The sequence below is a fragment of the Exiguobacterium sp. SH5S13 genome, from assembly GCF_004337085.1.
Taxonomy (GTDB): Bacteria; Bacillota; Bacilli; order Exiguobacteriales; family Exiguobacteriaceae; genus Exiguobacterium; species Exiguobacterium aurantiacum_A.
Map to the genome: position 1 here is coordinate 1 of NZ_SJUS01000026.1, position 46242 is coordinate 46242.

Here is a 46242-nt window from a genome sequence, read left to right on the forward strand (position 1 = left end):
CGTCCATCATACGCAGCGCACTCAGTTTTTGTTCGATCGAATGTCGACTTCTCGCCATAAAAAAACACTCCCCAATCAGATAAACAGATTTGTTATTTCATCTGTCTACCTATTGGGGAGCATATCAAAAAGTCGGGGTTGTTTGCGTTATTTGAGCAAATCCATTGCGCGGCCAATCAGCTCGTTGCGAGAGTCTGAAGTTTTCCGTAACGCTTGTAGCCGGTCGATGAGTGCTTGACGAAGCTCGTCTGACTGAACGAGTTCCAAGCATTCAATCTGAGCCAACCAGGCGTCCGCATGCTCCGAGAGGACCATCGGGACGAGAGCGTCGATCGACTCCCCTTGTTCACGCATGAGCCGGATGCGATTGAAGAGCGGGTCGTCTTCCGTCCACGTCCGGGCGTCCCGTTCGATTTGAACCGGTTTCTCTAGGACGACGAGCTCTTCGACGTCCGTGCCCGGGAAGATCGACGGTAACGAATCGTGTCTCACTTCAAGCGTCGCGAGCTCGATTTGTTTGCCGTCGATGTGCACGCTCACGTCTTCTAGCGTGATCGCGTCTGTCGTCTCGCTGACGATGCGACCATCGAGGCGAACGTCCGCTTCCGCGAGCGCTTCTTGGATTGGTCCATCTAAAACGAGTAGTCCGTGATTGCTCCAATTGCGAAGCTGGCCGTGGTCAACTTTCACGCAGTCCCCCCATTGAACGAGGGCAACTCGGCCCGTGTTCGTCACGTGTCGAACCGTTCCGACACGGTCGGTCCCATCTTCGAGCCGGATCGTCGATTGACTTCCTGAGGCGAGCGCCTTCTCAAGCGATGCGATTCCGCCCGTGTGGACGGCCATCCGTGATTCGAGTTCATCGAGCGCATCCGTCAACGCCTCGAAGTCAGGGATGACGAACAGTTCACTTTGCATATTCGTCACATCCTGTTTCGTCTCTAGCGCATGCTCGAGGTTGAACGGATGTTTCGTGACGGCGTCGGTCAGGCAGTGACGGCTCTCGCCGACCGAAGACAACAGTCCGGCCCCGTAAATGAGCGGGCGCTCGATGTCGCCGATCAGTCCGAACTCGACCGTCCACCAAAAGATACGTGCCACTTGCTGCGCTTCGGAGAAGCCCGTCACTTGCGCTTTCGCTTCATGCAGCGCTTCTAAGGCGGCTTTGACATCCGCTTCCGTCGAGTTGGCATTCTCTTTCACGATCGTCAGTCGTTTGAGTGCCGCGAACGAGGCGTGTTCCTCACGATTCATGAACGCTTTCGCGCCAAGTTGACCGAACCGTTTCACGATTTTAGAAAACTCAGGGTCCATCAGCATCGGCGCGTGACCGGCCGCCTCATGGATAATGTCTGGTGCCGGGCTGTACAAGATGTTCTCGACTTTCCGGATGTCGGTCGCGACCGGTAACATCCCGTTCCCTTGGAAGTCAAAGAACGCGACGCCAGGAATCAATCCGTCGACCGCGACCGTCGACCAACCGGCCGCTCGCATCTCGGCGGTCATTTTTTCGACGTCCGGGAGGCGTTCTGGTCCCATGCCTGTCTTTTTCAACCCTTCGATGTAGAACGGATGGGCCTTGCCTTCGAGCGTATGCAAATTGAGCCGTAATACGAAGCGCCACACCGCGTGATCGGTCGGTGTGTACTCGTTGTAAAACTGGGGCGAGATATGAGGCGCCAAGTGGCGTGGGATTGATTGTGTGAGCATGATATTTCCTCCTTTTGTCTACTGGACGTCAAAAAGTCCCTATCGATTCACTCGATAGGGACGACTTAGCCGCGGTACCACCCTGATTACTAGACGTTGTCTAGTCACTCTAATCCGATAACGGGGGACCGCTCACATGTGAGAGCTCACAAACTGTAATTCGATTCATCTTTTGGGCGTGTTCGCAGCACCACACGCTCTCTGGGCCAGGGAAGATGTCTCTACTTCGGTTTGATCATCGCTTTTGTTACTGTTATGCAGTTATGCTTCTATGCGAACTTGCTTTTAAGCGTTAAAGTATCTTGTTGGTTGTAACTTTACCAAATCGTTTTGTCGACGTCAACAAAAAAACAGTCCGCAACTGCGAACTGTCACAAACACCAATCAATTTCAGGCTGTCCCCACTGTTTCAGCAAATCGTTCACTTGCGAGAACGGACGGGATCCGAAGAAGCCGCGGTGTGCCGACAGCGGACTCGGGTGGACCGATGTCAAGATCGCGTGCTGCGGCCCGATCAGCTTTTGTTTCTTTTTGGCATCGTTTCCCCAAAGAATAAACACGATCGGTTGCTCACGCTTCCCGAGTTGCTCGATGATCGAGTCCGTGAACTGAACCCATCCTTGTCCGCGGTGTGATCCGGCCTTACTCGCTTCGACCGTGAGCGCCGTGTTGAGCAACAATACGCCTTGGCGGGCCCAGTTCTCTAAATTCCCGCTCTTCGGCACGCTACAACCCAAGTCTTCATGCAACTCTTGAAAGATGTTGCGCAGCGATGGTGGAAAACGGACACCGTCTTGGACCGAGAAGCTGAGTCCGTGCGCCTGATTCGGACCGTGATACGGGTCTTGGCCGAGGATGACACATTTGACGTCTTTAAACTTCGTGTAGACGAACGCGTTCCAAATGTCTTCCCGTGGCGGATAGACGGTCGTCGTCGTGTACGCCTCATCGACGAACGCTTTCAAGTCAACGAAGTACGGCTGCTCCATCTCCGCTTCAATGATGTCGCTCCAGTCGCCGAGCAAGCGGTCTGATAACTGTTCTTCCATTCGATTCGCCCCTTTCCGTCTTATCATACCCGAATCGATGGCACACAAAAAGACGAGCCCAGTGGACTCGTCCGATGATTATACTATGACTGTGCCTGCTACTTCTTTCGCAAGTGCTTCTGCTTTCGCTGTCGCGTCAGCAACGATGTCTTCGATCTTGTCTGGGAACTGGTTCATTCCTTCAACCGCAAGTGTCGTTACTTCGTTCACGCCGACGAACGCAAGCGCTTGACGGAGGTACGCGTCTGCAAAGTTGAGGTCTGTACCTGTGTAGATGCCGCCTGTGCCTTGAATGTGAATCGCTTGTTTGTTCTCAAGGAGACCGACTGGCCCTTGCTCTGTGTAACGGAACGTCTTGCCAGCTGAGAGGACGCTATCGAGGAACATCTTCATGCGTGCTGGGAAGAAGAAGTTCCACATCGGCGTCGCGAACACGTAAAGGTCTGCTTCCATGAACTTCTCGAGCATGCCGTTCATCGTCGCGACTTTTGAAGCTTCGACGTCTGTGAGTGCTTCACCAGACGCGAATTTTCCCCAAGCGCTTAACACGTCGCCATCGATTTCTTGGACGTCGACATCGTAAAGCTCGATTGCTTCGACTTCAAACGATGCGTTCTCTTGTTGAAGTTTCGTCATGAACGCCTCGGCAACTTGTTTGCTGTATGACAATTCTGTCGGTTTTGGGTTAGCTGATACGTATAATACTTTATTCATAATGGGTTCCTCCACTGGTAATCTCTATTTTGATAACAACAGTTAAAACTATATCATCTGTATATCTCACCGTCAATTATTTCAACTTCAAGATAATTGACAAAAAAACAGGCAGGCGTTATTTGCCTGCCGCGTTGTAGCCGACGCGTTTCAATAAATCGATCAACGTCTCGGTCTCTTGTTCGCTGAGCGGTCCATAAATATCTTTGAAGATTTCAATATGCTCAGGATAGACGACGTCCATCAATTGCTTGCCTTCGCCTGTCAACGATGCATACGTGACACGACGGTCTGACGGACAGGCGACGCGCTCGATGAGCCCTCGCTTCTCAAGCTTGTCGATCACATACGTGACGCTGCCACTCGTGATCAAAATTTGATCACCGATTTGTTGCAGCGGCGTATCTCCTCGTTTATACAATACGGATAGAACACCGAACTCTGTTGAATTCAATTGGTGGCGTCTAAGATCGTCTTTGACACGATCACTGATTGCGTCCATCGCTCTTGCTAAGACGACCCATGCCTTCAATTCGAGTGATTCAATCATGTCGGTTTCACCTCAATTCGTTCATCATTTACCTTTAGTATAGCAGGACATGAGCAGTATACGTCGCTAAAAACACTTCGTCAAGAAACTTCTCCGTTGTCGCGTCTCCTTGAAACGTTTAGAATAGAACTATTGTGATTTTTAGAAAGGGTGGACGGTATGCGTGAGTATTATGAGATTTCATTGACGATTAAAGCAGGCTATTTGAGTTCGGTCATCGAGTTGTTGAACCGGGAAGGCATCGCCCCTGACTATGCCCTTGAAAAAGAAGGCGCGGTCTTTTTACTGTTCAACCACTTGCCATGGCCGAACGTCACGCGCGAACCGCACGCAGTCGAGCGTTTCTTGTTGACGTTGGCGCGCGAAGACTACCTGTTCGTCAAGACGAAACGAAAATCGCCCGTACCCGGCCATGAACCGGTCGCCTGCATGGGAGCGTATGATTCGCCTTTCCACGAATATTTGAAAATCGAACTCGCCGTCGACGAATCCGATGCGAGCCATCTCGATATGTCGGCGTTCCGCCATTACTAAACAACGCACGCGCGTTGTTTTTTTGATGACTAGGTTCGAGTACGGACGGGAATATAGGACAATATCTGACTGATAAAGGGGAATGTCTTGAATGGATACAGCTATGTTGATCGTCAACCCATCGTCTGGGAAAGAATTAGGGAAAGAGCACGCGCCGTTCGCTGAAGAAGTGCTGCGCGAACGTTACGGAAACGTCGACATCCGTTTTACTGAAAAAGCCGACGACGCCACACACTTCGCACGAGAAGCGGCGTCGAAACAATATAAAGCCGTCGTCGCCATGGGCGGCGACGGCACGTTGAACGAGACGGTGGCCGGTCTCGCCGAAGCCGATCATCGTCCTGACTTTGGAATCATCCCGCTCGGAACGGTGAACGATTTGGCACGGGCTCTCGGCGTACCGAGCGACCCGAAAGAAGCGATTGAAGCGCTGCGAACGGCAAAACCGACACCGATGGACATTGGGAAGTATGAACACGGCTACTTCATGAACGTCATCGCCATCGGCCTCATCGCTGAGGCGGTCGATGAAGTCAGCGTCGAAGAGAAGACGAAATGGGGCCCGTTCGCCTACTTGATCGAAGGTATCAAAGCGTTCCGGGAACACAGTCCTTACTCGTTATCAGTTCAGGCCGAAGAGCATACGTTCGACGGGGACGCTTTTCTCGCCGTCATCGCGCTGACGAACTCGGTCGGCGGCTTTGAAAACTTCGAGCCTGATGCGAAGTTGAACGATGGTCTGCTTCACGTCTACTTGTTTGAGAATCTCGGTTTCACAGACGCCTTCCAGCTCGCCCCGGCCTTATTTACCGGCAAGCTTAAAGAAACAGACAGTGTGACCGCATTCCAGACGAAGCGGGTGTATATCGATTCGCCTGATTCGCTTCCGGTCAACGCCGATGGGGACACGGGCGGGAAACTCCCGCTTACGTTTGAAGTGCTCCCAAGCCATCTCCAAGTGCTGAAACCAGTCTAATCTCTCGCCTCGGCACAGAAGGCTTGATCGAGAAAGGAGAGATCGTTCGATGAACATCACACTCGTTCCGCTGCTCGAAGCGTCAGACGACATCGTCCAGACGTTCAACCGGTGGAACAACGATCCTGAAATCGTTCATTTGATCCGCCCTGCTCGCTCGGAAGAAGAACTTGCGGCCGAGCAACGGATGACCGTCGCCGACTTGACGGATCGACTTCAGACACACGATATCTTTCTCATTTACGCTGACGACAGGCTCGTCGGCGAGGTGAACGTGATGTATGACGCAAACCATCTATACGTTCAAGAACCAGGGAGTGCCTGGCTCGGACTCGTCATCGGGGAAGCGGCGGGTCGCGGCAAGGGTGCGGGCAGCGAGGCACTCCGACTTTTGGAGGAACGGCTTCGTCACCAAGGCACGCCGCGCATCGAGCTCGGCGTGTTCGGGTTCAACGAGGCGGCACACCATCTTTATAAGAAGCTCGGCTATGAAGAAATTGCGCGCATCGATGCGTTCACGTACTGGAACGAACAATTTTGGCCTGATATCCGCATGGAAAAGCGACTGACATGACAAAGACCTTCCTCAAGCGAGGAAGGTCTTTCGTCAGTTGTTCAAGTTTTCGACTTCGACGACGCGGAACCCTTTTTGTTCGAGTTTGGCGACGATCTTGTCTTTCTTCGGCTCATCACAGTCAGGCGGCAACGTGATCAAGACACGGCGAAGGACTTTACTCTTCGCGTCGAGCGTCATCAAACTCGCGATTGACGAGTATTTGCTGACGACTTTCGTGATTTTCTCGAGCGCACCTACCTGCTCGCTGAGTGCGATCGTGACGACGTAGCTGCCTGTGTCACGGCTCCACGCCTCTTCGAGCATGCCGAGCATCTTCCCGTGTGGCAAAATGCCGTAAAATTCATTGCTCTCGTCTTTTAGGACCGCGATATACGGTAACTCTTTGATCGAGAAGAAGACTTTGAAGAATCCGTCCGACTCGTGGACGTATTTCTGCGTATTTTTAATCAATTCCATGACGTTGTCGTCAAGGCTCGCGCCACTCATTCCGTGACGGTAAATATGCATCTTATAAATGTTACCGCGGAAAAATATTCCCGTCTCATCGAGGACAGGGACACAGCGGTATCCTGTCTTTTCAAGCGTATCGAGCGCTTCACGTAACGTCGCCTTTTCACTGATTGTGACGACGTCTTTTTTTGGAATGCATAAGCTATGCACTAACATGCGGTTTTCCTCCTAGCAAATTGAAAGTGGTCTACACCCTATTCATTACTATTCCCCAAATATGATTGAAATCCTGCCATCTTTTTCAAAACTTCGATTCAACCTTTGGCGGTCATGGGATTTGTCGTAACGCCTAAAAGTCGTTATAGTGAAACTATCCAAACAGACAAAGGGGATTGAACGACTATGACGATGAAAAAAGCATTAACGATCGCTGGTTCAGATACGAGTGGCGGTGCAGGCATTCAAGCTGACTTGAAGACGATGGAAGAGCTCGGTGTGTATGGCATGACCGCACTCACGGTCATCGTGGCCCAAAACCCGCATAACGCTTGGCACCATGAAGTCTTCCCGATCGATACGACGTTGATCGAGAAGCAGATTGACACCGTCCTCGCCGGAATCGGCGTCGATGCCGTCAAGACAGGGATGCTCCCGACGCCAGAAATCATCGAGCTCGCGGCTCGTAAAATTAAAGAGTACGGCATTCAAAACGCAGTCGTCGACCCGGTCATGGCTTGTAAGGGCGCCGACGAGATCCTCAACCCGGACGTCGCCGTCGCGATGCGCAAATATCTCGTCCCTGTCGCCAAAATCATCACGCCGAACTTGTTCGAAGCGCGTATGCTCGCTGGCCTCGACAAGACACCGTCGACGATGGAAGAAATCAAAGAAGCCGCACGCTTGATCCATGAGCTCGGGGCTGAAATCGTCATCGTTAAAGTCGGCGGAAAACTTGGGTTCGACACGGCGTTCGACGTCCTCTATGACGGTAACGAGTACCGTCTGCTCGAAAGTGAAAAGATCGAACCTGCTTTCACGCACGGTGGCGGTTGCACGTTCTCTTCAGCCATCGCCGCATCACTCGCGAACGGACATTCCGTCGACGAGTCGATTCGCATCGGGAAAGAGTTCATCACCGAAGCGGTCCGTCACTCGTTCCGCCTCAACCAATACGTTGGGCCGACGAACCATACCGGTTATCGTCAAAAACTAGCAACACAATCATAAACAAGGTGGCCCGGGGCGAACGTCCTGGGTCATTATTGCCATTGGAGGAGACTAGCGTGAAACCGATTCAACCTGAAACGATTCAAACGTATTTAAACGCACACGTGTCGACGCCGTTATACGCTCACGTCGAGACGACGAACGGCGCTTACGCCACGCATAACGATCCCGATTTCCATAACGCCGGGATGTTTATCCGTAACGTCGTGATCGAGTACAGCATCGGTCAAATCAAAGGAGACGGACCGTATCGAGTCGGACTAAAGCTCGATCACGGTTGGCTCTACGTCGAAGGATTGACCGATTTCGAACAACACGGTGAACAGTTGCTGCTCGCCGGGCACGACCGTCTCGGACGCCTCGCCTGCGCGCTGCATCTAGACGTCAAACCGCTCCCGCAAGGAGCATCGGAGGTGGACAGCCAATGAACGGACCGTTACTTGTTATTTTCCCACACCCGGACGACGAGGCGTTCAGCTCGGCCGGAACGATCCTTCAACATCAGAAGAACGGCTTCCCCGTCACATACGTCTGTCTGACACTTGGTGAGATGGGCCGTAATATGGGCTCGCCAATCTTCACGACACGTGAAGAACTGCCAAGAATCCGTAAACGCGAGCTCGAGGACGCCTGTGCCGTCATGGGCATCGACGATCTCCGGATGTGGGGACTGCGCGACAAGACCGTCGAATTCGAAGACGAGACCGAACTGACGAATCGCTTCAGCAAGTTGATCGCCGAAGTGAAACCGACCCGCGTCATCTCATTTTATCCAGGCTATGCCGTCCATCCCGATCATGAGGCGACGGCACGAGCGGTCGTCCGGGCGCTCCAAGAGATGGACGAAGCGAAGCGTCCCGAATTTTTAGGTGTCGCTTTCGATCACCGGACGGAAGATGAGCTCGGCAAACCTCACGTCCTCATCGAAGTCGGTCAGGAGAGTGCCGCCAAACGTGAGGCGTTGCTCGCCCACCGTTCACAGACGGAAGGGTTGCTCCGTGCAATCGACAACGCAGAAAACGCCCACGTCATGGAGTTACTCCAACGTGAGCGCTTCTATCATTATCCGTTCTCATGATTCAAACGCGTAACGCGTCATATACAGCAACAAACCTACAGTCCCTAACCCGATCAACGTTCCTAGCACGACGACGATATGTCCCATGTTCTCACCTCTACTTGGTTTTACGAACTGAATGAGTAATAAGTTTCAATAACGCGTGTGCGAACACGCGTTATTTTTATTAAAAGTACAAGACGTAGATAACGGCAGCCAAGACGAGCCGGTAAATCGCGAACGGCGTCAGTTTCACTTTGTTGATCAACTTCAAAAAGAATTTGATCGACAGCAACGCGAACAAGAACGCGCTGACGAAACCGATCAGGAAAACAGGCAGCGTGTCGACCGTGAAATAGCTCCACTTGCTGTAAAGCGAGAGCGCGCTCGCCCCGAACATGATCGGGACGGCCATGATGAACGTGAAGTCGGCCGCAGCCCGGTGACTCATCCCGAGCAACACTCCGCCCGAAATGGTCGAGCCCGAACGTGAAAAGCCTGGCCAAAGCGAGAAACATTGAATCAAGCCGACTCCAAGCGCTTGTTTGTATGTGATGTCGTCGAGTGTCGGCGTCGTCTGTCGTTTCACGCCGGACAAGTCGGCGGCAATCATGAAGAACGCACCGATGACGAGTCCGATCAATACCGTCTTAATCGAAAACAGATGCGTGTCGATGTAGTCCTCAAACATGAGTCCGAGCACGGCCGCCGGGAGCAGACCGATAAAGATATGTAGCAGGTTCAACTTTTTCGTCGGCCCTTCGTGTCGAATCGCGAGCAATTCTTTCGGATTCAATAACGCTTTGAACCGACTCCTGAAAACGACGATGACCGCTAAGATCGAACCGAGCTGAATCACGATCTTGAACGTGTTGGCTACTTCTTGACCTAGAAAACGACTCGAGTTGAGCCAAATATCGTCGACCAAGATCATATGTCCGGTTGAAGAGACAGGCGCGAATTCCGTCAATCCTTCGACGACGCCTAATAAAAAACCGATGAATAATTCATACCATTCCATTGCATTGTCCCCTACTCCAGTATTGCTTTTTATCATACACGGACGGGACGACGTTCTCTCTCGGTCTTGAGACGTAAAAAAGAGGGCGCAGTGAAATGCCCCCTTTCCCCTCATGTACATAAAAAAGCCACGGAACATGTCCGTGGCCGATAGATTATTTTAATAGGTTGAGCATCTCACGGTTAAACGCCGGAATGTCGTCCGGTTGACGGCTCGTGACGAGCTGATCTTGGCAGACGACGACTTCTTTGTCGGCATACTTCGCACCGGCATACTCCATGTCGACTTTGATCGACTTATAGCCGGTCGCGTCGCGGCCTTCGAGCGTCTTCGCCGTGATCAACAGTTGCGGCCCGTGACAGATGGCGAATACGGGTTTGTTCGCATCCATGAACGCTTTCGCGAACTGGACGAAACGTTCGTCTTCGCGCAACAAGTCAGGTGAGAATCCGCCTGGTAAGAGCAGAGCGTCAAAGTCTTCTGGCGACACATCGTCGACACTTTTGTCGATCGTGACTTTCGCCTCGCCTTGTTTGCCTTCGACGGTGTGACCGGCTGCCTTTTCGATCGTGACAACTTCGTGCCCCGCTTCCACCAATGCGTCGCGTGGACCTGTGAACTCTACGTCTTCAAACATATCCGTGATGAGCGTTGCTACTTTTGCCATATCGGAAACACTCCCTATTTTTTGTTTTACGCACATAGGGACTGTTCCACCCGTCACCGGCCATTAAACATTCAGCGGAATTTCGAGACGTACGGATTGTCCCGCTCGAAGAAGCGGTACGCATAGTCACGCGCCTCGCCGCTGTTCGGGATGCCGATGCGCGGACCGGCCTCGATTGTGTTCACGCCGTCCCCTTCGACAATGTAGAGCGGTTCGTGTTGGAGCGAGTGTCCGTATAAGTCCATCGTGATCCCGAGCGCCTTCGTCAGTTTACCGGGTCCGTTCGTCCGGTCGAACCGTTTGATGCCAGGACGATTGAATTCGATCAACTCCTGCCCGGCGACGGGTTCGATCGCCCGGATCAACACGGCTTCCGGTGAGCCAATCGGACCGCTGACGACGTTCAAGAGCGTATGCGTGTGCATTTGATACGTGTACACATGTCCAGACTGCCCGAACATGATTTCGGTCCGATTCGTCCGTCTGCCGCCAAAACTGTGGGCTGCCTGATCGACCGCCCCGAGATACGCCTCCGTCTCGACAATTTTGCCAATGATCTGTCCGTCGAGATGATCATGGACGAGATAGTGCCCGAGCAACGACCGGGCCAGTTCGAGCGTCGGTTGTTCATAAAATGATGGGTCGAGCCGTTTCATCGTCATCCCTCCTCGTCCTTATTTTCTCAAACGAGGCTTGGCGACACAAAAAAGATGCCCTGAACGCGTTCAGGACATCACTTTCATTACGATGCGAGCTTGATCGCATCACGCTGCTTCCCCAACTTCACGTAACCGAGCACGATTGAGAAGATCGGGCTGAGCCAAAGGAAGAACGCGAACGGTGCGTACTCGAGCACCGGCACGCCGAGCGTGGCGGCGAAGAAGGCACCGGACACACCCCAAGGAATGAGCGGGTTGATGACCGTCCCGCCGTCTTCAAGCGCACGCGACAAGTAACGCGGGTCGATGCCGCGGTCGATAAACCCTTGTTTGAACGCTTGTCCCGGGAGCAAGATCGACAAGTACTGCTCGCCGGCGAGCAAGTTGACGCCGATCGAGCTGAGCACGACCGACAGCACCGAGCTGCCTGGCGACTTCAGACGCTCTAGTAACGCATCGACGATTGCTTGGAACACACCGAGTTCACGGAGCAGTCCACCGAAGGCGAGGGCAATCAACACGAGGCTGACCGACCAAAGCATCGATTCGAGGCCACCGCGGTCGAGCACGGCCGCGATCGTCTCGTTCTCGACGCCCGACTTGAATCCGGCCTGCATGACACCGAACCAGTTCGAGACGTTCCAGTTACCTTGGACGAAACCGGCCGTCAATACACCGGCAAACATCCCGACGAGCATCGTCGGCAATACCGGCATCCGACGGAAGGCGAGCACGGCGACGAGGACCGGTGCGAGCAGTGTCAACCATGACAAGTTGAACCGTCCGGCGAGTGCCGTCTGTGCTTCCGCAATTTGCGTCGTGTCAGCCGCTTGACCGCTCCGTCCGAGAACTGTGAACAGGATGAGTGTGATCAAAAATGCGGGAACGGTCGTCCCCATCATGAAGCGGATATGATCGAACAGTTTGACACCGGCGACAGCTGGCGCAAAATTCGTCGTATCCGATAGCGGGCTCATCTTATCACCGAAGAGCGCACCTGACACGATGGCTCCGGCGGCGAGCGCCGGGGAAATCCCGAGTGCCATCCCGATCCCGAACAAGGCGACCCCGACGGTACCGACCGTCGTGAAGGCACTCCCTGTGAACGTCGAGACGATCATCGTGATGAGCAACACGCTCGGTAAGAACCACTGGGCTGAGATTGTATTTAAACCGATGGAGAGGATCGTCGCCACCGTACCGGACATTTGCCATACTCCGATCAGCATCCCGATCAACAATAAAATCATGATCGGCATAATCGCTTCACGAATCCCGTTGATCATCGCGGTCTCGATGCGTTTAAAGTCGCGCGTACGATAATACGCGTAACCCCCTATTAGTACCATTGTGCCAAAGATCGCCATATGTGGCGTCGCTTTGGCCAAAAACATCAGTGCGAGCAAGGAAATCCCGCTCATCAGCACGACGAATACAGCCTCTTTCCCTTTCATCTGCATCGACGTCCCCTCCTTTCAGTTCCATTATTTTCTACCTAACCGCTTAAACGCTTTTATGCATGAAAGTATGTCAGTGATGTTCTTTACTATACCTACTTCTCTTTTCCCTGTCAAACGTCTTTTTATGGTAAAGTAAACGCTCGAGGGTGACCTCCGGAGTTCGTAACCTCCTCCGACATCAAAACTAGCGAAAAAGGAAGTGTGCACGTTGCAACACGAAAAAGCATTGGTCGTCTTCAGTGGCGGTCAAGATTCAACCACTTGCCTGTTTTGGGCAAAACAACAATTCTCTCATGTGGAAGCCGTGACGTTCGCCTACGGGCAGCGCCATGACGCGGAAATCGAGGTCGCGAAAGAGATTGCGGCCGAACTCGATGTCCCGCACCACATCCTCGATTTGTCCTTACTCGGACAACTCACCTCAAACGCGTTGACGAGACATGATCTCGACATCGACAATGCGGACGTCCCAAATACGTTCGTCGATGGACGCAACCATTTATTCTTATCCTTTGCGGCCGTCATGGCCAAACAACTCGGTATGCATCACATCATCACCGGCGTCTGTGAAACCGACTTCTCGGGCTACCCGGACTGTCGCGACCAATTCGTCAAATCATTGAACGTGACGCTCAACTTGGCGATGGACTACCCGTTCGTCATCGATACGCCGCTCATGTGGCTCGATAAAAAGCAGACGTGGGAACTCGCGGACCGGCTCGGTGCGTTCGACTTCATCAAAGAGCGGACCCTTACCTGCTATAACGGTGTGCTCGGTTCAGGCTGCGGCGAATGTCCGGCGTGTGTGCTCCGTCAAAACGGGCTCGCTGCATACGAGGAGGTACGCGTATGAAACACGCCCCATTCCTCGCCCCGACGAGCGTCGAGGCCAAACAAGACGGCTCGCTCATCTACTGCCCGCACCGCGTCCAAATCGTCAAAGAAGTGACGTTCGATGCGGCCCATCACTTGTTTGATTACGATGGGAAGTGCCGAGCGCTCCACGGACATACGTACAAACTTCAAATGGGGATCAGCGGTTTCCTCGATAATCGCGGGATGACGCTCGACTTCGGTGACTTGAAAGCCATCTTTAAAGAAGAGCTCGAACCGTATCTCGACCACCGCTATTTAAATGAGTCCCTTCCATATATGAATACGACAGCAGAAAACATGTGCTATTGGATTTTCGATCAGCTCGCTAAACACTTGCCTGACGAACGCGACGTCCGCGTCGAATTCGTCCGCCTTTATGAGACACCGACGTCATACGCCGAGTTCCGACGTGAATGGCTGGTGGACGAATGAAGATCCCTGTCCTCGAAGTGTTCGGACCGACGTTTCAAGGTGAAGGCCGTGCCATCGGACAGAAGACGATGTTCGTCCGGACCGCCGGTTGCGATTATCGCTGCGCCTGGTGCGACTCCGCCTTCACCTGGGACGGTTCGGAAAAACCCGACATGCTGACGGCTGATGACATCATCGTGCGTCTCGACGTGCTCGGAATGTACGATTACGTCACGATCTCAGGCGGCAACCCGCTCCTCATCGCCGGTATGAAAGATTTGGTCGAAAAGTTGAAGGCGCGCGGCGTCAAGCTCGCCGTCGAGACACAAGGTAGCCGGTATCAAGACTGGCTCCAAGACATCGACGACGTGACGCTCAGCCCGAAACCACCGTCGTCCGGCATGACGACCGATTGGGAAAAACTCGACGCCATCGTCGAACGGCTGCGTCCCGAACAGACGACGTTCAAAATCGCCGTGTTCGACGAAGTCGATCTCGCCTATGCGAAAGACGTCCAAACCCGCTACACCCCGGACGTCATGTACTTGTCGGCCGGCAACCCTGAGCCCGGGGCGGACGGTGACATCACCGACGCGCAGCTCAGACGTTTGAAAGAGTTGTGGGAAGACGTCGCGCGTGACCCGTCATGGCAAAGCGTCCGTGTCTTGCCGCAGCTACACACATTACTGTACGCCAACGAACGTGGCGTCTAAGGAGAAGATATCTATGAGACCAGAAGACTTACAAGACTTGTCGCTCCTCGGCCAGAAGAGCGTCCCATACATTTTTGAATACGCCCCGGACGTGCTCGAGGCGTTCCCGAACCGGCATCCGGAAAACGATTATTTCGTGAAGTTCAACGCACCGGAATTCACATCGCTCTGTCCGATCACGAATCAGCCGGACTTTGCGACGATCTACATCTCGTACATCCCGGACGAAAAACTCGTCGAGTCGAAGTCGCTCAAGCTTTATTTATTCAGCTTCCGTAACCACGGCGACTTCCACGAAAACTGCATCAACGTCATCGGGAAAGATCTCGTCAAGCTGATGGAACCGCGCTACCTTGAAGTGTGGGGCAAGTTCACGCCCCGCGGCGGCATCTCGATCGACCCGTACTACAACTACGGCAAGCCGGGCACGAAGTACGAGCAAATGGCCGAACATCGCCTATTCAACCACGACTTGTACCCTGAGACGGTCGACAACCGTTAAGCAAAAAGTAGGCGCTCATCCAATTGAGCGCCTACTTCTTTTTGTAACGGTTGATTTGTTGCTTGATCGGTTCGCGGAACACGGTCGCGACGAGTGTCAACACGACAAAGACGAAGAGTGCGAGGATGACCAGCTTCATATCCCCGCTCGCGAGGCTACTGCCGAGAAAATTATTAGCGAACGCCCCCGGAATCATACCGACCGAGGTCGCGAAGACATAAGCCGGGAGTCGCACTTTCGCCAAACCTGAGGCATAACTGACCAAATCAAAGTTGACGAGCGGGATCAATCGTAAGATCAAGACGTAAAAGAATCCGTCTTCTTCGATTTTGTGCTGAATCTTCTCATAATCGCTCGATTCGAAATGGCGTAGAAACCGGTCCCCGAAGCGAACCGCTACATAATAAGCGACGAGTGCGCTGAGCGTGGCGCCGATGACCGTATAGACGACACCGGGCAGCGTCCCGAACGCCAACCCGCCCGCAACCGACAAGACGGACGTCGGAAATAAAATCAACGGGCGAACGGTGAACAATAAAATATAAATGAGCGGGGCGAGCCAACCGAATTGAACGATATAATCTCGGATCTCCCCCGGTCGCAAGTCGATCCACTGATAGAGAAACGTCGCTGTCCCGAATACGAGCAAAACGACGGCAATGACCCATTGTGTTTTCCACTTGTTCATCGGTCGACCTCCCCTCTTTCTTTCATCATATCGCCTCACCTCGAAAAAGTAACGCCTTCCTTTTTTTAGGAATCACAGTGTGGTACGGTTAGAAAAAGCAGAAGGAGGAATCCCAATGTACCTGGCAGATGCCATCAAATTGAAACACCTGCTCTTGAAGCAGATTGATAAGTTGTTACAAGAAGTCGAACGGGTCGCGTTCATCGAGCTCGAGAAGGATGAGCCGCTCCCGACGATCCAATCCCGCTCGCTCGAGGATATCGAGGTCGAGCTCCAATCGATTCGGACCGACATGCGTCGTCTCGACCGCCTTGTCTGTGAAGCGCACTTGCATACCGTCATCGAGACGAACGATGGACCGCTCCCGCTCGTCGAGGCGATCGAGTTCGCCGTTCAGTTGCGAGCTCAGGCTCGGATGTATCAAGACTTGGCCGAACGTCCGAAACGCGAATTTCAATCGGGTCACGGTGAAGGCACTTCTGTCATCAAGCACGCGCTTTATGATCCGGAACTGTACCGTCTGAAGGCGCTCGACGTCGAGAAACGGGCCAACCGTATCTCAAGCGCTATCGATGCGGCCAATCACCGGACCGAAATCGATTTTGATGCGAGCCGATATATGTAAGTTGTAAAACGCGCCGGGACCTTCCCGGCGCGTTTTACATGTGATGATGGTCGTTATGATGATTGTGGTGGTCATGATGGTGCGAACCAGAACGACGTCTCGGCGCCGGCTCATCGGCGAACTTCTCCCCGTCTAAAATGCCGAGCCGCTTGTATTGGCGGTCGACCCGCTCCTTCGTCCCATCGTTCACATGCGGCGACTCCATAACCAACTGATAGCTGCCGAGTGCGACCCGGAACGGCTCCATGTATGTCCGATCGACCGGGAACGACGCCACGTCCCGCAAATAATCCGCGAGCCGGTTCGCCGCCTCGTCGTCCGGATGGTCGGCGAGCTCCGTCGCGAAGCGTTGCATATCTTTCAATAGACCCTTCGTCTTCGTCACTTGGCGAATCATGCTTATAATAGCGATTATAATCACGGTTAGAATGCCGATAATAAAAATCGGGAAAATACTGAACATCCCACTAAAAAACGAATCTCCCATCTCTGTCGAATCGATGTATATTTCTTCCCCGAATGCAAACGTATGGACCATGATGTCTCCCCCTTTTTTCTATAATACGAACGTGATTCCATTTGGTTTCATCTTCACGAAAAAGCCGTGGCATGCGCCACGGCTCATCGGTCAGTTCAATTGTTTCTCCATCATGATGCGCGGTGCGCCATCTTCCGTGTACGCCCCCATGATGTCGTAGCCGCACAACAGGTTCAAAATGATAACGCCTTTGTTCGTGTTGCGCGCTTTCGTCCGAATCGAGTGGAACCCTTGCGCTTTCACCCATTCGAGTTGCGTATCCATCAACTTGCGGCCGATCCCGTACTTTTGAAACTCAGGATGCACGCCGCCGGCCCAGCTATAGAAGCGATATGGCTCAGCCTCATAGCCGATCTTGAATCCGACGGGCCGGTCGTCAGAAAATGCGAGTAACACGAGCGGGTTGGCATGGCGGTACAGTCGTTCTTTAAAACGAAGTTGGTCGATGTCGCCGTACAGATGGCGATACAGGTTGAAGAATTCCTCTTCAAACTCGTTAAAGTTCGTCGTCACATCTTTCACGATAAATGAACTGGTCGTACTCATCTTTCCATCCCCTTTCGAAATATGGACAAGTTACTCGTACGCCTGTTTATTTCGCCATCTACTCGGATTTTCCTGTTTCTCGCTCAAATGCGTTCAAACCTTTTTGTTTGTACACCCCGAGCGAACGTTTCGGGAGGCTCCGTACCATCCAGTTTTTGAACACACGTTGTTTGTCCTCGATCGATAGTCCGTATCCTTCCGTCACGATATGACGGGCCCGCGTCGTCACGTCATAGAGCGAGATGGCGGCAGCGACCGAGATATTTAAACTTTGGACATAACCTTGCATCGGGATGACGTAATTCCCGTCCGCTTTCGCGAGTGCCTGCTCCGACACACCGTGATGCTCGTTCCCGAACAAGAGCACGGTCGGTTTTGACACGTCGACGTCTTCGAGCGGGATCGCCTCTTCGCTGAGCGCCGTCGCGAGTATTTGATAGCCGTCCGCTTTCAACTGATCGATCGCTTCCTCAATTGAAGCGTGTTCGACGACGTCGACCCAGCGATCGGCACTCTTGGCGATAATCGAGTTCGGTTTGAACTTGGCCCGTCCCTCGACGACGTGCAGCGTCTGCACACCGAACGCGTCCGCCGAACGCAATACGGCCGACTGATTGTGCGGATCGTCAACGCCCTCGGTCAATACCGTGATGTGATTCGTCCGCGTGTTCAATACGTCTTGCATCCGCTTGACGCGGTCTGGCATGAGCATCGAGAACAAGAGCCGATCCTCTTCTTTCATCACGCCCGTTCGTAACAACTCTTCAAGCAACGTGGCCTGCTCTTCTTGTGACAATGCTGATGTCGTCTGTCTCCATCCCATTCTTCTCGCCCCTTTCAACCTCTAGTATTTTAGCGGGATTCGTTTCGACTGACAAGCGACGTCGTAAAACAGCGTATTTTCATCCTCCCATGAAAATTTATGAATTTTAGGAAACCGGTTGCACAAATTTATGCAATCGATTACAATCATTAATGCAAGCGGTTGCATCAGCAGCCGTTCTTAACAGAGAAAAAGTTCCGAACAGGAAGGAAGCGGATAGCATGAAACAGCTCATCTCATTTGATTTTTGGCAAAAGCTCGGTAAGGCCTTGATGGTCGTTATCGCCGTTATGCCGGCAGCAGGACTCATGATCTCGATCGGTAAATTGATCGGCATGTCAGCCGGAGACGTCGGGATCCTCCTGACGACGGCACGCATCATCGAAGACTTAGGTTGGGGCATCATCGTCAACTTACATATCTTGTTCGCGGTCGCCATCGGTGGCTCGTGGGCGAAAGACAAGGCCGGTGGTGCGTTCGCCGCACTGATCGCCTTCATTTTGATCAACCGTGTCACAGGCGCCATCTTTAACGTCAACGGCGCCATGCTCCAAGACCCGGAAGCGACAGTCCAATCCCTCTTTGGGGCCGACCTCGTCGTCGCTGACTACTTTACATCTGTCCTCGGTTCACCTGCCCTGAACATGGGTGTGTTCGTCGGGATCATCGCCGGTTTCCTTGGTGGTGCACTTTATAACCGATTCTACAATTTCAGTAAATTACCGAACGCCTTGTCGTTCTTCAACGGGAAGCGGTTCGTCCCGTTCGTCGTCATCCTCGGTTCGGTCGTCGCGGCGATCGCGCTGTCGATCATCTGGCCAACGATTCAAGGGGCACTCAACAGCTTCGGCCAATGGATTGCCACGTCACGTGACACGGCACCGATCCTTGCGCCGTTCATCTACGGTGCGCTCGAACGTCTGTTGTTACCGTTCGGTCTTCACCACATGCTCACCGTCCCGATGAACTACACGGAGCTCGGGGGCACGTACACGATTTTAACGGGCGCGACAGCTGGTTCAGTCGTCGCCGGTCAAGATCCGCTTTGGTTAGCTTGGGTGACGGACCTCGTCAACCTTCGCGCCGCTGGAGATACAGCTGCTTACAACACGCTGCTCGCTGACGTCGTACCGGCCCGTTTCAAAGTCGGTCAAGTCATCTTGTCGTTCGCCGCGCTCATCGGTGCCGCTTATGCGATGTACCGTAACGTCGACGAGGACAAGAAAGCCCAGTACAAACCGATGTTCCTCTCGGCCGGTCTCGCCGTCTTCTTGACGGGTGTCACTGAGCCGATCGAGTTCATGTTCATGTTCGTCGCTCCAGTCCTTTACGTCATGTATGCACTCATGGCCGGTGCCGCCTTCGCCTTGGCGGACATTATCGACCTTCGTGTCCACGCGTTCGGTGCGATCGAGCTATTGACGCGGATCCCGATGATCATCAAAGCCGGACTCCTGCAAGACTTGATCAACTTCTTCCTCGTCTCGGCTGCGTTCTTCTTCATCAACTTCGGAGTGTTCAACTTCTTCATCAAGAAGATGAACTTGCCGACGCCTGGACGCAACGGCAACTATATGGAAGAAGCGACAGAGCAATCGACGGTGACCGGCAACGAGCAGGTCATGGGGATTATCGCGCTACTCGGTGGGGAAGATAACATCGAGGACGTCGATGCCTGCATGACACGTCTTCGTGTCACAGTGAAAGATATGTCGCTCGTCTCAGAAGAGCGCGAATGGAAAAAGAATGGCGCCATGGGTCTCATCTTGAAAGACCGTGGTGTCCAAGCAATCTACGGCCCGAAAGCCGACGTATTGAAGTCTGACATTCAAGACGTCATCGGTGCATAATCAACAGGCCAGCTCGTGCGAGTTGGCCTGTTTTTTCTAAAGGAGGACTACTGTGAATATTTTGACACTCAACTGTCACGCCTGGTTAGAAGATCGACAACAAGAGAAAATCGACTCGATCGTGGAACGGATCGCGAGCGAGGAGTATGACATCATCGCGCTCCAAGAAGTGAACCAACATAAAGAAGCGCCGCTGATTGACGGTCTCATCCGTGAAAACAACTTTGCCCACGTCCTCGTTGAAAAACTCCGTGAGCAAGGGGTCGCCTATTACATGACATGGGATTTCGCCCATTACGGCTATGATATCTACGAAGAAGGCGTCGCGATCTTATCGCGGACACCGTTCGTCTCGACCGAATCGTTCTTTGTCTCCCAAACGACCGACCCGAACGATTACAAGTCTAGAAAAATCGTCAAAGCCGTCGTCAGCGGAACGGACGAACCGACAGCCGTCTACTCGTGCCATCTCGGTTGGTGGCATGATGCAGACGAACCGGCTCGTCACCAGCTCGATGAACTGCTTCGCCGCGTCGAAGATGACGACCGGGCTCTCCTGCTCGGCGACTTCAACAACGACGCGTTTCTGCGCGGTGAAGGCTACGACTATTTGATCGACCACGGTCTTCAAGACTTGTTCTTTCTCGCAGCCGAGCGCGAAGGCGATGCGACCGTCCAAGGCAAAATCGCCGGTTGGGACGAGAACAAGCAGGCGCTTCGCATCGACTTGATGTTGACGAACGCCCCGATCCACGTTTCGCGCCACGCCGTCGTCTTTGACGGCGACAACGGACCAATCGTGTCAGACCATGCCGGTGTCGAAGCGACCGCGTTTTGGCGATGAGACAACCCCTTTCTTTCCGAACTGGAGAGAAAGGGGTTTTGCTTTGTCAAAAAATCCTGTATGTTGGAAACGACTGATGTCTAACAACCTTTGAACGAAAGAAGTGATTGCATCTTGACGACCACCCCATCGCTCAGTCGCAACGACTGGACGCTCATCTTATCACTGGCGCTGCTCACGTTCGTGCTCGGCACGAGTGAGTTCGTCATTGTCGGAATTTTACCCGATATCGCGGATGGACTGACCATCTCGATTGCCACCGCCGGGACGCTCGTGTCCGCCTTCGCCATCAGCTTTGCTATCGGCACCCCGCTCATGATGTCGTTCACGAGCCATTTGCCGAAACGAAGACTTATGCTCGGACTCACGCTCGGCTTCATCGTGCTCAATTTCTTGAGCAGCCAAGCACCGAACTACGGTCTTCTGCTGTCGACACGCATGGTGACCGCGGTCGTGACCGGTGTGCTCATCTCGCTCGCCATGCTCGTCGCCAGTGAATCGGTACCGCCGACGAAGCGCGGCATCGCCGTCTCGTTCATCTTCGGCGGCTTCACGATGGCGAACGTGTTCGGTGTTCCACTCGGGACGTTCATCGGGCAACGCGCGGGCTGGGAAGCGACGTTCTTCATGACGACCGCACTCGGTATCGTCGCCTTGTTCGCGGTCTACCGCGTCGTCCCCAACCAGTTATCGAGCGCGAAGACGTCGATCTCTGACCAGCTCCGGCTCTTAACGAATCCGCGTATTTTGATCGCCTTCTTCATCCCGGCTTTCGGATTCGGTGCGACGTACGTCGTCTATACGTATCTCGTCCCGATCTTAAAAGGCGTGCTTGGCGTCCCGGTCGCATGGGTCAGTCCGATCCTGCTCGCCTACGGTTTCATCTCGATCTTCAGCAACATGGCGGCCGGGAAAATCGCGAGCCATAACCCGATCGGTCGGCTCCGGTTCGTCTTTCTCATCCAAGCGGTCGTGCTCGCGGCGCTTTATGTGACGACGTCGAACGTGACGCTCGGTCTCATCAACATCGCCCTCATGTCGTTCATGGCGATTCTGCTCACGACGTCGACGCAAATTTATTTGATCGACTTGGCCGAGAAGTTCAACCCAGATGCGAAAGGACTCGCCTCGTCACTCATGCCGGTCGCGAGCAACGTCGGCATCGGTATGGGGTCTGCTCTTGGTGGTCTCGTCTATGCGAACGCACCGGTCATGATGCTCGCCCTCGTCGGTGGCGCCGTCGCCTTACTGACCGCTGCCTTGACGTCGCTTAGTCATCGTCTCGACCAACGCTAAACAGCGTGCCCGAACCCGGGCACGCTGTTTTTTTAAAGCCAATCTACGATTTGATCAATCGTCTCATCAAGTTGTTCTCTTGCGCTGAGCGGGCTGTCGTTATCCCCGTCTTGCGGCCCGTACATCCCAAAGTTGGCATGATTGCCACCTTCGATCTGATGGAACGTGGCGTCACTCGGCACGCTGTCACGGCTCGTCTCGATATCGGTCGGTGTCGCCAGACCATCCAATTCACCCGAGATCGACAAGACGCGCAAGTCGCTATCCGTCATCGCGCTGATCGGATACGAGGCGAGGAAGATGACCCCGTCGACTTTATCTTCGTTTTCGAGCGCATAGCCCGAGGCGGCCGAACCGCCAAGCGAGTGACCGGCGACGTACCAACGCTCGATATCGGGATGTGCCTCGATGATTGTTTCCGCCGCATCGATATCTAGGATGCCGAGGTTCAAGCGAAGCGACGGGATGGCGACAAAGTGCCCTGCTTCCGCCAATCGGGTCCCGTAATAGGCGTACGCCTCTTTATCGACTTTTGCACCCGGATACAAGATAATCCCGACCTCACGCCTCCGGTCTCCGAACTCTAGTCGGTTGTCGACCTGTTCAGCTTCAGCCGCATAGCCAAGCGCTTCATCCGTCGGTCCGTATGTCATTTGCGTCCAAACGACGAAGCCGATCACGGCGACAAGGATGACGGCAAGCAACGACAGTCCGATCCACTTCAGTTTTCTCTTCATTATATACCTCCATTTGCATCCACTTCGTCGTCACGGTACACTAATAGTAAAAAAGGGAAATATCAGGGGGACACCATGACGAAAAGTTCTGTAACCACGACGATTCAGTGGTTTATTTTTATTTTAGCTACCAACATTGTACCACCGCTCGCCATCGCCGCCCTATTTGAACTGTCGCCGGCCGAGACGATGACGTTCATCTCGCGCTCGCTGTTCATCTTCGCACTGTTCAGCATCATCCAGACGCTGTTCGGCCACCGTCTGCCGATCTTAGAAGGACCGGCCGGTATTTGGTGGGGCGTGTTCACGCTGTACGCCTCGATCGGCCCTGCCCTCTACGGCAGCGGGCAAGAGACGCTCCAAGCGCTCGGCTTCATGCTGTTCTTGAGCGGTGTGCTCGGCGTGGTCATGACCGTGACCGGACTGTTACGGCGCATGCTGTCGCTGTTCACGCCTCAAGTGCTCGGCGTCTATATGATCCTGCTCGTCCTGCAACTATCCGGTGCCGTCATTAAAGGCGGTTTCGGTGTGAGCGAGGACGGCATCAATATCGTCCAAGCCGTCGCGACAGCCGGGCTCGTCTTGTTCGCGCTCACGCTCGAGCGGAGCCGCTTCAAACAATACGGTCTCGTCATGACGCTTTTCGTCGGGTTCGGGTTGTTCAATCTGCTCGGTCTCGGCAACCCGATCGTTCGTTCTGAGTCGTTCTTCCTCGTACCTGAGCTGTTCCCGTTCGGCGCTTGGGTATGGGATTGGAACTTACTTCCGACCGCGTTCGTCATCACACTTCTACTCATGACGAACGTGCTCGCGAACATCAAATTGATTGAGCGCATCGTCAGTTCACGGACGAAACAACAAGTCGAAGGCCACGTCGCCGCGTCTGGCGTCGTCAGCGGTGTCAGTCAGATGGTCGCTGGTCTGTTTGGAACGCCTGGACCGGTCGCGATTTCTGGGACAGCCGGTTTCTTGTCGTCAACGGAGAGCGTGCACCGTGCCCCTCACCTCGTCGCTCACGGCTTGATGATGGTGCTCGCTTTGATCGGACCGTTCGTGTCGCTCATCGCAAGCATCCCGGCCGCGGTCGGGTACGCCATCGTCACCCCGCTCATCGCGACGATGATCATCATCGGGATTAACGAGGCTGCGTTCGAGTTGAACCAAAAGACGGCGTCGCTCACGGTCGGCCTCCCGCTCGTCATCGGGGCCGGGGCGATGTTGCTCCCGCCTGGAGCGATGAACGATTTACCGCCGCTTCTTGCGACCGTGTTCTCGAACGGTCTCGTCCTCGGGACGGTCGTCTCTTTGACGACCGCCATCCTGAGCCGAATCCACGACTAAAAAAGAACTGACCTCGCGTCTGAGGTCAGTTCTTTTCGGTCACGTGCATATGGAAAGCTTTGTCGTGCGGCAAGACGGCACCGTCTTCCGCCTCGAAGTGTTCGCGGTCCTTGAAGTAAGCCGCAACCGTCAACGTGTCCCGATGAAGGGCACGCTTGAACGCTTGCTCGGCCGTGACCGGTGTTCCGTCATCGTTCTTCAGTTCGAGACCCATCAGCTTGTAGCCGATCGTTTGACCACCACGGCTCATCTGGCACGCCTCGATCGCATAAGAGACGAGTGTTGGTGTGATGACCGCGTGGACGAACTCGCTCTTCACTTTCTTCCGAACGAGCTGTTCGACACCGAAACTAAGGAGCCCGGCAATGACACCGTCGATCAAGACGGCTTTCGTGCGTTTGCTCGTCACTCGCTTCATTGGCTCATTCGCTGCATCATTCCGGACGTCAACACTTCCGTGCCTTGTCCTTCTTCTCCGGCCATGATCAAAGCCCGGGCCACGTGTAACGCTTGGATTGGGGCCGCATTTGGAACTTTTTCGAGCAACAGCGGTTGGAACGGACGGCTTACGACTTCAGCCGCTTTCTCACCGAGCCGGAACGACTCGCGGTCGCCGAGCAAGAGCGACGGGCGGGCGATAATCAAGTGCTCGAACCCGAACACTTTGAGCCCGTTCTCGAGTTCACCTTTCACTCGGTTGTAGAAGAACGGCGAGCGCAATGACGCACCTTGTGCCGAGACAACGGCGTAACGTGTGGCGCCGTGCTGTTTCGCGACACGCGCGACTTCGAGCGGTAACTCGAGGTCGACATGTTTGAACGCCTGACGTGATCCGGCGACGGCAATCGTCGTACCGAGTGCACAGTACACATCGTCAATGTGCGGCAACGTCTCATCCATTTTCTCAAAGCCGACAACTTCATGTAATTTCGGGTGACTCCAACGTTTCGAGCGGCGGACGACGATCCATACCGCGTCATACCGTTCTTGTTCGAGCAACTGCTCGACGAGCTCGCGTCCGATCAAACCGGTCGCGCCGACAACGAGTGCTGTTTTTCCCATTCTAGTTCCCCCTTGTTACGTACTTCTTTCAGTCTAGCTGACTTGCCGTTCATCGGCAACGACTGAGACCAGACACAATCAATCGAAGACGAGATTGCGGCAATTGCAACCCGTTTATGAAAAGACGGCAAAAAGTTCGATTTTTCTGAAACTGCTGTATACTGAAGGTACTGGAAAAACGAGAGGAGCTAGTTGTGTATGAAGCTATTCGTTCTTGGTGCCACCGGACGGACCGGTCATCAGTTTGTCGATCAAGCGATCGAGCACGGCCATCATGTGACCGCCTTCGTGCGCGAACAGAAAAAACTCATCCCGACCCCGCAACTTGAAATCATCGAAGGCGCCGTGACGGACAGTGCGGCGTTGACCGACGCGCTTGCCGGGCACGACGCCGTCATCAGCTGTCTCGGGACCGATTTGAGCGACCCCGATTTCTTGGCCAGCGTGACCGATGCGCTCGTCCCCGCCATGAAAGCGAACGATGTGACGCGCATTCTGTACCTCGCGTCTGCCGGGATTGACAAAGAGATTCCCGGGATCGCCGGAACGGTCGTGACGTTCATGCTCCGGAAGCCGCTTCGCGACCACCGGGCCGCGGTCGACCTGTGGCGCAACTCGTCGTTCGACTACACGATCGTGCGGCCGATGCAACTGACGGATGGTCCGCGGACATCGGTGTACCGGACGGACATCGACGGGATCCCTGCCGACGGTAAACAGATTTCACGCGCCGACGTCGCCCAGTTCATGTTGAACACGGTCGAAGAGAACAGTTTCGTCCGGCAGTCGGTCGGACTGGCGTACTAATTTTTTTGAATCCATGCTACAATATCGGATAGTCAACTTTGAAGGGAACGAATACGAATTATGAGTATATTAACAGTACAAAACTTGAGCCACGGTTTCGGTGACCGCGCCATTTTAAATGACGTGTCTTTCCGTCTATTAAAAGGTGAACACATCGGCCTCATCGGAGCAAACGGTGAAGGAAAATCGACGTTCATGAACATCATCACGCGCAAACTGCAACCGGATGAAGGGAAAATCGAGTGGGCGAAAAACGTCCGCGTCGGTTACCTCGACCAGCACGCCGTCCTCGCACGCGGGATGACGATTCGTGACGTGTTGAAAAGCGCGTTCCAATACTTGATCGACATGGAGACACGCATCGGCGAACTCTACATGGAAATGGGCGACGCGTCACCTGAGCAGATGGACGACATGCTCGCTGAAGTCGGCGAACTGCAAGAGACGCTCGATTCGAACGACTTTTATATCATCGATGCGAAAGTCGAAGAAGTCGCCCGCGGACTCGGTATTTTAGACGTCGGTCTCGACCGCGACGTCGCTGACCTATCAGGTGGACAACGGACAAAAGTGTTGCTCGCGAAGCTGCTCCTTGAGAAGCCGGACATCCTCCTCCTCGATGAGCCGACCAACTATTTGGATGAGATCCATATCGAGTGGTTGAAGCGTTATCTTCAGAACTACGACAATGCGTTCATCTTGATCTCGCACGATATCCCGTTCTTAAACAGCGTCATCAACTTGGTCTACCATATGGAGAACCAAGATTTGTCGCGTTACGTCGGCGATTACGACAAATTTATGGAAGTGTACGAGATGAAACGGTCGCAGCTTGAGTCGGCTTATAAACGCCAACAAGCGGAAATCGCTGATTTGAAAGACTTCGTCGCCCGTAACAAGGCCCGCGTCTCGACACGAAACATGGCGATGTCACGTCAAAAGAAACTCGACAAGATGGACGTCATCGAGCTGAGCGCGGAACGTCCGAAGCCAGAGTTCCGTTTCTTGCAGGCGCGCACGTCAGGCCGTCTCATCTTTGACGCGAAAGATCTCGTCATCGGTTACGATGAGCCGCTCTCACGTCCACTCGACCTGCAGATGGAGCGCGGTCAGAAGATCGCCCTCGTCGGTGCGAACGGGATCGGGAAGACGACGCTCCTGAAGAGTCTGCTCGGCATGATCAATCCGCTCGAAGGAACGGTCGAACGCGGCGAGTTCCTAGAGATCGGGTACTTCGAACAAGAAGCGGCCGTCAGCAACAACACGTGTATCGAAGAGATTTGGAGCGAGTTCCCGTCACTCAACCAACAACAAGTCCGGGCCATGCTCGCAAAGTGCGGTCTCATGACGAAGCATATCGAGAGTAAAATCGCTGTCCTCAGTGGTGGCGAGAAAGCGAAAGTCCGTCTCTGTAAGCTCCAAAACAACGAATCGAACTTGCTCCTCCTCGATGAGCCGACGAACCACTTGGACGTCGACGCGAAGGAAGAGTTGAAGCGCGCATTGAAAGAGTATAAAGGTAGTATCCTACTCATCAGTCACGAGCCGGAGTTCTATCAAGACATCGTCACCGACGTCTGGAACTGTGAATCGTGGACGACGAAAGTATTCTAAAACGTGTAGAGGAAGTGTCGCATGACAGGCCCAATCCAATTGAACGAACGCATCGTTCTCTATGACATCATTCGAGGGTTTGCCCTGTGCGGCATCTTCCTCGTCAACATCCCGAGCATGCTCGGGAGCGACTGGATCTTCGGTAAACCGATGTATGAAGGCAGTGACCTCGTCGTAAGGACACTGTTCGACTTGTTCATCCAGACGAAGTTCTATACAATTTTCTCTTTACTGTTCGGCATCGGCTTCTCGATTTTTCTCGAGCGTTCGTACGCGCGCGGGGACTCGGCGAGCCGCTATGTCCGACGCATCATCATCCTTTTCTTGTTCGGACTTGCTCACCTGGCCATCTGGTCGGGTGACATCTTACATACGTATGCGATGTGGGGGTTGTTGCTCCCCTTGTTTTATGGATTGAGCAACCGCGCGATTTTGACGTGGGCGTGGAGTTTGTTGATCGGGAGTTTTCTCTTGTTCTATGGCTCATCTGTCTTGATGGAGTGGACGACGGGGTATTTCAATCCCGGCTATCCGTTCCCGACCGCGTATAACGCCGGCTTTGGCGCTTGGTTCGATTACCGGCTCGACGTCGAGATCTTTAGCGCAATCTCAAACTCTCTGCTTGTCGGGATCGAAATCTTTTGCCTATTTTTATTCGGTCTCTATATCGGGCGTGAGCGGAAGCTGCTCACATGGACGCTTCAAGGATTGATACGAACGGCCATTATTTGCAGTGTTCTCGCCTTGCCGTTTTTCGGGGTCATCCTCTGGCATCGTTACGGCGGTGGTGATGCTTACTACTGGACGAACCTAGCAGCCGTCCTCATCTCAGGAAAACTGCTCGCGACGACGTACGTCTGTCTGTTCACCGTCGCCGTCCGAAAAGGACTCACGTTCCGTCCGCTCCAGGCGCTCGGCCGGATGGCGCTGACGAACTACTTGACGCACACGCTCGTCGTCGTCCTTCCCGTCATCGCCCTCGGGTATTACGGACGTCTGTCGCTCACTGAAGGATTGTTCTTGAGTATCGCGATTTTGATTGCCCAAACGTTCTTCTCAATGTGGTGGCTCAAGTCTCATCGCTACGGACCGTTCGAGAAGTTATGGCGGATCGGGACGTATGGGATTCAGAAGAAAGTATCATAGCATGCAGAAAGGCTCGAAGCATCTCGCTTCGAGCCTTTCTCATTTCTTAGTTCGTCGCCGCTGCTGTCAACACAGGAACGATTTGTTTTTTACGTGATACGACGCCAGGAAGTGTCGCCAGGCCGTCTAACAGTTCGACGTTGAACGCTTGTTCGAACAAATCATGCTTCGCACCGACAACGAGTGCTTCTGAATCATTCGTCAAGATGTTCGTGATTGCGAAGACGAACAAGTCAAGCTGTTTGTCAGCAATCGTCTTCGCCATCGCCGCTTCAACTTCAGCTTTACGGCTCAACACGTCGTGCGCGTCAACCGTGTTCACTTGCGCGATCTCGATGCGGTAGTCGCCCATCGCGAACTCTTTCGCGTCGAGCGAGATGAGTTCAGGCACCGTCTTCTGGCTCAGGTCGGCTCCGGCTTTCAACATTTCGAGACCGTACGCCTCGACGTCAGTTCCGGCGATGTCTGCAAGTTCTTTCGCTGCTTTGACGTCCTCGTCCGTGCACGTCGGTGACTTGAACAAGAGCGAGTCCGAGATGATCGCCGATAGCATCAAGCCGGCCATGTCAGACGCGATTTCAACACCGTGTTCTTTGTACAACTTGAGCAAGATTGTCGCCGTGCAGCCAACCGGCTCCGCCCGGTAGTAGAGTGCGTCTGCCGTTTGGAAGTTAGCGATGCGGTGGTGGTCGATGACTTCAAGGATTCGCACGTCAGCAATGTCGGCCGCACTTTGTTGGAACTCGTTATGGTCGACTAAGATGACCGAGCTCGTTTCGTCCGATACACGTTCGACGAGGCGCGGCGCCTTGACACGGAAGTGGTCGAGCGCGTATTGCGTCTCCCCGTTCACGTCACCGAGACGGACCGCCTCGGCGTCCATCCCTAATTTCTTTTTCAGTTCAGCGTAAGCGAGCGCCGAACAGATTGTATCCGTATCTGGATTTTTATGTCCGAAGACAAGTACTGTACTCATGATGCATTCTCCTCACTGTTATAGTTTTCCCTTATCCATTATACCGTCAATCCCCATTCTTTCAATTCCAAAACAAAAAGAGCCTAGACTCGGCTCTTCACGATTGTTCGTCTTCGTCTGTCTCTTCGAGGTCCGAATGATCCCCTTTTGAATCTTCTTCGTGCGAGATATCCGGTTGGTCCCGGTTCAACTTCTCTTGTTCTTCTTGTTCACGTTTGTCTTGGTCTGACATCTGTCTCATCCTTTCGGTACCGAGTCTTGTCGTAGACTGTTCCCCGAGGTTGACGCGGTCAAACGGATGTCTCACATCCGTAAACAAACTGTCATGTCAGTCAGCCTGAACGAACACGACTTCATCCCCGCGGATCTCGACGTTGACGTCTTGTCCTTGGAACAACCATTCGTCCTGCTCGGCGACGACGAAACGAATTCCATCTGCGTTCGTTTCGACGACGGCGTTATCGATCTCTTCTGTGATGACACCGACCGAGAACCCGTGCGTCAAATCAGTCGAACCCCCGTATTTGGCGAACAGACGAACCGTCTGTCCCGCCTCGACTTCCATTTCGTCTTTAAAAAATTGGAGTGCTTCTTCCGTCACGTTGATCTTCATGTAACATCCTCCTCTCGACTTCTGTCTTCATTCTAATCGTTTCTCAAAAAGCGAGCGAGGAAGTTGCCTAGAGTGTCGTGCCCGAAAGATACGCAACGGTCAGACTTTGCGTCCTAACCGCACCGCCGTCCATCTCATCGAACGTCACATCGAACAAGGCGCGACCGATTTCTTCATGCGGCGCGTGCATCGTCGCTAAGCCGAACGCCTGGCTGATCGGGTGGCCGTCAAACCCGAGGATGGCGACGTCTTCCGGTATGCGGACGTCACGCCGGCGCATCTCCCCTAAAAAACCGAGCGCGACGTAATCGGACGACAAAAAGAGCGCGCGGGGACGCTCTGTTCGTTGAAGGAACTCTGCCGCTAAGCGGATCCCGTCTTCACTCGTCAAGTAACCGATCCATACCCATCGCTCACGCGCGGACGCCACTTCATCGAAGTAGGCCCGCTGACGCGCGATTGAGCTCGGACTAGACTGCCGCGATAAGACGATGCCGATATCTTCATAGCCAGCTTGCGTTAACACATGCAATCCGGCGACGAACGCCGCGTAATGGTCGACATGGACCGAGGAGATCGTCTCAGGCGCACCGACCGTCGCGACCGAGATCGGGCCGAAGCCACGGTACGTCTCCAATTCTTCGAACGACATCGCATGCGACAACAGAATCGCCCCGTCGACTTCACGATGCTTCAGTAAGTCGAGTGCTTGCCGCTCTTGATCAAGCTTGTACTCGGTCTGCCACATGACGAGACGATACCCTTTCACGAGCGCCGCTTTCGCGAGTCCGTTGACGAACAGTCCGTAGTACGGATGGTCCATATACGGCAACACGACGACGAATCGCTGCGTGCGCCCAGTCGACAGCGTCAACGCCTGCTGATTCCGTAAATAGCCAAGCTCTGCCATCGCTGCATGGACGCGCTGTCGCTTCTCTTTTGAAACGTATGGATGTTCGTTAATCACCCGCGAGACCGTCGTCACCGACACGTCCGCTTGTTTCGCGATATCTCGAATGTTCGCCATCCCGCCTCACCTCAATCCGTCAGTCTTTCCATATAGTGTACCCATTCTACTGACCGACTGTCATCTCTTGCCATCACTTGTCGCCGAATCGCTTGGGCGAGACGAAACCGTTCTTCGACAGGTAAGTGCAGAAACTCATCTTGAAACTGGGCGCACAACATGCGTCCGAACGGTGTGTACAATTGATTGATGACCAGTTCATAGACAATCCCGCTACACCAAGTCTTCCACGTCGTCGGATTCATCAGGCTTCCCTCCTTTGACTCTACCGTACATTCTGAAACGCGTTTCAGAGCAAGCACTTTAGTAAAAAACTCTAATTCCGAACATTAAATACTTAAATGAGAACTTTTTTAGTTTTTTAACTCAAAATCATTGACGATGTCGATTCGATTTCGTATAGTCAACAGGTTGATAACGTGTATTCCACTTTACTAGACAATTAATGTTCGGAAATTACTACTTATAAGGAGTCTTCCTAATGAACTTATTCCGTTTACAGCAACACGGGACGAACGTTAAACAAGAAGTGATGGCCGGCATCACAACGTTCGTCACGATGGCCTACATCTCGGTCGTCAACCCGGCGATTTTGTCGGACGCAGGCATCCCGTTCGCCCAGGCGTTCACGGCGACGATCATCGCCATCTTGATCGGAACAGGGTTAATGGCGTTCTATGCCAACCTGCCGATCGCGGTCGCACCTGGGATGGGCTTGAACGCCTTCTTCGCCTATACACTCGTCGCGCAACAACAGATCGCACCAGAAGCCGCGCTCGGCGTCGTCTTCGTGTCGTCGGTCTTCTTCCTGATCTTATCGCTGTCACCGATCCGGACGAAACTGATTCAAGCGATCCCGGCTTCATTGAAGCACGCCATCACGACCGGCATCGGGTTGTTCATCGCCTCGCTCGGCTTGAAGCTGTCTGGACTCATCGTCGCGGATGAGGCGAACCTCGTCCGTCTCGGGGAGTTGTCGTCACCGAGCGTCTTGCTCGTCCTCGGTGGACTGATCGTCTCGGCCCTCCTCTTCTCACGTAACGTCCCGGGCTCGCTGCTCATCGGGATGGTCGTCACTGGGATTGCCGCCTACTTCATGGGGCTATTGAAAATCGAAGGCGTGACGGCGATGCCGACGCTACCGGAAGGGTTGATGGTCAACCCGCTCACCGCTTTCTCTGACGTCATCCAATATGGCTTGTTCGGGGCCGTGTTGTCGTTCTTCCTCGTCACGTTGTTCGACACGACCGGAACGCTCGTCGGTGTCGGCAAGCAAGCCGGCTTGTTGAAAGAAGACGGGACGATCGAGAACGGGCACCGGGCTTTGTTCGCTGATTCGCTCGCAACGATGGGGGGCTCACTCGTCGGAACGAGTCCATCGACGGCCTACATCGAGTCGGCCGCAGGTGTCGCCCAAGGCGGACGGACCGGACTGACGACAGCCGTCGTCGCCGGCTTGTTCGGTCTCACATTGTTCTTCAGCCCGCTCATCGGTGCGATTTCAGGTGTCGCCGCCATTACGGCGCCGGCCCTCATCATCGTCGGCGCACTCATGCTGACGAACGTCCGCTATATCGATTGGACAGATTTCAGTGAATACTTCCCGGCGTTCATGACGATCCTCATCATGCCACTCTCAGGCAGTATCGAACGCGGGATCGCCTTCGGGTTCATCCTCTACCCGATCTTCAAGGCGATGAACAAAGAGACGGTCCACCCGCTCATCTACTTGTTCGCCGGATTGTTTATTTTGGAAATGTTTTTCCTATAATACTTGACTTTAACCCTCGTCCCCGACGAGGGTTTTTCTGTTATTAATCAGGGAATCACTGTCGTATAGCAGTCGGTTACTGAATATTCGTTCATTATCATCCGATTCTCAATTAGGCATTATTTTACAATTATTTGAGAAATCCGTTCCATTTTTCTGTTTTCCGACTCAAAGATATGGAATAATGGCGATGAAATCGTTTTCGAAAGTATCATTTAACAGGAAAGAAGGAATGGACATGCCAAACGTGGCGTTGTTCGTCACTTGTCTCTCCGATACGTTATTCCCATCGGTAGGACAAGCGACGGTCGAACTATTAGAACATCTCGGTTGTGACGTCAGCTTCCCGTTCGAGCAGACGTGCTGCGGTCAACCGGCCTATAACAGCGGCTACCATGAAGAGACGAAAAAGATTGCCAAACACATGATTGAGACGTTCGAGAAAGCGGACGCCGACTATATCGTCGGACCGTCCGGCTCGTGTGTCATGATGATGCGCGACTATCCGCACTTGTTCAAAGACGATCCCGTCTGGAAAGAGCGGGCCGAAGCCCATGCGGCGAAGACGTTCGAACTGACGCAGTTCATCGTCGATGTGCTCGAAGTGACAGACGTCGGGGCGAAATTCCCGGCGAAAGCGACGTATCACGCCTCGTGTCATATGACGCGCTTGCTCGGGATCGAGGCGGCACCGGGACAGTTGTTGAAAAACGTTAATGGGTTGACGATGGTCCCACTCGAAGGGGTACATAACTGTTGCGGCTTCGGCGGGACGTTCTCGGTCAAGATGCCGGACGTATCGGTGCAGATGGTCGACGAGAAAGTCGAGTCAATTTTAAAATCAGGGGCCGACGTGTTGATCGGCGCTGATGCGTCTTGTTTGATGAACATCGGGGGACGCCTGCATAAACAAGGGCATCCGATCAAAGTGATGCATATCGCGGAAGTGTTGAACGAAGGGGTGAAACAAGCATGAGCATGGGGATTCGGTTAGACGAGAAGTTTCAAGATCGGCGGAAAGACGGGATCGATAACCCGTTCATGCGCCAAGCCGTCAGCTCGGCGCAAAATCGCCTGCGCGACGGACGTTTGAACGCGGCCGGGGAACTCGGGGATTGGGAAGCGTTCCGCGACCATTCGGAAGAGATTCGTCAGCACGTGCTCGAGCATCTCGATTACTACTTACACCAGTTGAGTGAGAATATCTCGAAGCGGGGCGGCAACGTCTTCTTCGCCGAGACGCCGGAAGAAGCGAACCGCTATATCCGCGAAGTCGTGCGCGCAAAAGACGCCAAACACGTCGTCAAATCGAAGTCGATGGTGACCGAGGAGATCGGGTTGAACGAGGCGCTTCACGAAGAAGGGTGTACGGTCGTCGAGTCGGATCTCGGGGAATGGATCCTTCAGCTCGACAACGACCCACCGTCGCACATCGTCGCACCGGCGCTCCACAAAGACCGGAACGATGTCCACAAGACGTTCACGACCCATGGCTACGACGGAACGAACGACCCGACCGAGCTCGGCCGCTACGCGCGCCGTGAACTGCGCAAAGACTTCTTGAAAGCAGAGGTCGGCATCACCGGTTGTAACTTCGCCATCGCCGAGAGCGGCGCCGTCGGTCTCGTCACGAACGAAGGTAACGGCCGGATGGTCACGTCACTCCCGAACACCGTCATCTCGGTCATGGGGATGGAGCGGGTCGTCCCGTCTTACGAAGAGTTCGAAGTGCTCGTCAATATGTTGTGCCGGAGCGCGGTCGGTCAACGGCTCACGTCATACATCACGACGTTCGCCGGCACGAAAAGCGTCGGCGAAGTCGACGGCCCGGACGAATTCCATCTCGTCATCGTCGACAACAAGAGGTCAGGCATTCTCGGGACTCAGTTCCAGTCCGTGCTCCAATGTATCCGTTGCGCGGCATGTATCAACGTCTGCCCGGTCTATCGCCATATCGGCGGCCACGCCTACGGCTCGATTTATCCGGGACCGATCGGCGCCGTGCTCGCCCCGCTGCTCGACGGTTACGAGAACTATAAAGAACTGCCGTATGCGTCAAGCCTTTGTGGTGCCTGTACGGAAGCGTGTCCGGTCAAAATTCCGCTCCATGAACTGTTGATCGAGCATCGCCGCGTCATCGTCGAAGACAAGAAAAAATCACCGTTCGTCGAACGCATCGCCATGAAAGGCTTCGCCGTCACGTCATCGAGCCCGTTCTTGTTCGAGGCGGCCGAACAGATCGCGCCGTTCGCGTCGTCCCCGTTTGCGACAGCAGGGCAAATCGACAAAGGCTTACCGGCTTGGACCGACTCGAAAGACTTGCCGCAGCCGGCCAAACAGACGGTCCGCGACTGGTTTAAGAAACGGGGGAATGCACAATGAATCCAGGAACGATCACCAACCGTGAAGACTTTTTAAAGCGGATCGCGGGACAACTCGGACGCGACGTCGATTTGACGCCCCCGAAACGAGTATACAAGCACCGTCCGCAAGACGAGGTGTTGAAAGACGCTTCAACAGAGGAACTCCTCGAGACGTTCCGTATGGTCGCGACGCGCATTCATACCGACGTCGTCGAATGTGAGTCGACTCATCTCGATGACACGCTCCGTCTTCTCCTCGAACGATACGACGGCAAGACGATTATCGCCGAGGACGATGCACGCATTAAGGAATGGGCACCCGAAACGAGCCGGTCGTTCGACTGGTGGGATGCCGCGCGTCCGGATGACAGCCGCGCCCTTGCCGTGAAAGCTGACGTTGGGATCACGATTGCCGACCAAGCACTCGCTGAAAGTGCGACCATCGTCCAATACGCGGCCCCCGGAAAATCGCGGACGATCAGCTTGTTGCCGCAAGATCACATCGCCATCATCCCGAAATCGGTGCTCGTGCCCCGCATGACGCAAGCGGCGAAACAGCTGGCCGAACTCGATCGCAACGGCGAGCTCGCCTCACCGCAAGGCGTCAACTTCATCTCGGGCCCATCAAACTCGGCCGATATTGAGATGAACTTGATTGTCGGTGTCCACGGACCGGTCCGTGTCGCCTACGTTCTCGTACATGATCTCTAACGAAAAAACTCGCCACGACGGCGAGTCTTTTCGTTTATTCTTTATTCGACGGTGATGCTGCCGTTCGTCGTCTTCAAGCGAAGTGAATGTTCGATGTTTGAACGTCAAAGTCTTGTCCCGCACTCATCGCTTCGTCAATTTTCCCCATCGAGTCGCCCGCTCGCAATTCGTCTAACTGGGCCATTCCTTGCTCCGTGATTGCGTAGTATTTCCGTGGCGGTTTTTCTGCCGACTCCTTCAAATACGTCGTGAAGTAGCCTTCCGACGTGAGCCGCCTCAGGAGCGGATAGACCACATCTTCTGAGATGTCACTTTTTTAAACTTAGCATCCCTCTCACCCCCTCCACTATCTATTAGGTAACAACACATCGTTCGCAATTGTTCAATAGACGTTAGCTAGCATGTTTACTACATCTCGATAAGTGGTATATCGCTGCCGAAATCTGTACAATAGGGGAACGACACTCGTAGAAAATAATTGTCACAGCCGGAATGTATGTAGTTCCAGGAAGGAACGGTCCCTATGAAAGCTTGGATTGACGAGCGGATCGGAAGGCAGTTTTTATTCGTCTTCTATTTATTCATTGGACTGATCCTCCTCACCTCACTCGCCGTATACGTATATACGGAAAATCGAATCGAAGAGACGACTTCATCGCTCGAGAACGTCAGTGAACGTCGCACGAATGCGACCGAGCTATTCGAGACATGGCAGTCGATGCAATATGAGATGCGCGGTTACGTCCTCCTCGGTGACGAGGAGTTGCTCGTCCGCGTCAAAGAGAAACAAGTCTTGATCGAGACACAGACCGCCTGGTTCGAAACGAACGCGGTCACAGAAAAAGAACAGACGTATGCGGGGGATGCCCGAGCGTTATTCTCAGCCTATCAACAACGCGTCATGCCTAGCCTCGAGCGCTACGTCGTCGCGAAGCGGGAAGGCACGGTCACCGAGCCGTTCCTGCAAATGCCGACGCTCGGGAAAGTGACGCCTCAAACCGAAGCACAGGCCGATCGGAAATTCAAGATCAACTCGAAGAGCGCGGCTGACATGAGCGCGAGTATCGTCGACATGGAGACGGTGTTCACCGAATACCGCAACGCCTTGAACGCGGAAGAAAACCAACTCCGTGAACAGCTCGCCACCCATACGAAATGGGCGCAAGTGCTCTGGCTCCTGTCGCTACTCACCGTACTACTCGTCCTCTTCATTGCGGCTCGGCCTTACGTACAACGGTTGACCGGTCAACTGCAAGAGTTGATCACGAATAGCAAGCGGCTCACCGACGATCGGGTCATACCCGTCCCTGTTTTGGTATCGACCCGGAACGAGGTCGGCCAACTGACCGACTCGTTCCGTCAAATGGCGTCGTCACTGTCGTCGCAACGTTATCAAGTCGAAGAAGAGCGTGAGAAGACCGCGCGACTCTTGCACTCGATCCGTGATGCCGTCATTTACGTTGAACATACGACGCATGAGAAACTCGCCAACCAGGCGCTCTTCGTCATGTTCAATCAGGCCATCACAAAGAAAAACGAGACGGACCTGTATCGGCTTGATGCCGACCTTGAAGAACTCGGTCTCCAAGTCGATCAAAAAGACTCGTTCTTCTCGTTCATGCGCCGAGCGTTTGACGGCGAAGCGATGGAAGAGAGCGTGACGTTCTCGATGAATCAAGAAGAACGGTTCATCCAAATGTACGCTGAAAAGATTCATTTGCGTGGCACACGCCACGGCACGATGCTCGTCTTCCGGGACGTGACGCAAGAAACCGAGGTCGACCGCTTGAAGACAGAACTTGTCTCGACGGTGTCTCATGAACTGCGCACCCCCTTAACGAGCATCATCGGGTTTACCGAACTTATGCGCTATCGGACGATGCCGGCTGAACGGACCGATCAATATTTAGGGATGATTCATCAAGAGACGCTCCGTCTCGAGGATTTAATCTCCAACTTACTCGACGTTCAGCGGATGGAGTCAGGTAAACAGACGTATCAAAACGAGCCCGAAAGCTTGTATGATATTTTGGCAGAAACGATTGCCGTCCATCAAGGCGCGAGTCAACACCATTACTTATCGTTTGAATGTGACACCGACGTCCTCGTGTACGGGGACCGGAACCGGCTCAGCCAGCTGTTCACGAACCTGCTCCATAACGCGATCAAATATTCACCGAACGGCGGAAAAGTTGCGGTGTCCGTCACGAATGACCAGTCGGACGGCGTCGAAATTTCCGTCACGGACTCTGGCATCGGAATCCCGACTTCAGCGCTCCCGAAACTGTTCGACAAGTTTTATCGCGTCGACAATTCGGCCAGCCGGAAGATCGGTGGCACCGGTCTCGGTCTTGCCATCTGTAAAGAGATTGTCGAAGGGCATGACGGGACGATCCGGGTCGACTCACGTGTCGGTCTCGGATCGACGTTCACGATCGTCTTGCCGAAATATATCGAGGAAGATCAAATGAGCGGCTAAACATAAGGGATGACTCGCCTCGGGCGAGCCATCCCTTATGTTATTGAACTTTGCTTTCTGGACCGAATGCCGGATAGAGCGACAAGCCACCGTCAGCAAAGATGGTCGTGCCCGTGACGTAAGACGATTCGTCTGATGCGAGCCACGCTGCCACCGCAGCAATCTGTTCCGGCCGCCCGATCTTATGGGTCGGGATGAGCGCTTCGAGCCCTGTCTTCTCTTCTGGGTCTCGCATCGTCTCTTTGTTGATTGGTGTGTCGATCGCACCAGGCGCGATGGCGTTGACCCGAATTTGATTCGCCGCATATTCGAGCGCGACCGACTTCGTGAACATCTTGACCCCGCCTTTACTCGCCGCATAATGCGTATAGCCTGGGCGTGGGATCACCTCGTGCACCGAAGACATGTTGATGATGTTTCCTTTCAGATCATGTTTGACGAAGTACTTGAGTGCGGCCCGCACCCCTAGGAACGTCCCAGTCAGGTTCGTATCGATAATTTTCTGCCAGTTGTCGAGCTCCATTTCGTGCGTTTTCGCTTCGACTTGGACACCGGCGTTGTTGACGAAAATGTCCATCTGTCCAAATTCAGACACTGCTTTTTCGATCATCTTCTCGGCGAGCCCTTCTTCGGCGACGTCACCTTGGACAGCGACGGCTTTGCCTCCGGCCACCTCGATGCCGCGGATGACTTCCTTCATCTCGTCTTCACTGCTTCTATAATTTAAGACGACGCTGACGCCTTCTTTCGCATAGCGTTCGGCCACCGCTCGTCCGATTCCTTTTGAACTGCCTGTGATTACTGCGACTTTCCCTTGAAGTTCTGGATAATTTGCCATGTCGGTTCCCCTTTCGTCTTCTCGGTTTGTAGTTCCCGCATTCCCCTCTTCATGAAACCTTTCGGGCTGTCTTTTGAATATTTATGGGAAATCTACTATACTGAAACAAACTATTCGTTTTCAGGACTCGCCTGAAAAACGTACAAACTTATTCTTATGGAGGTGAATCCCCGATTTTTTGGGGAATTTTTGGACAGTCCCATGTTACTCAGTTTATTGATCGTCGCCTTTCTCATCTTCATGACCGCCTTTTTCGTGGCGGCCGAATTTTCAATCGTCAAAGTCCGGAGCGCACGGCTCGACCAACTCGTGCTCGAAGGAAACTCACGAGCGTCCGTCGCTAAAAAAGTCATCGAGAACCTCGATGACTCGCTATCCGCCTCGCAGTTCGGCATCACGCTCGCCGCGCTCGGCCTTGGTTGGATCGGTGCCGATCAAATCGAAGGAATGATTCAACCGCTCGTCGACCGCTTAAGCGTCTCGCCGTCGGTTTCCACATTCCTGTCGTTCTTAATCGCCTTTTTGCTAATCGCCTTTTTACACGTCGTCATCGGCGAACTTGTCCCGAAGACGCTCGCCGTACATGAAGCCGAGAAATTGACGTTGCTCGTCGCCCGGCCGCTCTACTTCTTCACGAAGCTGTTGTACCCGTTCATCCGGGTGCTCAACAGTATGGCCCGGCTCACGCTCCGCTTGTTCGGTGTCAAGACGACGGCGCAAGAGACGGCGCACTCGGAGGAAGAACTCAAAATTATCATGACGGAGAGTTTTCGAAGTGGCGAAATCAACGAGAACGAACTCGCTTACGTTCAAAATATCTTCTCGTTTGATGAACGTGTTGCAAAAGATGCGATGGTGCCGCGGATGAATATGGTGACGATCGATGAAGAAGACTCGATCGAGACGATTATCGCGACCGTCCAAGAGCATCAATATACGCGCTATCCGGTCACACGAGACGGTGACCGCGATGACGTGCTCGGTTTTATTAACGCCAAACAAGTGTTCACGGCCCAACTCGTCAAGAGTGACGCCCCGCTTGAATCGTTCATCCATCAGTTACCTCTCGTCACGGAGTTCACACCGCTCCAAGAAGCGATGGTGAAAATGCAGAACGCACGGACGATGATGTGTCTCGTCATCGATGAGTACGGCGGCACCGCCGGCCTGCTCACGATCGAAGACATCCTTGAAGAGATCGTCGGTGAGATTCGCGACGAGTTCGACCGGGACGAACAAGCCGAGATCACTGAAGTCAATCCAGGCCATTATCGCTTGTCTGGTCTCGTGCTCACGCAAGAGATCGAAGAGCGCTTCGGCATTGAGATCGAGGATGACGTCGACACAATTGGTGGTTTCGTCCTCTCGCAAAAAGCGAATGCACGCACCGGCGAACGTTTCGTCCTGCCAGGTGAGCACGAACTGATCGTCCGCGAGATCGACAATCACCGCATCGTCTTTGTCGACTTGATTCTTGCGCATAAAGACCAGCTTCGAGCCGAAATGGACTGAGTGTCTTTGACCGCCCTCCCTTGAACATTAGGGAGGGCTTTTCGATTGACGCTCGAACTGTCGCTATATTTTCAAGGCTTGTCGTGATATACTGCACATATGTTGCTAATTTGAGTGCGTGCCACTCATTGACACAACATCACCGAACAGTTCATTAATGTTCGGTCCAACAACTACAGAAAGAAGGTTACGCATGGAACGTAAACTATTTTTAATTGACGGAAACTCCATGCTGGCCAGTGCCTACTACGGTGCCGCCGCGAGCCGAACGAAAAAAGGACGCGAGGTATCTAAAAACGATCGGAGTGCCGTCATCGGTATGACCGGCCTCATCCGGACGATTCTACGCAGACATCGTCCGTCTCATTTTGTCGTCGTATGGGACGTCTCACGTGAAACATTGTGGCGTCGCGAGCTTTATCCTGGCTATAAACGCCGCCGTCGCCAGACACCACCCGAGTTGAAGGCTCAAATGGAACTCATGCGCCAATTGCTTGAAGAGAGCGGAATCCCGCAATATCAAGTCGAAGGCTATGAGGGAGAAGATTTGATTGCCCACATCGCTCGGAAGTTCAGCTGCAGCGCGCCTGTCGTCATCATGACGAAGGATAAAGACTTGCTTCAGCTCGTGAGCCCACGTATCACAGTATGGCTTCAAACACAGGAGCTTCAGCAAATGCAAGCTCGTTGTGATATCCAAGACAACCGTCCGCTCCCACTCAAGCGACATCTCGAGATTCGTCCTGAGGAGATTGCAGCGTTGTACGAAGGATTGAAGCCGAAACAGCTCTCAGCGGTCAAAGCGTTGACGGGAGACCGTTCAGACGGCATCCCACCTGTAGCCGGCCTTGACGAAAGTCAATCGGTACAGTTGATCAAACGCTTCGGTTCGCTCGATAAGCTTTACACGGCGCTTAGCGTCAAAGGCGATAAACGACAACTGATCAATGAAACGATCGCGGCACTGACGTCAGAGGAAGTGCCCCGTAACTTGAGACGTACACGCAAAAAAGCCGAGCGCAACATGGAGCTCGTCCGTCTCGATGTCACGGTGCCAGAACTTGAACATTTGAAACTGGCTCATCTTGAGCTCAGCATCAATTCAAAACGGGTCGAACAAGCGTATCAAAAACGCGGCATTCGCCTCTCGTTTGATTCGAGTCAAAAGAAAATTTCAGCACGTTAAAAAGCGCGGACATTAGTCCACGCTTTTTATATTGACCGTAATCCCATCGGCGTCGGTGAGCGACCATTCCGACGTCGTCCCTCCGAGTTCGTGGTTCGTCGAAGCGTCGACAAAAAGCGTCCATGCTTCAAGTCCCGCCTCGTCGTTCATCGGTTTAGTCGGACGGGCCCAGACGTTCGCACCGATGTGATGATGATACCCGTCGGCCGCGAGGAACAGTGCGCCCGGGTATGAATCGGTCGTGACGGTAAACCCGAGTCGATGTTGATAGAATAACTTGGCCGCTTCGAGGGAACGTACTTTAAAGTGAAAGTGTCCCATCGTCGTCCCGACAGGAAGACCTGTGAACGAACGGTCCGCTGCCGCTTCGAGCATCGATTCGTACTCAACCGGATCGGTCGACATCTTCACGTGACCGTTCGCTTCATATTCCCACTGCTCACGTGGCCGGTCAGCATACAGCTCGATGCCGTTCCCTTCCGGATCGTTCAAATAAAACGCCTCACTGACCAAATGGTCGCCTTGACCGACTTCAATCCGTCGCTCGATCAAATGACGGAGAATGCGTCCGATTTCGACGCGGTCCGGCAGCAAGATTGCCATGTGGAACAAGCCGGCCGCCTTCCGGTTCGGACGGACACCTTTGACTTCATGCAAGATGACGAGCGGCGTATTCGGCGCACCGAGCGTGACGCGGTCACTGCCGACTTCAAGTACGTCCATTCCAATGACTTGTTCGTAAAACTGTTTCATGTTTTCTAATTCACTGACCCGGAGCGTGACCGGTCCGAGTTGGATATTGGTTAATTTCATGTTTTCTCACCTCTCTCTTTACTATACATGCCGTGTCCCGTTTGCAGAAGACGGCACAAAAAGGTGGTATAGTTACCGAAAGGATACTTAGAGAGGAGTGAGACTCATGACGATGATCTCAAGCTGTGAAGTCGATACCGCACTCGAACTGATCACCGGTAAATGGAAACCATCGATTTTACTCGCGCTCATCAACGGGGGGACGCTCCGGTTCAGTGAACTGAAACGCTCGCTCCCGAACATTAGCCAAAAGATTTTGACAGCCCAGTTGCGTGACTTAGAAGAGCAAGATCTCATCATCCGTACCGTCTATCCGGAAGTCCCGCCGCGCGTCGACTATCAGTTGAGCGAGTACGGCAAGACGCTTATCCCGGTCCTTGAGACGATGAACGCTTGGGGCATGAAGCACGCTGCACGCATGCAACAAAAATAATTTGTCCACATGTGGATAACTCATTTCCGTATCACTGCCCATCACTTATCCACAGGAGGATCCTCATGATTTGTTATCCACAGCTCACCGGCCGCGCGTCATAGTTTACTTCACGACGCCGAGACGACGTTCGCACGCCACGGCTTCACGCTTCAATTTGAACCGTCTGTTTGGACACAACATAAAGCAAAATCGGCCCGGCCGTCCCGCTCTATTTCGACTTCTCGGTCACACCCGCCATCGTCTTCCTCACCGGATTCGCTTTGTTGAGCGGTTTCTTCATCATCCGCGTCAATATTCCCATCCAACTGTTTTTGCAGACGAACACGGAACCAAGCTACCTCGGTCGTGTCATGGGCGTCCTCGAATCGCTCGCGATGGGGATCACCCCGCTCGGTTTCGTGTCGTTCGGGTTATTGAGCGAATGGATGTCGGTCACGTCACTTTATGCGATTTGCATGGTATGCCTGCTTTCGATCACGCTGTTCGCGATGCATCGCATCCGTCACGATATCGCGGCTGAAAAAGCGACGGTACTGGCTGAAGTCGAAAGCGCGCCGACACATCAATGAACGAAAAAAAGACATCGAACGTTTTTCAGTTCGATGTCTTCTCTGTTGATGGAAGGACTCGTTTCTCTAACAAGAACGGCCCGAACGGGATGACCGAAGCCATGACCGCGAGGACTAACACTTTGAAGCCCCAGTTGAAGCGCCACGCCATGTAAACCGCTGCCGCCACGTAAGCGACGAACAGGAAACCATGGGCCGCACCGACGATGCTGACGGCTAGCGGCATGCCAGCCAAATACTTGAGCGGCATGGCGATCAACAATAAGAGCAGGAATGACATCCCCTCTGTATAACCGAGCCATTTGAATCGAGTTGCGTTCATATCCGTTCTCCTTTTTAATCGATGCTACGTTCATCGTAGCCGATAGAGGTGAAGTTTGTCACAGGGGAACGTTAGAAAGTCGTTAGGCTATTTGACGATTTGGTGAACGATGCGCAATTTTTGTTTCGACGAAGCGGCGAAGGAACAAGCCGTCGACGCCGATTTTGCCTGCGTTGTAGCCCGCGACGAGAATCAAGACCGATACGATCAACATCGTCGGGTTCGTGCTGACCGTCCCTGACAATAAGAACGCCATGTTCATGACGAGTCCGAAGAAAGCCGCGCTGCGTGTGAGGGCGCCAAGCAAGAGACCGAGACCGACCAAGAACTCACCATACGGAATTAAGATATCGAAAAGTGCTGCGTTTGGAATCGCGAATTTTTCAAGGAAAGCTGCCCACCATCCGGCGACCGCCGGGTGATCTCCCGTCGCGAGTGAAGCTGCGTTTTGAAGGTAACCGCCTGATCCGAAGCCGCCCGTGATTTTACCCCATCCGGCTGTGAGCCATTGATAGCCGAGCCAGATCCGTAACACCGTCAAGATGCCGGTTGCGATGTTGTGGTTTTGCCAAAACTTTGTGAACATGATAATTCCTCCTTTTGAATGGTTGAATAATGGCTTATATGTGATTACATTCACAATACACCATCCATGTTCATGTTTTCACATAGCTTGAGACAATAGTTCACGTTTCGTTCATATGTGTGTCACAGGTCAGTAACTTTTTGGAAATTGCACCAAAAAAAAGCAATGTCTACTCGAGACATCGCTTCCACTGCTGTGAACTACTCACCACTTATTTGCTTCGCAACTTGAAGTGGGAGCTTCTTGGGAAGACCGTGCTTTGACTAGCCACGGTTGTGGACCAAGCTCGTCGGGCAGTCCCTGCCCTGGGGTGTTTTAGTCTGCGAGACGCAACAGGTTGAGGCTCGCGTTGACGTCGCGGTCGTGGTGCGTGCCGCATGCGGCACAGGTCCACTCGCGGACGTGCAGGCCCTTCTTGCCGCCGTTCTCGCCGCAGGCCGAACAGACCTGGGTCGAGGCGAACCAGGGGTCTGCCTTGATGAGCGTCCGTCCATAGAACCTCGCCTTATATTCCAGCTGGCGGACGAACTCGCCCCACCCGGCATCCCCGATCGACTTCGCCAGGCGGCGGTCCTGCATCATCTCCCTCGGCTTCAGCGTCTCGACGACGACGACTTGGTTCTCGTCGACGATGCGTCGCGACAGCTTGTGGAGGAAGTCGTGCCGTCGGTTCTTGACCTGCTCGTGTTTCTTCGCGAGGACGAGCCGTGCCTTCTCGCGGTTCCTGCTGCCGGGCTTCTTGCGGGAGAGCGCACGCTGCGTGCGTTTGAGCCGCGCCTCGGCCTTTCGTAGGTTGCGCGGGTTCGCGATCTTCTCCGTGACGAGCGCGTCGTTCGTCATGACTATAAATGATAGTTTTAAGATGTCCTAAAACGTTGGGATAACAATGTACAATTTCGTCTCCTTCTCGCATACTTGTTCACGAGGTGAACGACTATGCAAATTCAATTAAACGTAGACACGACGTTCG

52 protein-coding genes, 2 pseudogenes and 1 other annotated feature are annotated in these 46242 nt (G+C 53.6%); of the genes and pseudogenes, 27 read left to right on the forward strand and 27 right to left on the reverse strand.

Annotated features, from left to right (window positions below; genetic code table 11):
• Positions 1-147: 147 nt before the first annotated feature.
• From EVJ30_RS12355 to EVJ30_RS12370, 4 genes are all read right to left on the reverse strand, one after another.
• A complete protein-coding gene (locus tag EVJ30_RS12355) occupies positions 148-1710 on the reverse strand; it encodes an aromatic amino acid hydroxylase (protein ID WP_131457896.1) in 1563 nt (520 codons plus the stop codon).
• 53 nt (positions 1711-1763) lie between these two features.
• Positions 1764-1958 (reverse strand) — a binding site (T-box leader).
• A 123-nt stretch (positions 1959-2081) separates the two neighbouring features.
• Positions 2082-2759: a uracil-DNA glycosylase gene (locus EVJ30_RS12360; RefSeq protein WP_201738354.1), complete on the reverse strand. Its 678-nt coding sequence runs from the start codon at positions 2757-2759 to the stop codon at positions 2082-2084.
• 78 nt (positions 2760-2837) lie between these two features.
• Positions 2838-3473, reverse strand: a complete 636-nt coding sequence (locus EVJ30_RS12365) for an FMN-dependent NADH-azoreductase (protein WP_131457898.1) — start codon at positions 3471-3473, stop codon at positions 2838-2840.
• A gap of 118 nt (positions 3474-3591) precedes the next feature.
• Complete coding sequence (locus tag EVJ30_RS12370; RefSeq protein ID WP_016509745.1) at positions 3592-4023, reverse strand: MarR family winged helix-turn-helix transcriptional regulator; 432 nt, start codon at positions 4021-4023, stop codon at positions 3592-3594.
• Between the two features lie 159 nt (positions 4024-4182).
• Here EVJ30_RS12370 and EVJ30_RS12375 point away from each other — a divergent pair, with 159 nt between their 5' ends.
• From EVJ30_RS12375 to EVJ30_RS12385, 3 genes are all read left to right on the forward strand, one after another.
• Entirely contained in the window at positions 4183-4557 is a 375-nt protein-coding gene (locus EVJ30_RS12375; protein ID WP_131457899.1) for a hypothetical protein, read from the forward strand.
• Between the two features lie 91 nt (positions 4558-4648).
• On the forward strand, positions 4649-5533 hold the full coding sequence (locus EVJ30_RS12380) for a diacylglycerol/lipid kinase family protein (protein ID WP_201738353.1): 885 nt from the start codon (positions 4649-4651) through the stop codon (positions 5531-5533).
• Positions 5534-5582: 49 nt separating this feature from the next.
• Positions 5583-6107 (forward strand): GNAT family N-acetyltransferase, encoded by a 525-nt coding sequence (locus EVJ30_RS12385; protein ID WP_131469330.1) that lies wholly within the window; start codon positions 5583-5585, stop codon positions 6105-6107.
• 33 nt (positions 6108-6140) lie between these two features.
• Here EVJ30_RS12385 and cbpA read toward each other — a convergent pair whose 3' ends face one another.
• Positions 6141-6776: a cyclic di-AMP binding protein CbpA gene (cbpA, locus tag EVJ30_RS12390; protein WP_070328318.1), complete on the reverse strand. Its 636-nt coding sequence runs from the start codon at positions 6774-6776 to the stop codon at positions 6141-6143.
• A gap of 186 nt (positions 6777-6962) precedes the next feature.
• Between cbpA and pdxK the strand changes: the two genes are divergently transcribed.
• The 3 genes from pdxK to bshB2 are packed head-to-tail and all read left to right on the forward strand — an operon-like array spanning position 6963 to position 8865.
• A complete protein-coding gene (gene pdxK / locus EVJ30_RS12395) occupies positions 6963-7787 on the forward strand; it encodes a pyridoxine/pyridoxal/pyridoxamine kinase (protein ID WP_071398865.1) in 825 nt (274 codons plus the stop codon).
• 56 nt (positions 7788-7843) lie between these two features.
• Positions 7844-8215, forward strand: coding sequence for a YojF family protein (locus EVJ30_RS12400; protein ID WP_016509734.1), 372 nt, complete (start codon positions 7844-7846; stop codon positions 8213-8215).
• The gene (gene bshB2 / locus EVJ30_RS12405) at positions 8212-8865 is read left to right on the forward strand and encodes a bacillithiol biosynthesis deacetylase BshB2 (RefSeq protein WP_131457900.1); all 654 of its coding nucleotides are present in this window, start codon (positions 8212-8214) and stop codon (positions 8863-8865) included. Before EVJ30_RS12400 ends, bshB2 begins: the two co-directional genes overlap by 4 nt.
• 166 nt (positions 8866-9031) lie before the next feature.
• Here bshB2 and EVJ30_RS12410 read toward each other — a convergent pair whose 3' ends face one another.
• From EVJ30_RS12410 to nhaC, 4 genes are all read right to left on the reverse strand, one after another.
• Complete coding sequence (locus EVJ30_RS12410) at positions 9032-9865, reverse strand: undecaprenyl-diphosphate phosphatase (RefSeq protein ID WP_070328320.1); 834 nt, start codon at positions 9863-9865, stop codon at positions 9032-9034.
• 154 nt (positions 9866-10019) lie between these two features.
• Positions 10020-10532, reverse strand: coding sequence for a type 1 glutamine amidotransferase domain-containing protein (locus EVJ30_RS12415; protein ID WP_131457901.1), 513 nt, complete (start codon positions 10530-10532; stop codon positions 10020-10022).
• 71 nt (positions 10533-10603) lie between these two features.
• Positions 10604-11194: a DNA-3-methyladenine glycosylase gene (locus EVJ30_RS12420; protein WP_131469332.1), complete on the reverse strand. Its 591-nt coding sequence runs from the start codon at positions 11192-11194 to the stop codon at positions 10604-10606.
• 80 nt (positions 11195-11274) lie between these two features.
• On the reverse strand, positions 11275-12651 hold the full coding sequence (gene nhaC, locus EVJ30_RS12425; protein WP_131457903.1) for a Na+/H+ antiporter NhaC: 1377 nt from the start codon (positions 12649-12651) through the stop codon (positions 11275-11277).
• A 208-nt stretch (positions 12652-12859) separates the two neighbouring features.
• Here nhaC and queC point away from each other — a divergent pair, with 208 nt between their 5' ends.
• From queC to queF, 4 genes are read left to right on the forward strand one after another with little or no spacing between them, the layout of a single operon-like run.
• Positions 12860-13504, forward strand: a complete 645-nt coding sequence (gene queC, locus EVJ30_RS12430) for a 7-cyano-7-deazaguanine synthase QueC (RefSeq protein ID WP_035386372.1) — start codon at positions 12860-12862, stop codon at positions 13502-13504.
• Positions 13501-13959: a 6-carboxytetrahydropterin synthase QueD gene (gene queD / locus EVJ30_RS12435; protein WP_131457904.1), complete on the forward strand. Its 459-nt coding sequence runs from the start codon at positions 13501-13503 to the stop codon at positions 13957-13959. The genes queC and queD overlap by 4 nt, the downstream gene beginning before the upstream one ends.
• Positions 13941-14651: a 7-carboxy-7-deazaguanine synthase QueE gene (gene queE, locus EVJ30_RS12440; RefSeq protein ID WP_131457905.1), complete on the forward strand. Its 711-nt coding sequence runs from the start codon at positions 13941-13943 to the stop codon at positions 14649-14651. The genes queD and queE overlap by 19 nt, the downstream gene beginning before the upstream one ends.
• A 13-nt stretch (positions 14652-14664) precedes the next feature.
• A complete protein-coding gene (queF, locus tag EVJ30_RS12445; protein WP_070328325.1) occupies positions 14665-15153 on the forward strand; it encodes a preQ(1) synthase in 489 nt (162 codons plus the stop codon).
• A gap of 31 nt (positions 15154-15184) precedes the next feature.
• On the opposite strand, the gene EVJ30_RS12450 is transcribed toward queF, so the two are convergent.
• The gene (locus EVJ30_RS12450; protein ID WP_131457906.1) at positions 15185-15841 is read right to left on the reverse strand and encodes a TVP38/TMEM64 family protein; all 657 of its coding nucleotides are present in this window, start codon (positions 15839-15841) and stop codon (positions 15185-15187) included.
• Positions 15842-15956: 115 nt separating this feature from the next.
• Here EVJ30_RS12450 and EVJ30_RS12455 point away from each other — a divergent pair, with 115 nt between their 5' ends.
• A complete protein-coding gene (locus EVJ30_RS12455) occupies positions 15957-16466 on the forward strand; it encodes a hypothetical protein (RefSeq protein ID WP_131457907.1) in 510 nt (169 codons plus the stop codon).
• A gap of 34 nt (positions 16467-16500) precedes the next feature.
• Here the strand turns inward: EVJ30_RS12455 and EVJ30_RS12460 are convergent, their stop codons facing one another.
• The 3 genes from EVJ30_RS12460 to EVJ30_RS12470 all read right to left on the reverse strand — a co-directional run bounded on the left by EVJ30_RS12460 (position 16501) and on the right by EVJ30_RS12470 (position 18373).
• Positions 16501-17004, reverse strand: coding sequence for a hypothetical protein (locus tag EVJ30_RS12460; protein ID WP_131469334.1), 504 nt, complete (start codon positions 17002-17004; stop codon positions 16501-16503).
• Positions 17005-17094: 90 nt separating this feature from the next.
• On the reverse strand, positions 17095-17550 hold the full coding sequence (locus EVJ30_RS12465; protein ID WP_236634030.1) for a GNAT family N-acetyltransferase: 456 nt from the start codon (positions 17548-17550) through the stop codon (positions 17095-17097).
• 58 nt (positions 17551-17608) lie between these two features.
• Complete coding sequence (locus EVJ30_RS12470) at positions 17609-18373, reverse strand: TrmH family RNA methyltransferase (RefSeq protein WP_131457909.1); 765 nt, start codon at positions 18371-18373, stop codon at positions 17609-17611.
• Between the two features lie 221 nt (positions 18374-18594).
• On the opposite strand from EVJ30_RS12470, the gene EVJ30_RS12475 reads away from it, so the two are divergent.
• The 3 genes from EVJ30_RS12475 (at position 18595) to EVJ30_RS12485 (ending at position 22363) form a co-directional block, all read left to right on the forward strand.
• A complete protein-coding gene (locus EVJ30_RS12475) occupies positions 18595-20223 on the forward strand; it encodes a PTS transporter subunit IIBC (protein ID WP_131457910.1) in 1629 nt (542 codons plus the stop codon).
• A gap of 52 nt (positions 20224-20275) precedes the next feature.
• The gene (locus tag EVJ30_RS12480; protein ID WP_070328331.1) at positions 20276-21067 is read left to right on the forward strand and encodes an endonuclease/exonuclease/phosphatase family protein; all 792 of its coding nucleotides are present in this window, start codon (positions 20276-20278) and stop codon (positions 21065-21067) included.
• Between the two features lie 90 nt (positions 21068-21157).
• Positions 21158-22363, forward strand: a complete 1206-nt coding sequence (locus EVJ30_RS12485; RefSeq protein WP_131457911.1) for an MFS transporter — start codon at positions 21158-21160, stop codon at positions 22361-22363.
• Positions 22364-22395: 32 nt separating this feature from the next.
• Here the strand turns inward: EVJ30_RS12485 and EVJ30_RS12490 are convergent, their stop codons facing one another.
• On the reverse strand, positions 22396-23100 hold the full coding sequence (locus tag EVJ30_RS12490) for an alpha/beta hydrolase (protein WP_131457912.1): 705 nt from the start codon (positions 23098-23100) through the stop codon (positions 22396-22398).
• Between the two features lie 75 nt (positions 23101-23175).
• Here EVJ30_RS12490 and EVJ30_RS12495 point away from each other — a divergent pair, with 75 nt between their 5' ends.
• Complete coding sequence (locus tag EVJ30_RS12495; protein ID WP_131457913.1) at positions 23176-24441, forward strand: purine/pyrimidine permease; 1266 nt, start codon at positions 23176-23178, stop codon at positions 24439-24441.
• A 25-nt stretch (positions 24442-24466) separates the two neighbouring features.
• Here the strand turns inward: EVJ30_RS12495 and EVJ30_RS12500 are convergent, their stop codons facing one another.
• Together EVJ30_RS12500 and EVJ30_RS12505 are read right to left on the reverse strand one after the other, a co-directional pair.
• Positions 24467-24859 (reverse strand): RDD family protein, encoded by a 393-nt coding sequence (locus EVJ30_RS12500; RefSeq protein ID WP_131469336.1) that lies wholly within the window; start codon positions 24857-24859, stop codon positions 24467-24469.
• Entirely contained in the window at positions 24856-25503 is a 648-nt protein-coding gene (locus tag EVJ30_RS12505) for an NAD(P)H-binding protein (protein WP_131457915.1), read from the reverse strand. The genes EVJ30_RS12500 and EVJ30_RS12505 overlap by 4 nt, the downstream gene beginning before the upstream one ends.
• Positions 25504-25701: 198 nt before the next feature.
• Here EVJ30_RS12505 and EVJ30_RS12510 point away from each other — a divergent pair, with 198 nt between their 5' ends.
• From EVJ30_RS12510 to EVJ30_RS12520, 3 genes are read left to right on the forward strand one after another with little or no spacing between them, the layout of a single operon-like run.
• Positions 25702-26310, forward strand: coding sequence for an NAD(P)-dependent oxidoreductase (locus tag EVJ30_RS12510; protein ID WP_131457916.1), 609 nt, complete (start codon positions 25702-25704; stop codon positions 26308-26310).
• Between the two features lie 60 nt (positions 26311-26370).
• Positions 26371-27924 (forward strand): ABC-F family ATP-binding cassette domain-containing protein, encoded by a 1554-nt coding sequence (locus tag EVJ30_RS12515; RefSeq protein WP_131469338.1) that lies wholly within the window; start codon positions 26371-26373, stop codon positions 27922-27924.
• Positions 27925-27945: 21 nt separating this feature from the next.
• Entirely contained in the window at positions 27946-29070 is a 1125-nt protein-coding gene (locus EVJ30_RS12520) for a DUF418 domain-containing protein (protein ID WP_131469340.1), read from the forward strand.
• 46 nt (positions 29071-29116) lie between these two features.
• On the opposite strand, the gene EVJ30_RS12525 is transcribed toward EVJ30_RS12520, so the two are convergent.
• The 5 genes from EVJ30_RS12525 to EVJ30_RS12540 form a co-directional block, all read right to left on the reverse strand.
• Complete coding sequence (locus EVJ30_RS12525; protein ID WP_131457919.1) at positions 29117-30046, reverse strand: manganese-dependent inorganic pyrophosphatase; 930 nt, start codon at positions 30044-30046, stop codon at positions 29117-29119.
• A gap of 97 nt (positions 30047-30143) precedes the next feature.
• A complete protein-coding gene (locus EVJ30_RS15425) occupies positions 30144-30278 on the reverse strand; it encodes a hypothetical protein (RefSeq protein WP_255417550.1) in 135 nt (44 codons plus the stop codon).
• 96 nt (positions 30279-30374) lie between these two features.
• On the reverse strand, positions 30375-30659 hold the full coding sequence (locus EVJ30_RS12530; RefSeq protein ID WP_016507928.1) for a HesB/YadR/YfhF family protein: 285 nt from the start codon (positions 30657-30659) through the stop codon (positions 30375-30377).
• A 67-nt stretch (positions 30660-30726) separates the two neighbouring features.
• Positions 30727-31686, reverse strand: coding sequence for a LacI family DNA-binding transcriptional regulator (locus EVJ30_RS12535; RefSeq protein ID WP_131469342.1), 960 nt, complete (start codon positions 31684-31686; stop codon positions 30727-30729).
• Between the two features lie 11 nt (positions 31687-31697).
• Complete coding sequence (locus EVJ30_RS12540; protein ID WP_131457922.1) at positions 31698-31931, reverse strand: hypothetical protein; 234 nt, start codon at positions 31929-31931, stop codon at positions 31698-31700.
• Positions 31932-32167: 236 nt separating this feature from the next.
• On the opposite strand from EVJ30_RS12540, the gene EVJ30_RS12545 reads away from it, so the two are divergent.
• The 4 genes from EVJ30_RS12545 (at position 32168) to EVJ30_RS12560 (ending at position 36531) form a co-directional block, all read left to right on the forward strand.
• Positions 32168-33457, forward strand: coding sequence for an NCS2 family permease (locus EVJ30_RS12545; RefSeq protein WP_016507932.1), 1290 nt, complete (start codon positions 32168-32170; stop codon positions 33455-33457).
• 238 nt (positions 33458-33695) lie between these two features.
• The gene (locus EVJ30_RS12550) at positions 33696-34433 is read left to right on the forward strand and encodes a (Fe-S)-binding protein (protein ID WP_131457923.1); all 738 of its coding nucleotides are present in this window, start codon (positions 33696-33698) and stop codon (positions 34431-34433) included.
• A gap of 2 nt (positions 34434-34435) precedes the next feature.
• Positions 34436-35839, forward strand: a complete 1404-nt coding sequence (locus EVJ30_RS12555; RefSeq protein ID WP_131469352.1) for a LutB/LldF family L-lactate oxidation iron-sulfur protein — start codon at positions 34436-34438, stop codon at positions 35837-35839.
• Positions 35836-36531: a LutC/YkgG family protein gene (locus EVJ30_RS12560; RefSeq protein WP_131469344.1), complete on the forward strand. Its 696-nt coding sequence runs from the start codon at positions 35836-35838 to the stop codon at positions 36529-36531. Before EVJ30_RS12555 ends, EVJ30_RS12560 begins: the two co-directional genes overlap by 4 nt.
• Positions 36532-36604: 73 nt before the next feature.
• Here EVJ30_RS12560 and EVJ30_RS12565 read toward each other — a convergent pair.
• Positions 36605-36838, reverse strand: a pseudogene (locus EVJ30_RS12565) (PadR family transcriptional regulator); the annotation flags it as partial.
• Positions 36839-37054: 216 nt separating this feature from the next.
• On the opposite strand from EVJ30_RS12565, the gene EVJ30_RS12570 reads away from it, so the two are divergent.
• Positions 37055-39010 (forward strand): HAMP domain-containing sensor histidine kinase, encoded by a 1956-nt coding sequence (locus tag EVJ30_RS12570; protein ID WP_131469346.1) that lies wholly within the window; start codon positions 37055-37057, stop codon positions 39008-39010.
• 40 nt (positions 39011-39050) lie between these two features.
• Here the strand turns inward: EVJ30_RS12570 and EVJ30_RS12575 are convergent, their stop codons facing one another.
• The gene (locus EVJ30_RS12575) at positions 39051-39848 is read right to left on the reverse strand and encodes a glucose 1-dehydrogenase (protein ID WP_131457927.1); all 798 of its coding nucleotides are present in this window, start codon (positions 39846-39848) and stop codon (positions 39051-39053) included.
• Positions 39849-40049: 201 nt separating this feature from the next.
• Here EVJ30_RS12575 and EVJ30_RS12580 point away from each other — a divergent pair, with 201 nt between their 5' ends.
• Both EVJ30_RS12580 and EVJ30_RS12585 read left to right on the forward strand, forming a co-directional pair.
• Positions 40050-41360, forward strand: coding sequence for a hemolysin family protein (locus EVJ30_RS12580; protein ID WP_071398830.1), 1311 nt, complete (start codon positions 40050-40052; stop codon positions 41358-41360).
• 193 nt (positions 41361-41553) lie between these two features.
• Positions 41554-42546, forward strand: coding sequence for a 5'-3' exonuclease (locus EVJ30_RS12585; RefSeq protein ID WP_070328350.1), 993 nt, complete (start codon positions 41554-41556; stop codon positions 42544-42546).
• A 12-nt stretch (positions 42547-42558) separates the two neighbouring features.
• Here the strand turns inward: EVJ30_RS12585 and EVJ30_RS12590 are convergent, their stop codons facing one another.
• Complete coding sequence (locus EVJ30_RS12590; protein WP_131469348.1) at positions 42559-43359, reverse strand: VOC family protein; 801 nt, start codon at positions 43357-43359, stop codon at positions 42559-42561.
• A gap of 106 nt (positions 43360-43465) precedes the next feature.
• Here EVJ30_RS12590 and EVJ30_RS12595 point away from each other — a divergent pair, with 106 nt between their 5' ends.
• Positions 43466-43792: a winged helix-turn-helix transcriptional regulator gene (locus EVJ30_RS12595; protein WP_131469350.1), complete on the forward strand. Its 327-nt coding sequence runs from the start codon at positions 43466-43468 to the stop codon at positions 43790-43792.
• A 314-nt stretch (positions 43793-44106) separates the two neighbouring features.
• Positions 44107-44364: a hypothetical protein gene (locus tag EVJ30_RS12600; RefSeq protein WP_201739082.1), complete on the forward strand. Its 258-nt coding sequence runs from the start codon at positions 44107-44109 to the stop codon at positions 44362-44364.
• 25 nt (positions 44365-44389) lie between these two features.
• On the opposite strand, the gene EVJ30_RS12605 is transcribed toward EVJ30_RS12600, so the two are convergent.
• From EVJ30_RS12605 to EVJ30_RS12615, 3 genes and pseudogenes are all read right to left on the reverse strand, one after another.
• Complete coding sequence (locus EVJ30_RS12605; RefSeq protein ID WP_021068057.1) at positions 44390-44686, reverse strand: DUF3817 domain-containing protein; 297 nt, start codon at positions 44684-44686, stop codon at positions 44390-44392.
• Between the two features lie 82 nt (positions 44687-44768).
• Positions 44769-45272: a DoxX family membrane protein gene (locus EVJ30_RS12610; protein WP_131457930.1), complete on the reverse strand. Its 504-nt coding sequence runs from the start codon at positions 45270-45272 to the stop codon at positions 44769-44771.
• Between the two features lie 315 nt (positions 45273-45587).
• A pseudogene (locus EVJ30_RS12615) lies at positions 45588-46121 on the reverse strand (RNA-guided endonuclease TnpB family protein); the annotation flags it as partial.
• Between the last annotated feature and the right edge of the window lie 121 nt (positions 46122-46242).

Excerpts from the sequence above, each read along its gene's own strand:
- EVJ30_RS12355 (WP_131457896.1), bottom strand. The coding sequence starts at position 1,710 with ATGCTCACACAATCAATCCCACGCCACTTGGCGCCTCATATCTCGCCC.
- EVJ30_RS12360 (WP_201738354.1), bottom strand. The coding sequence starts at position 2,759 with ATGGAAGAACAGTTATCAGACCGCTTGCTCGGCGACTGGAGCGACATC.
- EVJ30_RS12365 (WP_131457898.1), bottom strand. The coding sequence starts at position 3,473 with ATGAATAAAGTATTATACGTATCAGCTAACCCAAAACCGACAGAATTG.
- EVJ30_RS12370 (WP_016509745.1), bottom strand. The coding sequence starts at position 4,023 with ATGATTGAATCACTCGAATTGAAGGCATGGGTCGTCTTAGCAAGAGCG.
- EVJ30_RS12375 (WP_131457899.1), top strand. The coding sequence starts at position 4,183 with ATGCGTGAGTATTATGAGATTTCATTGACGATTAAAGCAGGCTATTTG.
- EVJ30_RS12380 (WP_201738353.1), top strand. The coding sequence starts at position 4,649 with ATGGATACAGCTATGTTGATCGTCAACCCATCGTCTGGGAAAGAATTA.
- EVJ30_RS12385 (WP_131469330.1), top strand. The coding sequence starts at position 5,583 with ATGAACATCACACTCGTTCCGCTGCTCGAAGCGTCAGACGACATCGTC.
- cbpA (WP_070328318.1), bottom strand. The coding sequence starts at position 6,776 with ATGTTAGTGCATAGCTTATGCATTCCAAAAAAAGACGTCGTCACAATC.
- pdxK (WP_071398865.1), top strand. The coding sequence starts at position 6,963 with ATGACGATGAAAAAAGCATTAACGATCGCTGGTTCAGATACGAGTGGC.
- bshB2 (WP_131457900.1), top strand. The coding sequence starts at position 8,212 with ATGAACGGACCGTTACTTGTTATTTTCCCACACCCGGACGACGAGGCG.
- EVJ30_RS12410 (WP_070328320.1), bottom strand. The coding sequence starts at position 9,865 with ATGGAATGGTATGAATTATTCATCGGTTTTTTATTAGGCGTCGTCGAA.
- EVJ30_RS12415 (WP_131457901.1), bottom strand. The coding sequence starts at position 10,532 with ATGGCAAAAGTAGCAACGCTCATCACGGATATGTTTGAAGACGTAGAG.
- EVJ30_RS12420 (WP_131469332.1), bottom strand. The coding sequence starts at position 11,194 with ATGACGATGAAACGGCTCGACCCATCATTTTATGAACAACCGACGCTC.
- nhaC (WP_131457903.1), bottom strand. The coding sequence starts at position 12,651 with ATGCAGATGAAAGGGAAAGAGGCTGTATTCGTCGTGCTGATGAGCGGG.
- queD (WP_131457904.1), top strand. The coding sequence starts at position 13,501 with ATGAAACACGCCCCATTCCTCGCCCCGACGAGCGTCGAGGCCAAACAA.
- queE (WP_131457905.1), top strand. The coding sequence starts at position 13,941 with ATGGCTGGTGGACGAATGAAGATCCCTGTCCTCGAAGTGTTCGGACCG.
- queF (WP_070328325.1), top strand. The coding sequence starts at position 14,665 with ATGAGACCAGAAGACTTACAAGACTTGTCGCTCCTCGGCCAGAAGAGC.
- EVJ30_RS12450 (WP_131457906.1), bottom strand. The coding sequence starts at position 15,841 with ATGAACAAGTGGAAAACACAATGGGTCATTGCCGTCGTTTTGCTCGTA.
- EVJ30_RS12455 (WP_131457907.1), top strand. The coding sequence starts at position 15,957 with ATGTACCTGGCAGATGCCATCAAATTGAAACACCTGCTCTTGAAGCAG.
- EVJ30_RS12460 (WP_131469334.1), bottom strand. The coding sequence starts at position 17,004 with ATGGTCCATACGTTTGCATTCGGGGAAGAAATATACATCGATTCGACA.
- EVJ30_RS12465 (WP_236634030.1), bottom strand. The coding sequence starts at position 17,550 with ATGAGTACGACCAGTTCATTTATCGTGAAAGATGTGACGACGAACTTT.
- EVJ30_RS12470 (WP_131457909.1), bottom strand. The coding sequence starts at position 18,373 with ATGGGATGGAGACAGACGACATCAGCATTGTCACAAGAAGAGCAGGCC.
- EVJ30_RS12475 (WP_131457910.1), top strand. The coding sequence starts at position 18,595 with ATGAAACAGCTCATCTCATTTGATTTTTGGCAAAAGCTCGGTAAGGCC.
- EVJ30_RS12490 (WP_131457912.1), bottom strand. The coding sequence starts at position 23,100 with ATGAAGAGAAAACTGAAGTGGATCGGACTGTCGTTGCTTGCCGTCATC.
- EVJ30_RS12495 (WP_131457913.1), top strand. The coding sequence starts at position 23,176 with ATGACGAAAAGTTCTGTAACCACGACGATTCAGTGGTTTATTTTTATT.
- EVJ30_RS12500 (WP_131469336.1), bottom strand. The coding sequence starts at position 24,859 with ATGAAGCGAGTGACGAGCAAACGCACGAAAGCCGTCTTGATCGACGGT.
- EVJ30_RS12505 (WP_131457915.1), bottom strand. The coding sequence starts at position 25,503 with ATGGGAAAAACAGCACTCGTTGTCGGCGCGACCGGTTTGATCGGACGC.
- EVJ30_RS12510 (WP_131457916.1), top strand. The coding sequence starts at position 25,702 with ATGAAGCTATTCGTTCTTGGTGCCACCGGACGGACCGGTCATCAGTTT.
- EVJ30_RS12515 (WP_131469338.1), top strand. The coding sequence starts at position 26,371 with ATGAGTATATTAACAGTACAAAACTTGAGCCACGGTTTCGGTGACCGC.
- EVJ30_RS12520 (WP_131469340.1), top strand. The coding sequence starts at position 27,946 with ATGACAGGCCCAATCCAATTGAACGAACGCATCGTTCTCTATGACATC.
- EVJ30_RS12525 (WP_131457919.1), bottom strand. The coding sequence starts at position 30,046 with ATGAGTACAGTACTTGTCTTCGGACATAAAAATCCAGATACGGATACA.
- EVJ30_RS15425 (WP_255417550.1), bottom strand. The coding sequence starts at position 30,278 with ATGTCAGACCAAGACAAACGTGAACAAGAAGAACAAGAGAAGTTGAAC.
- EVJ30_RS12530 (WP_016507928.1), bottom strand. The coding sequence starts at position 30,659 with ATGAAGATCAACGTGACGGAAGAAGCACTCCAATTTTTTAAAGACGAA.
- EVJ30_RS12535 (WP_131469342.1), bottom strand. The coding sequence starts at position 31,686 with ATGGCGAACATTCGAGATATCGCGAAACAAGCGGACGTGTCGGTGACG.
- EVJ30_RS12540 (WP_131457922.1), bottom strand. The coding sequence starts at position 31,931 with ATGAATCCGACGACGTGGAAGACTTGGTGTAGCGGGATTGTCTATGAA.
- EVJ30_RS12545 (WP_016507932.1), top strand. The coding sequence starts at position 32,168 with ATGAACTTATTCCGTTTACAGCAACACGGGACGAACGTTAAACAAGAA.
- EVJ30_RS12550 (WP_131457923.1), top strand. The coding sequence starts at position 33,696 with ATGCCAAACGTGGCGTTGTTCGTCACTTGTCTCTCCGATACGTTATTC.
- EVJ30_RS12555 (WP_131469352.1), top strand. The coding sequence starts at position 34,436 with ATGGGGATTCGGTTAGACGAGAAGTTTCAAGATCGGCGGAAAGACGGG.
- EVJ30_RS12560 (WP_131469344.1), top strand. The coding sequence starts at position 35,836 with ATGAATCCAGGAACGATCACCAACCGTGAAGACTTTTTAAAGCGGATC.
- EVJ30_RS12570 (WP_131469346.1), top strand. The coding sequence starts at position 37,055 with ATGAAAGCTTGGATTGACGAGCGGATCGGAAGGCAGTTTTTATTCGTC.
- EVJ30_RS12575 (WP_131457927.1), bottom strand. The coding sequence starts at position 39,848 with ATGGCAAATTATCCAGAACTTCAAGGGAAAGTCGCAGTAATCACAGGC.
- EVJ30_RS12580 (WP_071398830.1), top strand. The coding sequence starts at position 40,050 with ATGTTACTCAGTTTATTGATCGTCGCCTTTCTCATCTTCATGACCGCC.
- EVJ30_RS12585 (WP_070328350.1), top strand. The coding sequence starts at position 41,554 with ATGGAACGTAAACTATTTTTAATTGACGGAAACTCCATGCTGGCCAGT.
- EVJ30_RS12590 (WP_131469348.1), bottom strand. The coding sequence starts at position 43,359 with ATGAAATTAACCAATATCCAACTCGGACCGGTCACGCTCCGGGTCAGT.
- EVJ30_RS12595 (WP_131469350.1), top strand. The coding sequence starts at position 43,466 with ATGACGATGATCTCAAGCTGTGAAGTCGATACCGCACTCGAACTGATC.
- EVJ30_RS12605 (WP_021068057.1), bottom strand. The coding sequence starts at position 44,686 with ATGAACGCAACTCGATTCAAATGGCTCGGTTATACAGAGGGGATGTCA.
- EVJ30_RS12610 (WP_131457930.1), bottom strand. The coding sequence starts at position 45,272 with ATGTTCACAAAGTTTTGGCAAAACCACAACATCGCAACCGGCATCTTG.